This window comes from Variovorax sp. OV700 (assembly GCF_900099805.1).
Classification (GTDB): domain Bacteria; phylum Pseudomonadota; class Gammaproteobacteria; order Burkholderiales; family Burkholderiaceae_C; genus Variovorax.
Genome location: NZ_FNDR01000004.1, coordinates 534,153 through 590,263 on the forward strand (window position 1 = coordinate 534,153; position 56,111 = coordinate 590,263).

Genomic DNA, 56,111 nt, shown 5'->3' on the forward strand with positions numbered 1-56,111 from the left:
GGCCGGCTCAGCTGACGACGAGCAATAAGCTCAGGCGTCCAGCTCTGCATAGCGCCTGAAGATCCCGTCTTCGTTGAACGCGATGCGGCGCGGGCTTTTCAGGTAGTTGTGCACGCGCTCGCGGCGCCTGACGTTGTCGTGCAGTTTCTCGACCAAGGGCGTTTCGGCGAGCGCCCTGCCCGCGGCCTTGGGGAACGCGTAGCGCAAGCCTTCCACCAGCTGGAACAGCGACAGGTCGGCATAGGTGAGCACATCGCCCACGAGGTGCGACGAGCCCGCCGGATTGCGCTGCAGCACGCGCTCGAACCAGTTCAGGAATTTGGGAATCCGCTCGTCGCGGAAGGCCCGCGCGCGCTGCACGGCCGCGTCGCGCTGGTCTTCGTAGTAGGCGCCGGTCGAGATGGGGTGGTGCGTGTCGTGCGCCTCCGCCACCACGTCGGCAATGGTGAGCTGCAGCTGGTGCGTCCACAGGCCGTCGGATTCGCCCACGCCCGCAAGGCCGAGGCGAGGCCCGAGGTACAGTAGGATGGCCGCGGTCTGCCCGACGACGATGTCGCCATCGATCAGGAACGGCGGCGCGAAGGACGGCCGCACGATTTCGGGGTCGTCGAGCCGGTCGCCCAATGCGGACTCGCCGCCGCCCTTTGATTCGGGCAGCCGCGCCACGTCGACATAGTTTGCGCCGGCCGCCTCGAGCGCGAGCCGCACAAATTCCCCGCGGCCCTGGATCGTGGGCCAGTAGTGGAGTTGATAAGTGGTAGTGGTCATGCGGCCATGGTGTCAGGCTCCGCACGCCCTCGCAACCGCCCCCTTTTTGTCCCTCACAGCCCCTCGGCTAGCTCCACCGCGCGGCGTTTTGCATCAACCCGCGCGACAGTGTCGACCTCCGGCCCCATCAAGGTCTTTTCGACCACCACCGAGCGCACCTCGCGCACGCCGATGAACCGCAACCACGTCTCGATGTAGGGCAGCTGGAAGTCGAGCGCGTGCGCGGAGCCATCCTTTCCCAGCGGATAGTCCAACCCTCGCGCGCACACCACCGTCGCCATGCGGGTCTGGAGCATGCCCGACAGGCCCGAGGCGTCGAAGCGGAACAGCACGTCCTTGTGCGACACCACGTCGATCAGGTGCTTCAGCTTGTAGGGAATACCAAAGTTCCACAGCGGCATCGCCAGCACGATGTGGTCCGCCGCGTGGAAAGGCGCGGCGATGCGCCGGACCTCGTCCCACGCCGTTTGCTGGGCGTCGGTGAGCGGCACGCCGTTGATGCCGGCGTACTTGGCGTCGAGCATGTCCTGCGACAGCTCCGGAAGCGCCATCGTCCAGGGATTGAGCGTGGTGACACGGCACGCCGGGTGCACACGCCTCACCTCGTCGATGAAGGCGCCGGCCACATCGATGCTGGCGGAGCGCGTTTGCCTTGGCGATGTCTCGATGTACAGGAGTTCTTTCATGGCTTGCAGAGCGTGAGTGGTTCAGGTCAGCCGAGGCTAGGCATCAACCAGCACGCGCACAAGCAACATAATTTGCGGCAATTCAGAACAAACTGCACTGAACGAAACCATGCTCGACTCCCAGCAACTGCGCGCCTTTGTCTCCGTTGCCGACCACGGCAGCGTGACCCGCGCGGCCGAAGCCATGCACCTGACGCAATCGGCCGTCAGCGCACAGATCAAACGGCTCGAAGAACAGCTGGGCTGCCGCGTCTTCGAGCGCACCACCCGCTCGCTGCAGCTCACCGCCCAGGGCAGCGTGCTACTGAGCTATGCGAGGAGCATCCTCAACCTGCAGCAGCAGGCGGTCTCCCGGCTCGCGGCGCCCCGCCATGCGCCGACGACACTGCGCCTCGGATGCTCGGAGGGGTTTCCAAGCGAATGGCTCTTTGCTGCGCTCGCAGGCTTTCGCCAGCGCCGGCCCGACGTGCACGTGGAGATCACCGGCGGCATCAGCACCGTGCTGGCCAAACAGGTGCGGCAGCGCTCGCTCGACCTCATGGTCGGCACGGTCTGCGATGCCGGTGGCGACACCGAAACGCTCTGGATGGAACCGCTGGCATGGGCCTTTTCCGAGCGCGCGCTGCTCGACCCTGACGCGCCCGCGCCGCTGGCCTTTCTGTCGGAGCCCTGCCCGTTCCGCGAAGCCGCGCTCGCTTCACTGGCCGGCCATGGCGCGGCGAACTGGCAGGTCGTGCTGACCGCGCAGAGTTCTGGCGCATTGGTGTCGGCCGCCGCCGCCGGCCTGGCCATCACCGTGCTGACGCCTTCGGGAATGCCGCCCGGCCTGCGCTCCATTCCGCCGGGGAGTTTTTTGCCGGCACTGCCGCCGGCGCGGTTTGTGATTCAGCACGCCAAAAGCGGCACCGCTTCCGAAGCCCTGTCAGCGCTGGCCGACGAAGTTCGTGAGGCTTGCTTTCGGTGGCGCGGGGCGCATGCGGTCGAGCCGCGAGTGCGCACGGCGTGAGTGAGTCGAAGCAAATGCGGGACCGAAAATCCTTGGAGCTTTCTCCTGCGTTGGCTCTTCGCAAGCGGATGCACTCGTGGTCTGCTTGCGGTCGCGCTACCAATCACACAACGTGTAGCGCTTGAGGCGACAACGCGTCTTTCCGCAGTTCACACGGCCCCAGAACGGGGTGCAGCCCTCTTGGGCTTTCTCTCCACCGTTTTTACACCGCAATTCACGCGGGTCGGTTTCAGGTCATGCTCCGTGAATTAAGCGCGTTGCCACCACTAGTTTGTTGTTACGGCACCTTGCGAGGAGAGCTGCAGTGGCTTTGGCAGCGGCGCCTTGAACTCGGGACTGATTAGCACTAGTTGCTCCACGGACTCCGCGGAGCTGATTTCTTTGGCCCACCTGAGGGAAGTTAGCTGATGGTTTGTTGCCCGAGAAGCGTCCAGAGCCCGATCCTCCTGGTGCAGAAGCAAAACTAACGTTAACGGCTGATCGAAGCGTTCGTGCAGCCGGCAAAGCGTTTGGATCAGACGCGTGAAACACCGAAAAGTCGTCTGGTCCATTTCTTGAGCCGGGTCATCCAAAGCAATAAGAGAATGGCGAAACCTGCCTGAAGACATATACCGTGTAAAGAACCACGCCAATCCGAGAACATGGTTCTCTGCTTGATTGAAGATGTGCCTCGCCCCTATCTGTCGCTTGTCGGCTCCAACAACAATCCGGAGGCTTTCGTTTCCGCGTTTGTTTTCCGCCAAAAGCCTCGGCCTGTCGGATAAATTCCAGCGTGCCGGTGTCATGGTCATCGCGAGCTCGGTCCATACAGCCTGAAGTGTCTTGGGCAAATGCTGCTGAATGATGGCCAAACACTCTTTGTCAATGATATCTCTTATTCTTGCCCACTGCGCTGGAAGTTCCCATAACGCCGCACCTCTACCATTCTCGACCTCTATCGCATTCCAAACCCTTCGGGCCGCTACCGATGTATCTTCTATCACAGCTAAATCAGGAGGCGAGATTAGCAAATCCACTGAGCGAAGAATTGATTCCATGGCCACATTATCTGAAAGAATTTCTTCAAGCGCCTCATACCCTGCACCAGGCATTCCGAGCAAATGTGCAAGAAAAATTCTTCGCTCTTCACTCAACGGGCAATTTCCGACTTGCTCCGCCTCTTTTTGAACCTCTCGAAGCTGCGCCAAAATTTCCGCATACCTTTTTCGAGTAGCTACGATTTGCTCCTCAACAACAGTTGCAAGTCTTGCGGCCGTGGCCAATATCCCTCCTTCTGCCGCATGGTTGGAACCGCAAGTCGGGCAAACATCTGGATGGTCGCTGGCCCACGAAATCAAGAAGGTGCCTTGAACCTGCCTCAAATGCTGCTGATGCTCAGCCAACGAGAGGCCAAGGTTTTTGACTTCGAGCAATCTTTTGCTTAGTTCGGTCTGCTGCTCCACAAGCTTTGTGTTCGACACAATCGCATTAGGGGTGCGTCTCCCCTGTAGCCAAGCTCGCCATTTGAAAAGATCCTCTTCGAGTTCGGACCTCTGCTGGGCCATATCAGCACACGTGTGCGCAGTTTGCTTCCGCAATCGCAGCATCTGAGTTGACGCCCTGTTGCGACGCTCAAGCCAACCATAGACCGCACGTTCGCACTCAGCATCAGCACCAAGTTTTTCTAGCTGAATGATAATCTTGGCAAGTTCATCTCGCTTGATTTTGGAATCCGCCTCAGTCCAGTCAAATGCGATCGATCTTGCCTCAACAGAATGCTCTGGGATACGTTGAGCTAAAGCTTCAAGCCAAAAAATTATCTGCTGAGTACCGGGTGGATGATATCGGTTTATAAAATAATCAACCAATTTCGTCAGTCGACTTTCCTCCTTAGTAACCGAAGCTGCAATTCCGAACTCTCGAAGCCAAGTCTGCCTTTTGAGATTTGCTTCGTTGTATTCTCTCTCACAGAAACTTTGGAGATTTTGCGCGAGTGTAGAGTAGCCACTCAAAACGCGCGCACCTAATTGCCGACCCGTGGTCTCCACAAATGATCGTGCGTCCTCCTGCGCCAGCAAGGTCCCATCGGAATCGATTAATCTCTGTTCAGCTTGCCGTTCGTCGGATGGCAGATCGAGCAGCGCATCGATTCCATTAACTTCAATCTTTGGGGGCTGGACTCCCCTCAACGGCGTAAGCACCGCCTTGACATAAGCAGATGCCATCGGCCTAAAAATATCAGGATCGCGTAGATACTCCACCAATCGCCTGGAAGATCTTGCCACAGCAAAACTTAATCCCTCAAAGATACTCGACTTCCCGGTCCCATTAGGGCCATGAATGATGTGAGAAAAAACCCTTTTACCCGGACTCTCTAGGGCCAAAGAAAAATCAGAGATATTTCGCATTCCGTTGATTTTTATCTCGGGAAGCTGGAGCGGCTGCGCCGGGAATGGATTTGAAATTGAACTCGAAGTTTCCGCGATTACGCTCGCGGCCATAAGTGCGACCATTTTTCGCTCTTGTGCATTAGCAAAACGATCTGGCAAATGCTCGAGCAACCGTTTAACCGCTGTATCCGCCGATAGCCAACCTTCGATCTCTGACACGGGAAGTTGAAGCAGTCGTCGACTAGCGAACAAGAGCTGAGGCACTGCATTACCATTTGACAGCTCGGCTGCAAGGGTAGACAGATCGTCGAAATCAATTAGATCTATTGAAAATTCTTCCGTAAAACCGCTTTCCGCGCGCAGGTCTTGAACGGCACGCTCCCACTCCTGTCGACATAGGCGTTGGACGATAAAAACCAGGGCGATGGTCCACGTGCCTCGTTTATCCTGTGATTCGTTTGGAACGCCCGTCTTCCAGAGCAGTTGGGCGGCGTCGGATAGCGTTTTTTGCACGCACTCCTGCACCGCAGCTGCGACTTTGCTTGGATCAACGATTTCGACAAATTTAAACCATACGCCGAGATCAACGTCGAACAAATCTGCCTGTTCAGCCGCAAGCTCGGATATTTGCCAAACCGCCGTTGCATCTTCTGCAAATCGATCCGTCAAAGAGACATTCAGTTTGCTCATGTACTCTGATCGAATCCACGCCTCGATTGTGGCCAATGCACTCATAAATAATCCTTCCAACTATCTAGGTCGAGCCAGCCAATCCTTCCCAAGGTCGCCACTCCTGCGAAATGTATCAATCTGGATAATTCATACGTCCAATTCAGTTGAACGTCTTCGGAAACTGCCTTGGAAGCGAGGGGAGCAAGTCCGAGTATTGATATTTTTCGAATTTGCCCCTGATTCGCCCAATGCCGACTTTCGACCAAGGGCTTCAGCGCCGCGAGGCTCTGTGTCGCACCTTCCGCCCAAGCGGGGACCGGGACAATGAGATGACGCTCATCTCTATCCCACAGAGCGCCCGGGAAAAATCCATAATCAAAACGTGGGAGCACTGCTGAATTGGTCTCTAGCTCGTACAGCAAGTTGAGCGCCGCCGACAGATCATTGCGCGCTGTGTTCTGCTCATCCCAGGGTATATGCTCATCGCGGCGGTGCGTAGGAATGGCATCCGGTCGAATGGGTAAGCCTGTAAAGAATTTTTGATGGCCATTGTTGAAGCATAGTCTCAGCCACACTGCCAAAAAATTGTCAAACCAGCCAACCATGTGACCAAGCTGCGAATCGGGCGCTTGTGGGGTGGAAAATTGATCAAGCCAAGCTGATACGACAGCTCGTTGGGGTTCGATCGCTATCGCTTGTAGGCACCCCAGCCCATGTCGCGTTTGAATCCAAAGAAATACATCATCGGTGTTTGGGAATTCATCAGCTTCTGGCTTGCAAATGGCTTGCACTATCTCGCAATCATAGGCTTCCCGCAGCTTTGCGTGCCCTTTATCATTCGGGAATGGGTCTATAACCGTTAAAGAGGTTCCTGCGGACCTGAATGGCTTTAATTGGCTAAAAAACTCTTGGAGATAAGGCTCGCTCGCGCTCCATCCAGTGGCAATCAAAGAATGTTGCGTGAAGCACAGCTTCATGCTGTTCTCAACTAATGGAGGCTGCTCCGTTAGGCAGCGAGCCAGTTCTTCTTGCGTGAGCACAAAGGTGCCATCCCCATCCAATAATGAGTCGACGCAACCGTGCGGTTTATAGACGATTACCGTTTGTTGATCGGTAGTCTGAATTACTTTAGACGGAACCCACGACTCATACCAGCGGATCCACCCTTGCGGCAGGGTCGCGGAAGAATTTCGATTGTTTTTGTAGTGTTCGACTCCAACGCTTGCTAGTGCGCGTTCGAGCCATACGTCCCAATTCAGCGACCATATGGAGTGCCATCTTCTTTCTCGAGCTAATCGTGCAATTACTCGATGCCTGGCTGTGCTGCCTCGGAGGGGAATTCTTGTCTTTGCACTCCAGCAGGGGTCACTTGTTACGCGCAGAACTTCCGCTATCTTCCGCTTAGCTTCGAATTCCGTAAGGCCCAAAACCTTTAATGACTCGAATAATTCTCCAGACCAAACATAGAGCGAGAGCGGATCGGTCGTATCTATAGGGCCGCAAGGCTTGACCCCCAAATCTTTTTCAATCTGCTGCTGCCGAGGTTGAATCAGCCCCATTAATTGGCTGGGCAGCGGCACTAGCGAGAACGACATCCCAGCTCCGAGCAGCAACGTCGGTCGAATAGGCGGAGGCAGGGTTGGCCCTACTACAGCTTCGAACAGGTGTGGCGAACTGAAAGGCATCATTCAATGTCCGTTCGATGCCGTCGAGCAGGCAGTCTGTCGTGACGCAAAGCGCATATGCGACGGTTTGTAAGTTTGTTATCACTATACGTGCAGTCCCCTCTCAGGCGGCTTCGGGGTGTCCCGCAATGAGGTCTAGGTTGCGTCAGCGCGAATAACCCAGCCGAGCACCCGTAGAGGTGTCGCCCGCCGTTAGCAGTTGGGGCCTGTCGGCCATAGGCTTGGAGCACTGCGGCTTTCAATCCGTGCTGCTCTTCTTTCAAGAGAGCATCAGGCTTTGCTCGGGGAATGGCTTTCCTTGACCGTAAAAGCGCGTTGCTCCGCCGGATCGTTGCAACGAGAAAGAAGCCGAGTCCAGTTCCGCGCGGGGTTTCCTGCATACCAACTAGGCGCCTACATGGTGCTAGGAGCCAAGGGGATGCGCGAAGACAAAGAAAAACCCGCCACGCTAGCAAGCGTGCGGGTTTCTGAGGCTTGATGAGACACCAAGGTCTCGATATCTGGTCCCGCCGCCAGGAATCGAACCTGGATCTCAGCCTTCGGAGGGCCGAATTCTATCCGTTGAAATACAGCGAGGAATCTGGGTTCCGGCAGAACCGGAGCCACGCATTATCGCCCATCAGACGGCGACTTCTTCATCAGCTTCGTTCCCGATGCCGGCTTTCGAGTTCCGCACAAAGCCCAGGCCGGCCAGGTACACGCGGAAGGTGCGGCGGCCGGTGGGCACCAGGTCGAAGGCCTCCGGGTCGAGCAGCCAGTTCTGGATCAGCCCGCTGATCAGCGCGTGCAGGCCCTGCGCCGCCACGTGGCCGGGCACCGGCAGCTTGATGTGGTCGCGGCGCGCGGCCGTGCGCAGGGCTTTTTCGAAATCGGCGACGCAGGCGTTGCGCGCGTCCAGGTGGCGCTGCTGCACCGAGGCCATGTCGTGGGTGTATTCGACCTTGTGGGTGGCGACGTCGAACACGCGGCGCACCTGGGGGTCGGTGGCCATGAGGGTCAGGGCGTGCACCATGCCCTCTTCGATCTCGCCCAGCGGGTCGTCGTTGAGGCCGGCTGCCGCGGCGGCCCTGGGGCCGGCTTCCAGCGGCAGGATGACGCGCTCCATCATGGCGTTGAAGAGGTCGGCCTTGTCCTTGAAGTGCCAATAGATGGCGCCGCGCGTGGCCCCGGCCTGCTGCGCAATCTGCTGCAGCGAGGTCTGCGAGACGCCTTGCGCCTGAAACAGCAGCTCCGCGGCATCGAGCAAGCGATGCCGCGTGGCCAGTGCCTCTTCCTTCGTACGACGTGCCACCAAGTCTCCCGTTTTGTAAAGCCAAGCCCTTTCGGTATCGTGGGGCCATTGGGGTTGTCACTATACATCCATGAATGTATGTAAACTAGCGGGCTTCCCCGATGGCCCGGCTGCTTTTGCTGGTTTTCTGTTCGCTTCGCGAACACGCCGTCTCCCGTCTTTGCTTCAAAGGATTCGCATGCCTCTCCTGCATGTTTCGCGTCAATCGTCGTTTTCGCCGCGCCTCGCGATCGTGGCCGCTGTCGTGGTGTTGGCGCTCGCGGCCTGTTCCAAGGGCGATGCGCCCGCCGGACCGGGCGGCGCAGGCGGTGGTGGTGGCGGCGCCCGGCCCGCTCCTGAAGTGGGCGTGGTGGTTGCCACGCCAACCGACGTGGGCCTGGTGACCGAGCTGCCGGGCCGCCTCGAAGCCTCCCGCGTGGCCCAGGTTCGCGCCCGCGCCTCGGGCATCCTGCTGAAGCGCGAGTTCCGCGAAGGCAGCGACGTGAAGGCCGGCCAGCTGCTGTTCCGCATCGATCCGGCGCCGCTGGTGGCCGCTGCGCAAAACGCCCAGGCCACGCTGGCCCGTGCCGAAGCCAACGCCGTGCAGGCCAAGGCACTGGCCGACCGCTACAAGCCGCTGGTCGAGGCCAATGCCGTGAGCAAGCAGGAATACGCGACGGCCGTAGCCTCGCAAAAGACGGCCGAGGCCGACGTGGCCGCGGGCCGCGCCGCGGTGCAGACCGCCAAGATCAACCTCGGCTACGCCAACGTAACCTCGCCCATCTCGGGCCGCATCGGCCGCGCGCTGGTGACCGAAGGCGCGCTGGTGGGCCAGGGCGACGCGACCGAGCTGGCCGTGGTGCAGCAGATCAGCCCGATGTACGTGAACTTCACGCAGTCGGCGTCCGACGTGCTGAAGCTGCGCCGTGCGCTGGCCGCGGGCCAGTACAAGCGGGCCAACGGCGAAGAAGCCGCCAGCGTCACAGTGGTGCTGGAAGACGGCACCGAATACGCGCTGCCCGGCAAGCTGCTGTTCTCCGACCTGACGGTGGATTCGACCACCGGCCAGGTCACGCTGCGCGCCGAAGTGCCCAACCCCAAGGGCGAGCTGCTGCCCGGCCTGTATGTGCGGGTGAGGCTGGAGCAGGCGCAGGCCAGCAACGCGATCACCGTTCCCCAGCAGGCCGTGACGCGCACCCAGCAGGGCGACACGGTGTCGGTGGTGGGTGCCGACGGCAAGATCAGCCAGCGAAACGTAAAGATCAGCGCCGCCAAGGACAACCAGTGGGTGGTGCTCGACGGCCTGAAGGCGGGCGAGCAGGTGATGGTCGACGGCTTCCAGAAGCTGCAGATGATGCCGCCCGGCACGCCCGTGAAGGCGGTGCCGTGGAAGAAGCCGACGCCGAATGGCGCGGCGCAACCAGCCGGACAAGCGGCAGCACAACCAGCAGCGCAGGCGGCCTCCGCCCCGGCGGCGGCAGCCAGCGGTCCGGCGTCTGCCGCGGCCGAGAAGAAGTAATCAGGAGCGCGCCCGCATGGCCAAATTCTTTATCGACCGACCGATCTTCGCCTGGGTGATCGCGCTGTTCATCCTGGTGATGGGCGGCGTCGCCATTACCCAGCTGCCGATCTCGCAGTACCCGCCGGTGGCACCGCCGGCCATCGTCATCAACGTCGCCTACCCCGGCGCCTCGGCCCAGACGCTGGAGGACAGCGTGCTGTCCGTCGTCGAGCGCGAGATGAACGGTTCGCCGGGCCTGATCTACATGGAGTCGGTGGCCCAGGCCGACGGCACGGGCACCATCACCATCAGCTTCCAGGCCGGCACCAACCCCGACCTGGCGCAGGTGGACGTGCAGAACCGGCTCTCCCGCGCCACGCCGCGCCTGCCGGCCGCCGTGACGCAGCAGGGCGTGCGCGTGGACAAGGCGCGCAACAACTTCCTGCTGTTCGCGATGCTGTCCTCGGACAACCCGGACTTCACCCCGGTGGCGCTCGGCGACTATGCCGCGCGCAACATCGTGCCCGAGCTGCAGCGCGTGGTGGGCGTGGGCCAGGCCCAGCTGTTCGGCACCGAGAACGCGATGCGCATCTGGGTCGATCCGGCCAAGCTGCAGGGCTTCAATCTGTCGGCCACCGACGTGAACAACGCCATCCGCGCGCAGAACGCCCAGGTGTCCTCTGGCTCCATCGGCGACTTGCCCAACATCCCCGGCCAGGCCATTGCGGCCACGGTGGTGGTGAACGGCCAGCTCGCCAATGTGGAGCAGTTCAAGAACATCATTCTGCGTGCCAACACCGACGGCTCGGCCGTGCGGCTGAAAGACGTGGCGCGGGTTGAGCTTGGCGGGCAGTCGTATGCCACCTCGGCGCGCCTGAACGGCGTGCCCGCGGTCGGTATCGGCGTGCAGCCCACGCCCAACGGCAACGCGCTTCAATCGGCCAAGGCAATCCGCGCCAAGATGACCGAGCTCGAGCGCTTCTTCCCGCCGGGCGTGAAGTGGACCATTCCGTACGACAGCTCGCGCTTCGTGCAGATCTCCATCACCGAAGTGGTCAAGACGCTGCTCGAAGCGGTGGCGCTGGTGTTCGTGGTGATGTTCCTGTTCTTGCAGAACTGGCGCTACACGATCATTCCAACCATCGTGGTGCCCATTGCACTGCTGGGCACCTTCGCCTCGCTGCTTGCGCTGGGCTTCTCGATCAACGTGCTGACCATGTTCGGCATGGTGCTGGTGATCGGTATCGTGGTGGACGACGCCATCGTGGTGGTCGAGAACGTCGAGCGCATCATGAGCGAAGAGGGGCTCTCGCCTCTGGAAGCCACGCGCAAGGCCATGAAGCAGATCTCGGGCGCCATCATCGGCGTGACCGTGGTGCTGATTTCGGTGTTTGTGCCGCTGGCGTTCTTTGCGGGCTCGACCGGCAACATCTACCGCCAGTTCTCGGCGGTGATGGTGACCTCGATCGCCTTCTCGGCCTTCATGGCGCTGTCGCTCACGCCTGCCCTGTGCGCCACGCTGCTCAAACCGGTGGAAGCCGGCCACCACCACGAGAAGACCGGCTTCTTCGGCTGGTTCAACCGGGGTTTCACGCGCACGGCCAAGGGCTATGAAAGCCTGGTTGCACGCATCCTGCGCCGCGCCGCGCGCTACCTGATCATCTACGTGGCGATCATCGGCGCGGTGGTGTTCACCTACATGCGGCTGCCAAGCTCGTTCCTGCCGGCAGAAGACCAGGGCAACATCATCGTGAACGTGCAGCTGCCCCCGGGCGCCACGCAAGAGCGCTCGCTGGCGGTCATGCAGCAGGTTGAAAACTTCATCCTGAAGCAGCCCGAAGTGCAGAGCATGGTGGGCGTGATGGGCTTCAGCTTCTCGGGCCAGGGCCAGAACGCGGGCCTCGCCTTCGTGACGCTGAAGGACTGGGAAGAACGGAAGGACCCGGCCCACTCGGCCCAGGCGCTGGCGGGTCGCGCCTTCGGTGCGCTCTCGGGCATCCGAGACGCCTTCATCTACCCGCTGAGCCCGCCGCCCATTCCTGAACTTGGCAATGCCAGCGGCTTCAGCTTCCGTCTGCAGGACCGCTCGGGCGCGGGCCACGAGGCGCTCATCAATGCGCGCAACCAGCTGCTGGGCATGGCGGGGCAGAGCAAGATCCTGTCGCAGGTGCGCCCCGACGGCCTGGAAGACGCGCCGCAGCTGCAGATCGACATCGACCGCGACAAGGCGAACGCGCTGGGCGTGACCTTCGACGCGATCAACGCAACACTGTCGACCGGCCTGGGTTCGAGCTACATCAACGACTTTCCGAACCGCGGCCGCCTGCAGCGCGTGGTGGTGCAGGCCGATGCGCCGGCCCGCATGCAGCCCGACGACTTGCTGCGCCTGAACGCCAGCAACACGCAGGGCCAGCCGGTGCCACTGTCGGCCTTTGCCACCACCAAGTGGGTGAAGGGCGCCACGCAGACCGTGCGCTACAACGGCTATCCGGCCATCCGCATCAGCGGCGACGCCGCGGCGGGCTTCAGCACGGGCGCCGCCATGGCCGAGATGGAAAAGCTCGCCGCTCAGCTGCCGCAAGGCTTCGGCTTTGAATGGACGGGCCAGTCGCGCGAAGAAAAGCTCGCGGGTTCGCAGGCCATCGTGCTGTACGGCTTCGCGATCCTGGCGGTGTTCCTGTGCCTGGCCGCGCTGTATGAAAGCTGGTCGATCCCGCTGTCGGTGATTCTGGTGGTGCCGCTGGGCGTGCTGGGCGTGCTGCTGGCGACGATGCTGCGCGCCTACTCCAACGACGTGTACTTTCAGGTGGGGCTGATCACCATCATCGGCCTCTCGGCGAAAAACGCGATCCTGATCATCGAGTTTGCGAAGGACCTGCAGGCGCAGGGCAAGGGCATCATCGAATCGGCCCTGGCCGCGGCCCACCTGCGGTTCCGGCCAATCGTCATGACCTCGCTGGCCTTCGGCCTGGGCGTGGTGCCGCTGGTGCTCGCCTCGGGCGCCGGCTCGGCCAGCCAGCGCGCCATCGGCACGGGTGTGCTGGGCGGCATGGTCACGGGCACGGCGCTGGCGGTGATCTTCGTGCCGGTGTTCTTCGTGGTGGTGCGCAGCCTGTTCAAGGGCAGCGCGCGCCAGCATGAAGCCGACAAGCGGCATGCAGAGGCAGCCGGCATCACGGAGGAAAAAGCACATGACTAAGAAACTGATTCCCACAGCCCTGGCAGCGGCCATGCTGCTGGCCGGCTGCTCGCTGATTCCGACCTACGAGCGCCCCGCGGCGCCGGTGCCGACCACCTTTCCGGGCGACCCGGCGCAGCCGGCCGGCCCGGCCGCGGCGGCCGTGCCGTGGGAAGACTTCTTTACCGACGCGCGTCTGAACGGGCTGATCCGCACCGCGCTGGAGAACAACCGCGACCTGCGGGTCTCGGTGCTCAACATCGAGCAGGCGCGTGCGCAGTTCCAGGTCCAGCGTTCGTCGCTGTTCCCGGCGGTCGGCCTCACGGGCAGCGGATCGCGCTCGAGCCCCAATCCCTATCAGGCCTTCGACAGCAGCGTGGGCAGCGTGTCGTCGCAGTACAGCGTCAACCTGGGCATCACGGCTTGGGAGATCGACTTCTTCGGCCGCGTCCGCGCGCTGAAGGACCAGGCGCTGGGGCAATACCTGGCCACCGAGGAATCGCGCAAGGCCGCCCAGGTGAGCCTGATTGCGGCCGTTGCCACCGGCTGGCTCACGCTGATTGCCGACGACGAACTGCTCGAGCTCACGCGCCAGACGCTGGGCACGCGCGAAGAATCGGTGCGCCTGACCAAGATGCGCTTCGACAACGGCGTTTCGTCCGAGCTCGACTTCCAGGCCGCCAATTCGCTCGCCGAAACCGCGCGCGCCTCTTATGCGCAGCAGCAGCGCACGCGCATGCAGGACGAGAACGCGCTCGCCCTGCTGCTGGGCGCGCCGGTTCCGGCCAGCGCCACGGCGGGCGGGGTCAAGGGCCTGGACAGCGTGCAGCCGATGCCCGACGTGCCGGCCGGCCTGCCCTCCGACCTGCTGGCCGAGCGGCCCGACATCCGCGCGGCCGAGCAGCAGCTGATTGCGGCCAACGCCAACATCGGCGCGGCGCGCGCCAACTTCTTCCCGCGCGTCTCGCTGACCACGACGCTGGGCACCGCGAGCAGCGAGTTCTCGGGCTTGTTTGACAGCGGCTCCAAGGCCTGGTCGTTCGCGCCTTCGGTCACGCTGCCGATCTTCGACGCGGGCCGCAACCGGGCGACGCTCGACTCGGCCAAGGCCGGGCGCGAGATTGCCGTGGCGCAGTACGAGAAGTCGATCCAGACCGCATTCCGCGAAGTGGCCGATGCCCTGGCCGGCCGCGCCACGCTGGGCGAGCAGGTGCGTGCGCAGCGCGCGCAGGCCGACGCCGAGTCGGTGCGCTTCCGGCTCTCCGACATGCGCTACCGCAACGGCATCGCGAGCGCGCTCGACCTGCTCGATGCGCAGCGCTCGCTCTACACGGCCCAGCAATCGGCCGTCACCACGCGGCTCTTGCAGCTGCAAAACCAGGTCACGCTCTACAAGACGCTGGGCGGCGGCTGGGCCACCAAAGACGGCAAGGGCTGAGGCTTTCGCGCGACGGCTCCGGGTAGGCCTTCCGTCCTTTGGGCGGGGGGCCTCTCTATAATCGCCGGTTGATTCGAAAAAGCCCCCCGACGAGCCCCCGTTATTGAGGACGCCAATGAGCGCAGACCCGCATTACCAGGCCAAAGAAGAAGCCCACTCCGGCCCGATCAAGAACCCGAGGCAACTGCTGCTCGCGGTATTTTTCTCCTTCGTTGTACCCATCCTGATCATCGTGGGCCTCGTGGCCTATGTGGTTTCGGACACCAAGCCCGCGGGCACCGCCGAGGGCGACAACATGGCGCTCTACGGCGTCTCCAAGGATGCGCGCGACCGCGAAGTGGCCGAGCGGCTCAAGAAAGTCGGCGCCATCGAGATCCGCGATGCCAACCGTCCGCTCGCAGCCGGTGAGGCCGTTTTCAAGGCGCAATGCGTGGCCTGCCACGGCGCGCCCGGCATTCCCGGCGCGCCCCACCTGAACGACGCCGCGGCCTGGGGCCCGCGCATCGGCCAGGGCTACGAGACGCTGCTCGACCATGCGCTGCATGGCAAGGGCGCCATGCCGGCCCAGGGCGGCGGCGACTTCGAAGACCTCGAAATCGGCCGTGCCGTGGTCTACATGGCCAACGCCGGCGGCGCCAAGTTCCCGATTCCCGATCGTCCCGCAGCAGCGGGGGCAGCGGCAGCCCCGGCTGAAGGCGCCGCCTCGGCAGCCGCACCGGCTGCCAGCGCAAGCAAGTAAGCACTTCGCTACCAAAGAGAAAGCCGGCTTCGAGCCGGCTTTTTCATGGGCGCCGCAAAGCGCGGCTGCTACTTTGCCAGCGCGGCGAGCCGGCGCGCCGCCGGGCTCAGCACATGGCCGAAACGCTGCGGTAAGTCGCCCGCGAGCACTGCCTCGGGAGTCCACAGGCCCTGCTCCACGGCTTCGGCCGCAAGGCCCACGTCCTGCGTATGGACCAGCCCGAACCCAAGCGGCGTGGCAAGGTAGAGGCGGCCCTGCTCGTCGAGCAGGCAGGCCGTGATGCTGTCGGCCGGCTGCCCCGTATGGGCCGTGACGGCAAAGCCCTTGTCGTCGGCAATGCGCCAGACGAAAGGCGCGGCCGCGAGCTCGACGTAGACGCGCTGCGGCCCGTTCTGGAAGAACCATTGGCCCTCCCCGTCATGGTCGTAGTTGCGCTGGATGAAGTCGATCAGCTTCTCGTGCCGCAGCATCGAGCCCTTCTCTGTCGGGAATGGACCCAGGGCCTGCGTGCGGTCGTCGCGCATGTACCAGTTGCCGCGCGCGTCCAGGCCTAGCCAGCCGTAGCAGTGCGGCACGTTGGGCCACTTGGCAAGCGCCTGTTTAACGATGTCGTCCATGAAAGCTATTGTGCTCGCCCGCGCCCGGAATGGGGGCTGCAAACTGGCTGAGCCAGCCGCCCACTCGCTCCGGCATGCCGCGCACGTGCCCTGGCGGCACCCCGAGTGGAAAACCCACGTGGCCGCCGTGCGCGGGTTGCCACAGCGTGACGTACGGGCCGACCTCGCCGGGGCCGGGCAGGCTGCTGGCCGGAATGAACGGATCGTTGAGCGCATTCACCACCAGCGTGGGCACGCGGATCGCGCCCAGGTGCGGCTTGGATGAACCCCGCGCCCAGTAGTCGTCGGTGTTGAGAAAGCCGTGCAGCGGCGCGGTGAACACGTCGTCGAAGGCATAGAGATCCCGTGCCGCGAGCAGCCGCTCGCGGTCGAACAGCCCGGGAAACTGCGCCAGCTTGGCCAGCGCCTTGGGTTTCATGGTCGAGAGGAACATGCGCGTGTAGACCAGCCGGTTGAAGCCGCGGCCGATGGCCTGGCCGCCGGCAGTCAGATCGACCGGCGCAGACACCGAAGCCACTGCATCGACCGAGGCACGGGCCGTCTCGCCGGCCTCGCAGGCCCAGCGCAGCAGCGCGTTGCCGCCGAGCGAGACGCCGGCCGCCAGCACCGGGCCGCCGCCGCGCAGCGCATGCTGGCCGTGCATGCGTCGCAGGATCCAGCCGATCTCTTCGTAGTCGCCCGAGTGATAGGCGCGCGGCGCCAGGTTCATCTCGCCGCTGCAGCCCCTGAAATGCGGCACCGCAAAGGCCATTCCGCGCGCGGCCGCAAAGGCCGCGAACGCCTCCGCGTAGTGGCTGCGGGAAGAGCCCTCCAGCCCGTGGAAGAGCACCAGCAGCGGCCGCGGGCCGGGCAAGGCCGCATCCACGAAATCGACGTCGATGAAGTCGCCGTCCGGGGCGGTCCAGCGCTCGCGGCGGTACAGCGGCGGCGGCCCGTCGAAGCGGCGGGCATACAGCGCCGGCCAGATGGTCTGCAGGTTGCCGCCCGGCAGCCAGCGCGGCGCCATGTAGCCCATGGACGAATTCATGGAGGGTGAAGGGGGCGGGTCGTCGGAAGGCATCGATCAGTGCAGGGTCTGGGGTGGATCGTTCGAGTCGGTGGGCTCTCGCGCGCTGCCGGGGCTCGCATGGTGGGCCACCAGGCGCCAGCCTTCCACAGTCTTGTGATAGACGTTGGTGGCCAGCACGAAGGCGTGCTTGGGGCCTTCGGCGGTGAGCACCTCGATGCGTTCGAGCACGTTGTGCACGGCGCTCGCGAGCGATTCGATCTTGCGCACGCGCGCCGGTGTCGCATGGATGGCGCCGTTGCCGAACATCTGCTCGAAAGCCGCGCGGATGGCCGTGGCTCCCACCAGCCGCGGCCCGCCCGGATGGACGCAGAACACCTCGTCCTCGTCGGCCCAGCAGGCCATCAATGCGTCGATGTCGCCGCGCTGCAGCGCTTCATAGAAGGCGGCTTCGATGTCGTCGGCAGTGCCGCCGATGGCCGCGGCGGCGCGGAGTGGGGTCTTGGGCATGGCGTGATTTTGCCGCGCGATCCGTGACTGCGAGCCCGCACCGCTTTGGCCCGGTGCGCACCGCGCGGCGGCAACCACGGCGGTTCATTTGCTCCGTTTTGGACCAAATGGTCAAACAAAAACATCTGCAAACAGTCAAGTTGTTGATTTCAAACAACTTTCTTCTTTGGCACGGGCTATGCATAGGGTTCCAGCACCTCGATACAGGAGCTTTTGCATGAATGTCGGCATCTTCATTCCCATCGGCAACAACGGCTGGCTGCTCTCCGAAAACGCACCGCAGTACAAGCCGAGTTTCGAACTCAACAAGGAGATCACGCTGACGGCCGAGCGCTACGGCGTGGACTTCGTGCTCTCGATGATCAAGCTGCGCGGCTTTGGCGGCAAGACGGAGTTCTGGGACCACAACCTCGAGTCGTTCACGCTCATGGCGGGGCTCGCGGCCGTGACCAGCAAGATCAAGCTCTTTGCCACCGCCGCCTCGCTGGTGATGCCGCCGGCCATCGTCGCGCGCATGGCGTCGACCATCGATTCGATTTCCAACGGCCGCTTCGGCCTGAACCTCGTCACCGGCTGGCAGCGGCCCGAGTATTCGCAGATGGGCATGTGGCCCGGCGACCAGTTCTTCGGCACGCGCTACCAATACCTCTCCGAATACATCCAGGTGCTGCGCGACCTGTGGGGTACCGGCCAGTCGGACTTCAAGGGCGCGCACTTCCAGATGGACGACTGCCGCCTGAGCCCGCAACCGAAGGCCGACATGAAGGTGATCTGCGCGGGCCAGAGCGATGCGGGCATGGACTTCTCGGCAAAGTACGCCGACTACAACTTCTGCTTCGGCAAAGGCGTGAACACGCCAAAGGCCTTTGCGCCCGCGGCCGAGAAGCTGATCGAAGCCACGCGCAAGACCGGCCGCCACGTCACCACCTATGTGCTGGTGATGGTGATTGCCGACGAAACCGACGATGCCGCGCGCGCCAAGTGGGAGCACTACAAGGCCGGCGCCGACCACGAGGCCATTGCGTGGCTGGGCCAGCAGGGCGCGGCCGACACGAAGTCGGGCGCCGACACCAACGTGCGCCAGATGACCGACCCGACCTCGGCCGTCAACATCAACATGGGCACGCTGGTCGGCTCCTATGCCACCGTGGCGGGCCTGCTCGACGAGATGGCCGAGGTGCCGGGCACCGAAGGCGTGCTGCTCACTTTCGACGACTTTGTGCAGGGCGTGCAAGCCTTTGGCGAGCGCATCCAGCCGCTGATGAAGAGCCGCGCGCACGTGCAGAGCCCCGTGGCTTCGCAGGTCGAATCCGAGCGCCTCGCGGCCTGAAGGGAACGAAGCGCATGGCTACGCCCGCACGCAACACCACGCTCACCTCGACCACGCCCGTCGGTGCCCCGCGCCTGCCCGGCGCACCCGCGCCGATGGTGCTGCCCGCCCGGCCGGAACCGCTGGCGCTGCATGCCACCGACTCGGCCCTGATCGTGGTCGACATGCAGAACGCCTATGCGTCGATCGGCGGCTACGTCGACTCGGCGGGCTTCGACATTTCAGGCGCGCAAGGCACCATCGCCAACATCGCGCGCACCATCGCGGCAGCGCGCGCGGCCGGCATGCTGGTCGTGTTTCTGCAGAACGGATGGGATGCGGCCTACGTCGAAGCCGGCGGCCCGGGTTCGCCCAACTGGCACAAGTCGAACGCGCTCAAGACCATGCGCGCCAAGCCCGAACTCGAGGGCAAATTTCTCGCCAAGGGCGGCTGGGACTACGAACTCATTGACCAGGTGAAGCCGCAACCCGGCGACATCGTGGTGCCCAAGACACGCTACAGCGGCTTCTTCAACAGCACGCTCGACAGCACCCTGCGTTCGCGAGGCATCCGCCACCTGGTGTTCACCGGCATTGCGACCAACGTGTGCGTCGAGTCGACGCTGCGCGATGCGTTCCACCTCGAATACTTCGCCGTGATGCTCGAAGACGCGACGCACGAGCTTGGCGGTGCGGCCATACAGAAGGCGTCGGTCTACAACGTCGAGACCTTCTTCGGTTGGGTCTCCACGGTGGACCAGTTCTGCGGCACCTTCGCGCCGGCCGCCGTTGCTCAACCTGCCCCGGCCGAAGTGGCCATTGCCTGATTTTTTCAAAGGAGCCCATCCCATGCCCAAGCAAGCCATCATCCCGGCCGGAACCACCACGCCGATCGCTCCGTTCGTGCCCGGCACCATGGCCGACGGCATCGTCTACGTGTCGGGCACGCTGCCCTTCGACAAGGACAACAACGTGGTCCACGTGGGCGACGCCTCCGCGCAGACGCGCCACGTGCTCGAGACGATCCAGAACGTGATCAGGACGGCCGGCGGCACCATGGACGACGTGACCTTCAACATGATCATGATCAAGGACTGGGCCGACTACGCGAAGATCAACACGGTGTATGCCGAGTTCTTTCCGGGCACCAAGCCCGCGCGCTATTGCATCCAGTGCGGCCTGGTCAAACCCGATGCGCTGGTCGAGATTGCCTCGATCGCCCACGTCGGCAACAAGGCCTGAACATGCCGCTGCACTACGAAGTGCACGGGCCGACCGATGGCGAGGCGGTGCTGCTGTCGTCGGGGCTCGGCGGTTCGTCCGCCTTCTGGCAACCGCAGATTGGCGCGCTGGTGGAAGCGGGCCATCGCGTGATTGCGTACGACCAGCGCGGAACGGGCCGCAGCCCCGCCGCGCTGGACGCGGGCTACGCCATTGCCGACATGGCGCGCGACGTGGTGCGGATCCTCGACGCCACGTCGACGCCGCGCTGCCACCTGGTGGGCCATGCGCTGGGCGGGCTCGTCGGCCTGCAGCTTGCACTCGACGAATCCTCGCGCGTGGCCAGCCTGGTGCTGGTCAATGCGTGGTCCAAGCCCAATCCGCATTCGGCGCGATGCTTCGATGCGCGGCTTGCGCTGCTCGATGCCTGCGGCCCGCGTGCCTACGTCGAAGCGCAGCCGATCTTCTTGTACCCCGCGGCCTGGTGCGCTGAACACGCGCAGCGCGTGGCAGATGAGGTCGACCATGCCTTTGCGCATTTCCCGGGCGAAGCCAACATGCGCGCGCGCATTGCCGCATTGCGCGCCTTCGACATCGATGCGCGCCTTGGCGACATCACCGCGCCCACGCTGGTGGCCGCCGCCATGGACGACGCGCTGGTGCCGTGGACCTGCTCCCAGCACCTGGCCGATGGCCTGCACGACGTGACGCTCCACTTCATGCCGCACGGCGGTCATGCGCACAGCGTGACCGAGGCCGACGCCTTCAACCGCAGCCTGCTCGACTTTCTTTCCCGGGTCAGCGCACCCGGCGTACTCGCATGACCAACGCAACCGCTCTCGACGACGCCGCACTGGCGCTTCTTTTTACCGAAGCGCGCAGCCACAACGGCTGGACCGCCGAACCCGTCACCGACGCGCAGATCCGGCAGATCTACGCGCTCGCATGCATGGGCCCGACATCGGCCAACTGCTCGCCCGCGCGCTTCGTGTTCGTTCGCACGCCCGAAGGCAAGCAGCTTCTCGCGCCTGCGCTTTCCAAGGGCAACCTCGACAAGACGATGACGGCGCCCGTCACCGTGATTGCCGCGTGGGACCGCAAGTTCTACGACAAGCTTCCCACGCTGTTTCCGCATGCCGATGCCCGCAGCTGGTTCACCGGCAGCCCCGAGGCCGCGCACGAAACCGCCTTTCGCAATGCCAGCTTGCAGGCAGGCTACCTGCTGCTCGCCGCGCGCGCCGTGGGGCTCGATGCGGGGCCGATGTCAGGCTTCGACAAGTCCAAGGTCGATGCCGCATTCTTCGAGGGGACCGACTGGACCACCAACTTCCTGATCAACCTCGGGCACGGCGATGCGGCCAAGGTGTTCGGCCGCCTGCCGCGGCTGGCCTTCGACGAAGCCTGCCTGCTCGCCTGACGCCCACGGGAGTTTCTACTAATGCTGCTGAATGCAATGGCTTCCAACACCGTCGCGCCGGCCGGCGCGCCGCACGCGCTGCCCAAGGCCGATTACCGCAATGCGATGGCGCGGCTGGGTGCCGCCGTCAACATCATCACCACCGACGGTCCGGCCGGCCGCGCCGGCTTCACTGCTTCGGCAGTGTGCAGCGTGACCGACGAACCGCCGATGCTGCTGGTGTGCCTGAACCGTTCGGCCTCGGTGTACCCCGCGTTCACGGCCAACGGCGTGCTCTGCGTGAACGTGCTGGCTGCGGGGCACCAGGCGCTCTCTGGCCTGTTCGGCGGCAAGACGCCGATGGACGAGCGCTTTGCAGCCGCACGGTGGAGTCGCAAGGCCACCGGCTCGCCGGTGCTAGACGACGCCGCAGCCTCGTTCGACTGCCGCGTGGTGCACGCCACCAGCGCGGGCACGCACGACGTGCTGTTCTGCGAAGCGCTGGCGATTGCCATCGGCGGGGCGGCGCAGAGCCTCATCTACTTCGATCGCCGCTATCACGAGATCGCAGCGCCGCCGCACTGAGCGGTCTTGTCTACCCTCTCCTTCGTCTTCTCCCCTCTCCCTCTGGGAGAGGGTTAGGGTGAGGGCAGCGGCCCTCGCAATCGCACCGCATCTTCCAACGCCGTCGGCCCTCACCCCCGCCCTCTCCCGGAGGGAGAGGGAGTAATTCCTAACGCGGCGCAATCCCTTGCAGCACGATCCGCTGCACGTTCTCCACCGTCTGCTCGAAGAACGCCGCATCTTCCAGCGTGTGCCCCGTCAGCGCCTGCACCTGCACGCCGAAATCCGCATAGTGCTGCGTGATGGCCCACAGCGCGAAGATCAGGTGATGCGGATCGACCGGCGCGAGCTTGCCGGCCTCGATCCATGAGCGAATGACCTCCGACTTGCGCTCCACCAGCGTGCGCAGTTCGCGGTCGAGCTCGTCGCGCAGGAGCGGCGCGCCCTGGATCATTTCCAGGCAGAACAATCGCGATGCATCCGGCCGGTCGCGCGAGATCACGAGCTTGCGGCGGATGTAGCCGCCAATGGCTTCGCCAGGGTCTTGCTCGGCACTGAATCCGCGCAGCGGCTCGAGCCACAGTTCGAGCAAGTCGCGCAGCACGCTGACGTACAGCTCCTCCTTGTTCGCGAAGTAGTAGAGCAGGTTGCTCTTGGACACGTCGGCGCGCGCCGCCACCTGGTCGATCGACGTTCCGTGCAGTCCGAAGCGCGAGAACAAGCCCAGCGCCGCGCCGAGGATGGCGCTGCGCTTGTCCTCGATCTGGCGCAGCCTGCGGCTCACCGCCGATGCGCTGCGCACCGCCGGTTTCGCGCGCTTGCGCGCCGGGCTTTTTGTGCTGCTGGCTGCGGCCAGCGCCTTGGTCTTCGGCATCTTCCCTCGCTTCTCGATTACGGACTCTTCTTTCAACGCGCACCACTGTAAGGCCGCGGTGCATCGCGTTGCGCCAAGCCGGCCTTTGAAGCTCTGCGCGCGCACCATGCTGACGCGGCAAATGCGTTTTGTCCATTTGGTCCAACTGGCACAGACGTTGCATGGCGAAAGGCATGCCAAGCACGAGGACGACCGACACATGACGCTCCTGTCCGTACCCATCATCGATCTCGCGCCCTACTTCGGCGGCACGGCCGAAGGCAAGGCCGAGATCGCAAAGCAGGTCGACGAGGCTTGCCGCAGCATCGGCTTTCTCGTCATCACGAACCACGGCATTCCGGCCGAACTCATCGCGCGCGTGTCGCAGCTCTCGCGCCAGTTCTTCGACATGCCGCTGGCCGAGAAACGCAAGGTCGATCGTCCACGCCAGGATGCCGTGCGCGGCTACAGCGCGGTCGGCGAAGAAGGCCTTTCCTACAGCCTGGAAGAGGCCGCGCCAGGCGACTTGAAGGAATCGTTCTCGATCGGCCCTTCGAACGTGCCCAACGACGACTACCACCGCGGCCCCGCCGCCGGCCCCCACTTCGAGCCCAACAGCTGGCCGCCCATCGACGGATTCCGCGAAGCGTACGAGAGCTACTTCGAAGCCATGAGCGATCTCTCGCGCTCGCTGATGCGCATCTTCGCGCTCGGCCTTTCGCTCGACGAGCCGTTCTTCGACAACAAGATCGACAAGCACATCAGCATGTTCCGCGTGCTGAGCTATCCGCCGCAGCGCGAAGCGCCGCTGCCGGGCCAACTGCGCGCCGGCGCGCACAGCGACTATGGCAGCCTCACCATCGTGCTGCCCGACGACAAGGGCCTGCAGGTGTTCAACAAGGCGGGACAGTGGGTCGACGTGCCGCAGGTGGAAGGCGGCCTGGTCGTCAACATTGCCGACCTGATGATGCAGTGGACCAACGACCAGTGGGTGTCCACGCTTCACCGCGTGGTCAACCCGCCGTTCGAGGTGGCGAGCACCAACCGCCGCCAGTCGCTGGTGTTCTTTCACCAGCCCAACTACGACGCGATGGTCGAGTGCCTGCCGAGCTGCCTTGCGCCGGGCGAGCAGCCGAAGTACGCACCCATTTCGTCGGGCGACCATCTCACGTCGAAGTTCGTGAAACAGACCACCTTCGGCGGCACCAAGGCCGTGGCCTGAGCATGGCGCATCTGTCTTACGTCAACGTCTTTGCGAAAGACGTGGTTGCGCTCAGCGGCTTCTATCAGCGCGTGTTCGGCTTTCCGGAAATCGAGGCGATCCGATCGCCGATCTTCCGCGGTCTGGACACCGGCAAGTCGAGCCTGGGCTTCAATGCGCTCGATGCCTACGAGCTGCTGCACCTGGCCGAATTTTCTGACACGCGCGGCGTGAAGTTTTTGCTGAACATCGATGTCGACAGCAAGGACGACGTGGACCGCATGGTGCCGGTCGCGCTCGAGGCCGGCGCCACGCTGGTGAAGCCGCCCTACGTCACCTACTACAACTGGTACCAGTCGGTGCTGCTCGATCCCGAGGGCAACGTGTTCCGCATCAACTTCATGATGTGACGGCACCCGGCACGCCCTCGATCCCTTCTCGCTCTTTTCCTTGACTTGATCTCCACGAAAGGTCGCTCCATGCTGCGCATTCCCCCCCACGGCTTCACCTCCGGCCTTGCACTGTCGCTCGCAGCTGGCGGCGCGACGTTCGCGCTGCCCGCAACGGCGGCCGACGGCTTCACTCTGAAGGACAAGCCGAAGATCGCGATGCTCTATTTCGGCCCGAAGAACGACGGCGGCTGGACGCAGGCCTTCGACGAGGCACGGGCAAAGGTCGAGAAGGAAATCGGCCAGAAGATCCAGTTTGTCGAGAACGTGCCCGAAGACGCCTCGGCCATCAAGCCCGCAGCCGAGAAGTTCATCCAGCGCGGCGCCAACATCGTGATCGGCACAGCCTTCGGCTACTCCGACAGCTTCAAGGACCTGGCCGCCAAGTACCCCGGCGTGGCTTTTCTCAACGGCTCGGGCACCACCAACGGCAGCAACCTCGAATCGTTCTACGGCCGCACCTACGAGAGCCAGTATCTCTGCGGCATGGCCGCGGGCGCGGCCTCCAAGACCGGCAAGCTCGGATTCGTCGCGGCCAACCCCTTCGGCGTCGTGAACTGGACCATCAACGCCTTTGCGTTGGGCGCGCAGAAGATGAACCCCAACGCCACGGTCAACGTGATCTACACCGGCGCATGGAATGACCCGGTGAAGGAACGCGCCGCCGCCGCCGCGCTGATCGACCAGGGCGCCGACGTGATCGGCCAGCACGTCGACTCGCCCACGCCGCAGATCGTGGCGCAGGAGCGCGGCGTGTACGGCACCGGCCACCACCGCGACCTGCGCCAGTTTGCGCCCAAGGCCACGCTGTGCTCGTCGGTGTGGGTGTGGGACCGTTTCCTGACACCCGAGCTCAAGAAGATCATGGCCGGCAACTGGAAGCCCGCGCCCTACGGCGCCTTCATCGAGATGAAGGACGGCGGCACCGACATCGCGGGCTTCGGCCCCGCGGTGCCCAAGGACAAGGCCGCGCAGATCACCGCCGAGCGCGACGCCATCATGAAGGGCAAGCAGGTCTACGCCGGCCCGCTCGCCGACCGCGACGGCAATGAGCGCGTGGCCAAGGGCGCGGTGCTGTCGGATGCCGATCTCTGGAAGATGGACTGGTTCATCAAGGGCGTGGTCACGCAGAAGTAAGAAGGCGACGCCAATGCCCAACGCGCTCGAGCTCACCGGCATCCGCAAGTCCTTCGACGGCTTTGCGGCGCTGACCGACGCGCACTTCGAGGCGCGCTGGGGCGAAGTGCATGCGCTGCTGGGCGAGAACGGCGCGGGCAAGTCCTCGCTCATGAACATCGCGGCCGGGCTCTATGCGCCGGAAGCCGGCCAGCTGCTGGTCGACGACAACGTGGTGCGCTTTGCCGGACCGGCCGATGCGGCCAGGCACCGCATCGGCATGGTCCACCAGCATTTCAAGCTGGTGCGGCCTTTCACGGTGGCAGAGAACATCTTGCTCACCGCGCCGGCGCCTGCGGAGTTTCAAAGCCACGGGGAACGCTTGCGCGAGATCTCGCGCGACATCCGCAACAAGGCCTCGGAGCTGGGCTTCGAGATCGATCCCGCCAGGCGCATCGACGCGCTCTCCATCGCCGAACAGCAGCGCGTCGAGATTCTCAAGGTGCTGCTTGCGGGTGCGCGCATCCTGATCCTCGACGAGCCCACCGCGGTGCTCACCGACCAGGAAGCCGCACGCCTCTTGCAGACGGTGCAGGGCCTCGCGCGCAGCGGCTCCGCCGTGGTGCTGGTCACGCACAAGATGGCCGATGTGAAGACCTATGCCGATCGGGTGACGGTGATGCGCGGCGGCCGCACGGTGGCGACGCTGGAGCCGGGCGCCACGCCGGTGGCCGACCTCGTGAGGCTGACTGTCGGTGAATCGATTGCCACGCAAGACTTCCAGCCGGCGAAGTCGCCGCGCGGCCCGGTGCGGCTCACGGTGCGCGGCCTGCGCTCGGCCGCGTCGGCGCAGGGCCGCCGCGTGCTCGACGGTGTCGACCTCCAGCTGCATGCGGGCGAAATCTACGGGCTGGCCGGTGTCGGCGGCAACGGCCAGGGCGAACTGGCCGGCGCCATCATGGGCCTGCCCGATGCCGGCGGCGCGCTCGAAGGCGAGATCCATCTCGAAGGCCATGGCGATCTCAAGGCCATGGGCGCACCGGAGCGCCGCAACGTGGGCATTGCCGCGATTCCGGCCGACCGCTACGGGCTGGCGCTCGCGGGCAGTCTTTCCGTGGCCGAGAACTACGCCATCGGCCGCGTGCACACGGGACGCTACGGTCCCGCCTGGCATCTGCGAAAAGGCCGCATTCAGGAAGACACGCAGGAAGCGGTGCGCGCCTTCGATGTGCTGGGGGTGCGCTCGGTGGCGCAGAAGGCCGCGCTGCTCTCCGGCGGCAATGCGCAAAAGCTGGTGCTCGCGCGCGAGTTCGGCAAGTCGCCCTCGCTGGTGCTGGCGCACAGCCCGAGCCGCGGGCTCGACGTGCGCGCGAGCGCCGAGGTGCATGCGCGCCTGCGCGCTGCGCGCGACGGCGGTGCCGCAGTGCTGCTGATCAGCGAAGACCTCGACGAGGTGCTGCAACTCGCCGACCGCGTGGGCGTGATGACGCGCGGCCGCATTGCCGGCGAATTTGCGCAGCCCGCGGACCGGCAGGCCATCGGACAGGCGATGGTGGACCATGGCTGACGCATCGCTCGCGGCCATTGCGCAGCCAGCGCAAACCGATTCGGACGCGGCGCAGCGCGCGCGGCAGCGCCAGCCGCTGGCGCGCCGGCGCTATGCGCTCGAGATTCGCCAGCACATGGGCTGGCAGCGGCAAGCGCTGATCCTTGCCATCGCGATCCTTGTCGGGCTGGCGATTTCCGCCGCCATCCTCGTGGCCGCCGGCGTTCCCGCGGACGAGCTCGCCAACGAGTTCGTCACGCAGACTTTCTTCGACGGCCAGAACTTTCGCGCCGTGCTGTTCCAGGCCGCGCCCATGATCCTCGTGGGCCTTGCGGGCTCGCTGGCGTTTCGCGCGCGCTTCTGGAACCTGGGGCTCGAAGGGCAGATGGTCTGGGGCGCCATCGGCGCCACGGCCATTTCGATGTGGCAGGTCGGGCCCGAGCCGCTCCGCCTGCCGCTGATGTTCGCGGCCGCCATCGGCTGCGGGCTGCTCTGGGTGCTGGGGCCGGCGTGGCTGAAGATCAGGCTCGGCGTGAACGAGATCATCTCCACGCTGATGCTCAACTACATGGCGGCCAACTTTTTGCTGCACCTGGTCTATGGCGGCTGGAAGGACCCGAAGGACAACTTCCCCTATTCGCCGCAGTTCCGCGCCTTCGAACGGCTGCCCGAACTGGGCGCCGGCGTGAGCAGCGCGATCTTGCTGGCGGCCGTGGTGGCACTCGTCGCATGGTGGCTGGTGAGCGTGAGCCGGGCCGGGCTGTACCTGCGCTTCGTCGATGCCAATCCGCGCGTCGCGCATGCCAACGGCGTGCCGGTGCGCCGCACCATCTATGGCGCCGTGCTGCTGTCGGGCGCGATGGCCGGGCTCGCGGGCTTCGCGGTGGCCTCGGGCCAGGAAGGGCGGCTCACGCAGGCCTTCTACCAGGGCTATGGCTTCTCGGGCATCCTGATTGCCTTTCTCGCGCGCAACAACCCGCTCGCGGCCACCGTGGTGGCGCTGCTGGTGGCGGCCTTGTTTGTCACCGGCCGCAGCCTGCAGGTGTTCTACCAGGTGCCGTTCTCGATGGTGCAGCTGATCCAGGCCATCATCGTGGTGTGCGTGGCATCGAGCGATTTCTTCATTCGCCATCGGCTGCGCCGCGTGGGCGAGGAGGCTGCTCAGTGAGCGGAAGCATCGTTGTCAACTGGCTCGCAAGCACGCCGGACTTTGCGGTGCCCTATGCGCTTGCGGCGCTGGGGCTCATCATCAGCGAGCGCGCGGGCGTGCTCTCGCTCGGCGCCGAAGGGCTGATGCTGGTCGGCGCGCTGGCTGGCATCGGCGCACAGCTGGCGCTCGGGCAGCCGGCCGTGTCGCTGGTACTTGCGATGCTCACGGCCAGCGCGGTCTCCCTGCTGTTCGCGGTGATGGTGATCTGGCTGCGCGTGAACCAGGTGATCGCGGGGCTGGCGCTGGTGTTCTTTTGCCAAGGCCTCACGGCGCTCGTCGGCTCGCTGGCCGAATGGACCAACCACGCGACCGAAGGCATCGGCGGCATGGCGCTGTGGCCGCTGTCGCTGCTACCCGGCGTGGGCCGGCTGTTCGAGCAGAACGCCATGGTGTGGCTCACGCTGCCGATCTTCATTGCGGTGGCCTGGTTCTTCTCGCGCACCTCGGCGGGGCTGCGGCTGCGCGCGGTGGGCGAGAACCCGCAAGCTGCCGATGCGGCCGGCCTCCGCGTCGCCATGTGGCGGCTTGCGGCGGTGCTCGCGGGCTCGGCGCTGGTGGGCTTGGCGGGCGCGTACATCTCGGTGGTCAGCACCAAGCTCTGGATCGCGGGCATGACCGGCGGGCGCGGCTGGATCGCCGTGGGGTTGGTGATCTTCGCGCGCTGGTCGCCGTGGAAGGCGCTGGTGGGGGCGCTGCTGTTCGGCTGCATCGAGGCGCTGATTCCGCAGCTTGCGGCGGCCGGCGTGCAGCTGCCGCAGTACTTCGTGATGATGACGCCGTATGCCGTGACGCTGGGCGTGATGGTCTGGGTGGCACTGGCCCGGCGCGGTGGCGACGACGAACCCGGCGCACTCGGCCAGCCCTATGTGCGGGAGGAACGGCGATGAAGGCCTGGGTCTACAACGAAGAGCGCGAACTCGACCCCGCGCAGTTCGCCGACTACCTGAACCCGGCCACCACCGCGGTCGTTTCCATCGACATGCACCGCGGCCATCTGGACGACAGCCCTGACTGCCCGTGCCCCGCGCCGCGGGCGCGCGACGTGGTGGCGCCCATCGACAGTTTTCATGATTCGGCGCGCGCACTGGGCGTTCGCATCGTGCACGTCAAGTCGGTGCTGCGGCCTGGCGGCGTCGACGACGTCCAAGGCATTCCGTCGGCCTGGCGCCGCACCTTTCCACTGCACGTGGGCGCGATTCCGAACGCCGATGCGCATGCCATCGAAGGCTCGCGCTGGACCGAGTGGGTGACGCGCGTCGAGCCCGGCGACATGCGCGTGGAGAGCAAGCGGCGCCTTTCGGCCTTCTACCCGACCGACCTCGACTTTCTGCTGCGCAACCAGCGCATCGAGACGGTGGTGCTCAATGGCGGTTTTACCGACTGCTGCGTGCTCAACACGGCCTTCGACGCCAACAACCACAACTACCGCGTGATCGTGTTGCGCGACCTGGTGCGCGGCACCGATGCGCATCTGGAGAGCGCGGCGCTCGCGATGGTGTCGCTGCACCTCGGGCTGGTGCTCGATTCGGCTGAAATGCTGCACCAGTGGCACCGCTGAAAAGCTAGCGCAGCCAGCGCTCGGCCACCGCCTGCATCTGGCATTGCGCGGCCTCCCACACCATCTCGGGCGCGGCCACATGCACGCCCGGCGGCGCGATACGCAGCGCCACATCAACCAGCTCGGCCACCTTGGAGGCGCGCACTGGCTGCTCGCTGCTCGGCACCATGAAGCGCACGATCGACAGCATCCAGGCCGCGAGCCGTTCGGCGGGGTTGGCGAACTTCGCGTTCAAGGGCTTGCGCGCCGAACGCACGAGGATCACGCGGTCGAAGCCGTTGGCGACCACGGCCTGCTCGTCGAGGCTCGCAAGGCCGCGCTTGAGCGCCTCGGGCAGCTTGCCCTGGTCGTGCGGCTGCACGATGGCCAGCGTCTGCACGCCGCACTTGCGCAGCCAGCGCGAGAGCTCAGGCAGGTCCGAAGGCTGCGGCACCCACAGCGCACGCTCGCGGTCGTGGTACATCCGCGGCGGGTCGAAGGCGATCACCGCCGTGTCGGCCGAGGTGAGCGGCCATTGGGCGATCGGCAGGCCGGGGCTCAGGCAGCTTTCGACGCCGCGCATTCCGTCGCGAATGGGTTCGCGCGACAGCACGCGCGCATGGGCGAAACGGTGGCTGCCCACGAGCCGGTGCAACAGCTCCTGCCCCAATGCACCGGTCGCGCCGGCAATCAGCAGCGTGCCGGCGGTGGCAACGGCCACGGGCACGCCGGGGCGATTGGCAGCCTGCAGGGCTTGAAGTGGATCGATGGCCATGGAGCCATCTATGCTACCTTCCGGCAATTCTGCGGAGGTAATGCAAATGTCGATCGTGAAACGCTGGTTCCTGATTCTTGCTGCGGCCCTGTCCCTGAGCGGATGCGGCTACAACGATTTCCAGTCGCTCGACGAGGCCAGCAAGTCGGCCTGGAGCGAGGTGCTCAACCAGTACCAGCGGCGCGCCGACCTGGTGCCGAACATCGTGGCCACCGTGAAGGGCGAAGCCAGCTTCGAGCAGGACACGCTCACCAAGGTGATCGAGGCGCGCGCCAAGGCCACCTCGATCCAGGTGACGCCCGAGACACTCAACAACCCGGAAGCCTTCAACAAGTTCCAGCAGGCGCAGGGCGAGCTGTCATCGGCGCTGTCGCGGCTCATGGTGGTGGCGGAACGCTATCCGGAGCTGAAGGCCAACCAGGCTTTCCGCGATCTGCGCGTGACGCTCGAGGGGACCGAGAACCGCATCACCGTAGCGCGCAACCGCTACATCGAGACCGTGCAGAAGTACAACGTGCTGGCGCGCAGCTTCCCGACCAACATCACCGCCAAGATCTTCAGCTACGAACCCAAGCCCAACTTCTCGGTGCAGAACGAAGCGCAGATCTCGACGCCTCCCACGGTCGATTTCAGTACACCCAAGAAGTAAGACCCCCGCTCGATGGCACTTGCCCTGATCCGCCGTGCGCTGGCCGCCGTGCTGCTGGCGGCGATGGCGTGGGCGGGCCTTGCGACAACCGTCTGGGCGCAGGACCTGCTGCCGGTGCCCACGCTCACGTCGCGGGTGATCGACCAGACCCAGACGTTGGCCGAATCGGAGCGCGCCGACCTCGAGGCCAAGCTGGCCGCTTTCGAGCAGCGCAAGGGTTCGCAGATCGTGGTGCTGATGGTGGCCACCACGCAGCCCGAAGACATTGCGAGCTATGCCAACCGGGTGGGCAACGCCTGGAAGATCGGGCGCAAGGAAGTCGGCGACGGCATCCTGGTGATCGTGGCCAAGAACGACCGCAAGATGCGTATCGAGGTGGCCAAGACGCTCGAAGGCGCGGTGCCCGACCTCGCGGCCATCCGCATCATCGACGAGGAGATGAAGCCGCGCTTTCGCAATAACGACTTTGCGGGCGGGCTCAATGCAGCGGTGGCCCGGCTTATCGGGCTGGTCGATGGCGAGGCGCTGCCGGCGCCTTCCGGCGGCAGCAACGAAGGTTCCAGTGACGGCATCGACTGGGAGAACCTTGCGATCTTCCTGTTCGTTGGCGTCTTCATCGCGGCGCCCATCGTGCGCTCGATCGTCGGCAAGAAGCTGGGATCGGTGGTCATGGGCGGCGGCATCGGCGCGGTGGCCTTCTTTCTCACGACCAGCGTGGTCATCGCGGTGCTGGCGGGCTTTGTCGCCCTCATGGTGTCGCTGTTCTCGGCCGCGGCCACGGCCGGCACGGGGCGCCGCGGCGGCGGTGGTGGCGGCTTCGGAGGCTGGGGTGGTGGCGGTGGCGGCTGGAGCAGCGGCGACAGCAGCAGCAGCGGAGGCGGTGGCTTCAGCTCCGGCGGCGGCGGCGATTTCGGGGGCGGCGGCGCCTCGGGGGATTGGTAGGCATGGCATCGCTCTTCTCGAAGCTCGGCCGCATCTGGCGCCACCAGTGGATGGACGAGGCCGATGTGCGGCGCGTGCTGCCCGATGCCGCCATGGAACGCCTGGCGGCGCGCGTCGGCGCGAGCGAGCGGCGCCATAGCGGCGAGATCCGCATCTGCGTGGAGGCGGGCCTGCCCTTGTCCTACCTGCGGCGGAACGCCTCGGCGCGCGAGCGTGCCGTGACGCTCTTCGGCAAGCTGCGCGTGTGGGACACCCAGCACAACAACGGCGTGCTCATCTACCTGCTGCTGGCCGAGCATGCGATCGAAATCGTGGCTGACCGCGGGATCGACGCGCACGTGGACGACGCCGAATGGGCCGCGATGACGCAGCGCATGGGGGTGTCATTCCGTGAAGGCCGCTTCGAGGATGGGCTCACGCAGGCGCTGGAAGAAATGTCGGCCTTGCTGGTGACGCACTTTCCGCTGGCGGAGAACCAGCCCGACACCAACGAGCTGCCCGACGCGCCTGTCGTTCTTTGACTTTGTCTTTCTCCCTCCCCCTCTGGGGGAGGGCCGGGGTGGGGGCAAGCGGCGTTGCCACTAGGCACGCCCTGCCTGCCCCCATCCCACCCTTCCCCCAGAGGGGGAAGGAGCAAATCCCTCAGGCCGATGACGGCATTCTTTTCTCCCTGCCCTTCCGGGGGAGGGTTGGGGTGGGGGCAAGCGGCGTTGCCACTAGGCACGCTCTGCCCGCCCCCATCCCAGCCTTCCCCCAGAGGGGGAAGGAGCGAATCCCTCAGTCCGATGCGGGCAGCGCCCACACTGTCTGGCCGCCCACCGCATAGAAGCGCGTCCCCGGCGCCCGCTCCATCAGCCATCCTCCCGTGAACTCACCGAAGGCCGGCAGCACGGCCTGCAGCGCATCGCTCACGAAACACGGCAGCCGCACGCTGTCGCGCCCCGGCCCGTGCAGCCGGCACACCGGATGCAGGTGCCCGGCCAGAACGAAATGTGTGGCATGCGTTTGCGGGTGGTGGCAGCAGGCAAATGGGCCGAGCAGATACGGCTCGTCGACCACCTCGATGCCGAGCGCGGCGGGCGGATCGCCTGCGCGGCTGTCGTGGTTGCCGCGCACCAGCGTCATGTCCGTGGCCACATGCGTCGCGCGCCAGGCGGCCAGCGCCGCAAGCACCTGGGGCGTGCGGGCCTGCGCCGCATGCAGGAAGTCGCCGAGAAAAACGATGCGCTCCGGCACGTGCTCCTCGATCAGCGCATCGAGCCGGGCCAGGTTCTGCTGCGTGGTACCGCCCGGCACCGGCTGGCCCAGCGCTCGGTAGGTCGCGGCCTTGCCGATGTGCAGGTCGGCAATGAAGAGCGCGCGTCCGGCGGGCCACCAGATGGCGCGATCCGGCAGCAGATGCAGCAGCTCGCCGGCCCACTGGACCTGGAGCGCCGACGCGGAAGGACGAAGGTCAGAGGCGGTCACGGGCAACGAGTGTCGCAAAAGACGGAAGAAACGGCGGCCGACTTGCAATTCACCCCGCAAGCCCCAGTTTTTCGGTATGACCGAAACGCCTCCGCTGCACATCGTCTGCCCGCACTGCCACACCACCAACCGCGTGCGTGCGGCGCAGCTGGGCAGCACGCCCGACTGCGGCAGCTGCCATCGCCCTCTGTTCACCGGCCATTCGACCGCGCTGCCGGACGAAAAGACCTTCGACCGCCACATCGCGCGCAACGAGATCCCGGTGCTGGTCGACTTCTGGGCACCCTGGTGCGGCCCGTGCCGCCAGATGGCGCCGGCCTACGAACAGGCCGCGGCTCAGCTCGAACCCCACGTGCGGCTGGCCAAGGTCGACACCGAGGCCGTGCCTAACCTGGGCGCCCGCTTCAACATCCGCAGCATTCCGACGCTGGCGCTGTTTCGCGGCGGCCGCGAAGTGGCGCGGCAGGCCGGTGCCATGGGCGCGGCGGACATCGTGCGCTGGGTCAAGTCGCACGGTGCGGGCTGAGCTGAGCGCTTCACAGCGGCGGCAGCGGCCGTGACCGGCGCGATGGCGGCCTGCGTTCGCGTCGCGGCGCGGCCGGCGGCTTGCCCGGCCCTTCCTGGCCGAACGCGAGCGTGCTCTTCACGCGCTCCACGCCCCCGGCGGTGACCACGCCGCCTGCGGCTTTTTCGAGCTGCTCGACCATGCGCGCAATGCGGTCGGCCACGTTCTCGTTCGACAGCTTTTCGCGGAACAGCTCGACCATGAGCGGAAACGAAAACGGCGTGGGCCGCTCGAGCGTCTTCAACACCAACTGCTGAGTGGCCATGCGCTCAAGGCTGGCGCGCAGGCGGCCAATTTCGAGCTCTTGCGCGAGCAGCTCCTGCTCGGCCTGCAGCAGCAGCTTGTTCGATGGGTCGTACTTGCGGAACACCTCCCAGAACAGCGACGACGAGGCTTGCAGCTGCCTGCTGCTGCGCTTCTCGCCGGGGTAGCCCTGGAAGATCAGGCCCGAGACGCGCGCAATCTCGCGAAAGCGGCGCTGCGCGAGTTCGCCGGCGTTGAGTGAGGCTAGCACCTCGTGCAGCAACTGCGCGTGCGCATCCTCACCTTCAGGCAGGCGCAGCACTTGCGGCAGCAGCAACGACCAGTCGACCGACGTGGCACTCAGCAGTTCGAAGCCGTAGTCGTTCACCGCGATGGAGAAGGTGCGCGCATCGTGTTGCGCCACGCGCCAGGCCAAGAGGCTCGCGAGCCCCATGTGCACGTGGCGCCCCGCAAAGGGATAAAGAAATAAGTGCGAGCCTTCGCGCGTGACGAGTGTTTCGGCCAGCAGGGTTTGCGGCGTGGGCAAGGCCGACCATTGCTGCTGGATTTCGAGCAAGGGCCGCACGCACTGCAGCTCGGGCGATTCGTAGCGCCCTTCGCCGGCGAGGGCGAGCTGCTGCACCACCGCGTCGGCCAGCGTGGTCGACAGCGGCATGCGCCCGCCATTCCAGCGCGGCACCGCGGCGCGCTTGCCGGTGGCGCGCCGCACCCAGGCCGTCATGTCGTGGATGCGCACGAGTTCGAGCAACCTGCCACCAAACAGAAAGCAGTCGCCGGGCTTCATGCGCGCCACAAAACCTTCTTCGACGCTGCCGATCTTTGCGCCGCCCATGTACTGCACCGCCATGCTGGCGTCACTCACGATGGTGCCGATGTTCATGCGGTGGCGCCGCGCGAGCCGCGCGTCCGGCACGCGCCAGACGCCCTGTGCATCGGGCACTGCGCGGCGGTAGTCCGGGTAGGCGGCCAGCGAAGGCCCGCCCTGCGACACGAAGGACAGGCACCACTCCCAGCTCTCCCGTGACAGTTCTGCATACGCAGCGGTGCCGCGCACTTCCGCATACAGATCGTCGGGCACGAAGCCGCCACCCAGCGCCACCGTCACCAGATGCTGCACCAGCACGTCGAGCGGCTGCGCCGGGGTGTGGCGCGCCTCGATGTGGCCGGCCGAGATGGCCGCACGCGCCGCGGCGCCTTCGACCATCTCGATGCTGTGCGTAGGCACCAGCGTGACGCGCGACGGCCGTCCCGGCGCATGGCCCGAGCGCCCCGCGCGCTGCAGCAGCCGCGCCACGCCCTTGGGCGAGCCGATCTGCAGCACGCGTTCGACCGGCAGGAAGTCCACGCCCAGATCCAGGCTCGACGTGCAGACCACCGCCTTGAGCTCGCCGTTCTTGAGGCCGAGCTCGACCCACTCGCGCACGGCGCGGTCCAGCGAGCCGTGGTGCAGCGCAATGATTCCGGCCCATTCGGGCCGCGCTTCGAGCATCGCCTGATACCAGATCTCCGACTGCGAGCGCGTGTTGGTGAACACCAGCGTGGTGCTGCTGGCGGCAACCTCGTCGAGCACCTGCGGCAGCATCGTGAGGCCCAGGTGGCCGCCCCACGGAAAGCGCTCGGCGCGGCCGGGGAGCAGCGAATCGACGACCAATTTCTTGGGCACCAGGCCCTGCACGAGCACGCCCTCTTCGTCGTCGAGCAATGCGTGCATGGCCTCGTGCAGGTTGCCGAGCGTGGCCGACATGCCCCAGACCGCAAGCCCTGGGTTCCAGCGCCGCAGCCGCGCGAGCGCCAGCTGCACCTGCACGCCGCGCTTGTTGCCGAGCAGCTCGTGCCACTCGTCGACCACCACCATCTTCACGTGCCCCAGCACCTGGCTCGCATCGGCGCGCGCGAGCAGCAGCGAAAGACTCTCGGGCGTGGTGACGAGCACGGTCGGCAGGCGCTCGTTCTGCGCGGCGCGCTCGGCCGACGAGGTGTCGCCGCTGCGCGCGCCGGCGCTCCAGGGGTGCAGCTCGTCTCCCAGAGCTTCGAGTGGCTGTCTGAGCGCGCGCAGCGTGTCGGCCGCGAGCGCGCGCATGGGGGTGAGCCACAGCACGGTGAGGGGTGGGGCGGCGGGCCGCGCGGTTTCCTTCCGGGCTTGCGAGAAAACCTGCAGCGCGCCCAGCCACACCGCATAGGTCTTGCCCGCTCCGGTGGTGGCGTGCAGCATGCCGGACTTGCCTTCTGCGATGGCCTTCCACACTTCGCGCTGGAACTTGAAGGGCTTCCAGCCGCGCGCCGCGAACCAAGCGTCGAGCGCCGCCTTGACGGTGGTCTTGCTCCTTCGTCTTCCGGGGGAAGGCTGGGATGGGGGCACACGGCTTTCGACAAGCGGCTGACCGTTGATGCGCCGCTTGCCCCCACCCCTGCCCTCCCCCAGAGGGGGAGGGAGAAATTCAAGGCCCGACGGCTCCGTTGGGTTGCCTTCTGTCTTGCTCCTTCCCCTTCCGGGGGAAGGCTGGGATGGGGGCGCGCGGCCTTCGACAAGCGGCTGATCGTTGATGCGCCGCTTGCCCCCACCCCTGCCCTCCCCCAGAGGGGGAGGGAGAAATTCAAGGCCCGACGGCTCCGTTGGGTCGCCTTCTGTCTTGCTCCTTCCCCTCCCGGGGGAAGGCTGGGATGGGGGCACGCGGCCGTCGAGGGGCGGCTGATCGTTGATACGCCGCCTGCCCCCACCCCTGCCCTCCCCCGGAAGGGGAGGGAGAAATTCGGGGTCCGGCGTGGTGGTCATGCTGGAAGCAGCGCGGCGAGCGTCTGCAAAGTATCAGCCTCCGCCACCGGCTTGTCCTCTCGCCAGCGCAGCATGCGCGGAAAGCGCACCGCGATGCCGCTCTTGTGCCGCGCGCTGCGCGCAATGCCCTCGAAGCCGAGCTCGAACACCAGCGTGGGCTCCACGCTGCGCACCGGGCCGAAGCTCTCGACCGTGGTCTTGCGGATGATGGCGTCCACGCGCGCCATTTCGGCATCGGTCAGGCCCGAATAGGCCTTGGCAAAGGGCACGAGCTTGCGGTCGTCCTGCTCGGGCGGGCCGTCCCACACGGCAAAGGTGTAGTCGCTGTAAAGGCTCGCGCGACGGCCGTGGCCGCGCTGCGCATAGATCAGCACCGCGTCGATGCTGAGCGGATCGATCTTCCACTTCCACCACACGCCCACGTCCTTGGTGCGGCCCACGCCATATTGCGCGTCGCGGCGCTTGAGCATCATGCCTTCCACGCCCATGCTGCGGGCCGCTTCCCGCTGGCGCGCAAGATCGCTCCACTCGATGCCCGTGAGCATCGGGCTGGGCAGCAGCGACGGATGCTGCACGCGCGTGACGAGTTCGTCGAGCAGCAGCCGGCGCTCCGACTGCGGCAGCGCGCGCAGGTCGCGCCCTTCCCATTCGAGAATGTCGTACGCCAGCAGCACCACCGGGATCTCGCGCAGCAGCTTCGCGCCCAGCGTCTTGCGCCCGATGCGCTTCTGCAGCTCCGCAAAGGGCTGCACGCGGTCGTCGCGCCAGACCGCGATCTCGCCGTCGAGCACCGTGCCGTCGGGCAGCGCCTCGCCCAGCACGGCAAGCTCCGGAAAGCGCTCGGTCACCAACTCTTCGCCGCGCGACCACAGCCACACTGCGCCGGCACGCTTTACTAGTTGCGCGCGGATGCCGTCCCACTTCCATTCGACGATCCAGTCGGACGGCGGACCGAGCACGGCATCGAACTGCTCGGCCGGCAGGTTGAACGCGTGCGCGAGGAAGAACGGGTACGGCTGCCCGCTGGTCTTCTGCACCTGCTCCGCACCCGACTCCGGCGCGATCAGCGCGCAATAGTCTTCCGAGCGCGGTCGGCCGCCGATGTGGGTGTAGCCCATGAGCCGCTGCGCCACGCGCTTGGGATCGATGCCGCCGACCGCCGCGAGCGCCTGCGTGACCTGCAGCTTCGACACGCCCACGCGGAAGGCGCCGGTGATGAGCTTGAAGTACACCAGCCGCTCTTCGGGCGCGAGTTGGCGCCACTGCGCTCGCAGCCGCGCGGGCAGTTCGGCCGGCGCTGCCTTGCCCGCGTCCCGCAGCGGCAGCAGGTGCTCGTCGACCCAGCGCGCCAGCGCGAGCTCGTGCGCCTCGGTGGGCGGTGGCAAGAGCAGCGCGATGGTTTCCGCCAGATCGCCGACCGCCTCGTAGCTCTCGTCGAAGAGCCACTCGGGAAGGCCCGCCGCTTCCTGCGCGAGCACGCGCAGCAGTTTGTTAGGCACGAGCTGGCGCGGCTTGCCGCCGGCCAGGAAGTACACGGCCCATGCCGAGTCGGCGGGGTCGGCTTCGCGCAGGTAGCGCTGCAGCGCGGCCTGCTTGGCAAGGCTCGAAGTGCTGGCATCGAGCTCGCGATAGAGCGCGGCGAAATCTTTCATGCCTTTGCTCCTTCCCCCTCTGGGGGAAGGCTGGGATGGGGGCCGCCAGCGTCCCCATCGAGCGCCGCTTGCCCCTTCTCCAACCCTCCCCCGGGAGGGGAAGGAGCTTCCTGGTCATCTTCGTCGCCGTACTCGGTCTTGAAGCCCTGCGCTTCCAATCCGTTCTCGGTGAGCCAGCGCACCATCACCGCCACGCTGCCGTGGGTCACGAACACCCGGCTGGCGCCCGTGCCGGCGATGGCCTGCTGCAGGCCAGGCCAGTCGGCGTGGTCGGACATCACGAAGCCGCGGTCCACGCCGCGCCGCCGACGGGTGCCGCGCAGCTGCATCCACCCGCTTGCGAAAGCGTCGGCGTAGTTGCCGAAGCGGCGCATCCACGGCGTTCCCTGGGCCGAGGGCGGCGCCAGCACCAGCGCGCGCTTCAGCAGCGCGGCATCCACACCCGGGTCGGTCACGCGCAATGTCTCGGGCAAGGCCACGCCCGCGGCGCGGTACACCGCGTTGAGCGGCTCCACGGCACCATGCACCACGATTGGCCCGATGGAGGCGTCCACGCCATGCAGGATGCGCTGCGCCTTGCCGAAGGCATAGCAGAACAGCACCGATGCGCGGCCGGCCTCCGCGTTGCCGCGCCACCAGGCGTCGATCTCGGCGAACAGCGCGGCCTGCGTGGGCCAGCGGTAGATCGGCAGGCCGAAGGTCGATTCAGTGATGAAGGTGTCGCAAGGCACGGGCTCGAAGGGCGCGCAGGTGCCGTCGGGCTCTGTCTTGTAGTCGCCCGAGGCGACCCACACGCGCCCGCCGTGTTCGAGCCGGACCTGCGCCGAACCCAGCACGTGGCCGGCCGGATGCAGCGAGACGCGCACGCCGTGGTGCTCGATGGCTTCGCCATAGCCGAGCGTCTGCAATGCGATGTCGCTGCCCAGGCGGGTTCGCAGCGTGCCCGCGCTGTCGGTGTGCGCCAGGTAATGGGCATGGCCGATGCGCGCGTGGTCCGAGTGCGCGTGCGTGATGACGGCGCGCGCCACCGGGCGCCAGGGGTCGATGTAGAAATCGCCCGGCGGGCAATACAGGCCTTCGGGGCGGGCGATGACCAGGTCGTCGGGCATGGCGCACATCGTAGGCCGGCGCCCCGCTCTTCGCGCAGACGGGCCGACGCGAAGCTTTGTCGGCGCGAGCCTACTTCTTCCTTGCGCCGCCCGTCATCTCCAGCACGTTCATCTTCATGCCGTTCGACATCATCATGTCGCCCGGCTTCTGGCCGGCCTTGCAGGGCCCGACCCACTTGGCCTCGACGATGGCCGTGCCTTCCTTGCGGCCCATCATCGGCGGGTTGTAGCTGGAGCGGCTTTCCATGCGGTAGCCGGTGCCGAAGTCGCCCGTGATCACCGAATGCGTGGTGGCGGTGGTGTTGCCGATTTTGCACACCGAGTCGACCACGATCCTGCCGCCCTCGGTGCGCATGTCCTGCTTCGAGCAGGCCTGCTGGCCGGTGCTGCCGCCCATCTCGCGCATGGCCTTGTCGGTGGCGCCATCGATGCACTGCTGGGTCTGCATGGCGGGGGTCTTGGACGCGCCGTCCTCCGACTGGATCGACAGCTCCCAGAGCCCCGGCTTGCGCGGCGGATAGTCGAGCGCGCGCGCCGCACCGGCAACGAACAGGAGGCAGGTCGCAGCGGCGATCCCGAAGCGGATGTGCGTCTTCATCGTGTACTCCAGCAGAGACGAATCGGAAATGAAGGCCAGCCGCTTTCTAACCCACAAGCCGGATCGACGGAATATGACGATCGGCCAGCAGACCCCCTGCCCGCCCTGCGCTCAGCGTTCCGGCACGCGCTTCAGGTCCTCGAGCCAGACCTCCGCTTCCGAGTCGCTCGGCGCGCGCCAGTCGCCGCGCGGAGACAGCGAACCGCCCGAGCCGACCTTGGGCGCGTTCGGCACGCAGGAGCGCTTGAACTGGCTGATCTTGAAGAAGCGGTAGAGGAAGGTGCCCAGATGGCGCTTGATGTCGGCCAGCGCGTACTCGTTGCGCGCCGGTTGCAGGTCGTTCTCGGGCCAGCGTCCGCGCGTGCGATCGCCCCAGGCCGCGTGGGCGAGGAAGGCGACCTTGGTCGGCCTGAAGCCGTAGCGCAGGATGTAGTAGAGATGGAAGTCCTGCAGCTCGTAGGGGCCGATCACGTCCTCGGTCCGCTGGCCGGGCTGCTTCGAGGACCCGTCGGCGGCGTCCTTCGATGCCTCGTCGGGAATCAGCTCGGGGCTGACCTCGGTCTGGAGGATGTCGCGCAGCACCGCGCTGCCGTCGGCGCCCAGCACCCCGGTTGCCGCGACCCAATGCACCAGGTGCTTGATCAGCGTCTTGGGCACGCTCGCGTTCACGTTGTAGTGCGACATGTGGTCGCCGACGCCATAGGTGCACCACCCCAGCGCCAGTTCGCTCAGGTCGCCGGTGCCGACCACGATGCCGTTGTGATGATTGGCGAGCCGGAACAGGTGGCTGGTGCGCTCGCCGGCCTGCACGTTCTCGAAGGTGATGTCGTACTGCGGCACGCCCTGGCCAAACGGATGGCCGAGGTCTTCCAGCATCTGGCGGCAGCTCGGCCGGATGTCGATCTCGCGCGCCGTGCAGCCGATGCTGGTCATGAGGCGGTGCGCCTGCGCCAGGGTGCGGCCGCTGGTGGCGAAGCCCGGCATGGTGAAGCCGAGGATGTTGGCGCGCGGCAGGCCGAGCCGGTCCATGGCCTGCGCGCAGACCAAGAGCGCGTGCGTCGAATCGAGCCCGCCCGAAACGCCGATCACCAGCTTGTCGATGTGGCTGGCTTCGAGCCGCTGCACCAGCGACTGCACCTGGATGTTGAACACCTCGCCGCAGCGCTCGTCGCGCCGCGCCGGGTCCGAGGGCACGTAGGGAAAGCGCTCTACCGTGCGCAGCAGGCCGCGCGGCAGCTGGCGCGGCGGCGCCAGATCGAACTCGACGGTGCGCCAGCCCGCCAATGCGCTCTTGTGCTTCTGGACCGAGGTGCCGAAGCTGTTCTGCCGCATGCGTTCGCGCGACAGGCGCTCCAGGTCGACGTCGGCCGCGATGACGTGCGAGCGGTTGCTGAAGCGTTCGCTCTCGGCCAGCATGTCGCCGCCCTCGCAGATCAGCGCCTGCCCGTCCCAGGCCAGGTCGGTGGTCGATTCGCCGATGCCGGCCGACGAATAGAGATAGGCCGCGAGGCAGCGCGCCGACTGCAGGCTGACCAGCCGATGCCGGTAGTCCGCCTTGCCGATCGTGATGTTGGAGGCCGAGAGATTGACCAGCACCGTTGCGCCGGCCAGCGCGGCGTAGCTCGAGGGCGGAATCGGCACCCACACGTCTTCGCAGATCTCCACGTGCAGCTTGAAGAGGGGCATCTGCCGCGACTGGAACAGGAGCTCGGCGCCGAAGGGCACGCGCTCGCCGCCGAGTTCGACTTCGGTCGAGAGCGCGGTGTCGGCGCCATTGAACTGCCGGCCTTCATAGAACTCGCCGTAGTTGGGCAGGTAGGTCTTGGGCAGCACGCCCAGCACGCGGCCGCCCGCCACCACCGCGGCGCAGTTGAAGAGGCGATGGTCCACCCGCAGCGGCAGGCCCACGACGGCCACGGCGCCGGTGTCTCGCGAGGCCGCGGCGACTTCCAGCAGCGCGCGCTCGCAGGCATCGAGCAGCGCCGCCTGATGGAACAGGTCGTCGCAGGTATAGGCCGAGAGCCCCAGCTCGGGGAAGGCGACCAACACCGCGCCGTCGGCCGCCGCCTCGCGGTACATGCGGATGGTTTCCGCCACGTTGAATACCGGATCGGCCACGCGGTTGCGCGGCACCGCCACGGCGAGGCGCGCGAAGCCGTGGGTGTAGGGATTGAGAAACTCGTGCTCGGTCATGAACCTGATTGTGGAGCAGCCGGCGCAAGCGGTCACGATGCTGCGCCGATGCAGCGGTCAGGGCACGGCAGCGGCCGCGCCCTGACGGGCTCCTTTGCGCATCCCGACTACAGCGACAGCAGGCGCTGGAAGAAGGAACGATAGCGCCTCAAGGCCAGGCGCAGGTTCTCCGTCGAGGCCTGACTGGCTGTGTCCGCTGCGCTATCGAGCGCACTGCGCTCGTTCGAAAAGCTTCGCGACAGATCCTCCAGGACCTGGCGCACCAGATCGTCGGCCTGGCGCACCGCCTGCCTCGGATCGTCGACGAAGCCGATCTGGACGGCATCCCAGCTGGCGCGAAAGTCCCGCGCCGCGTCGGGAGAGAAAAGCGGCTCCAGGGAGTCGTCTTCATTCCTGGCGGGCGCCTTCATCTCGGGCATAGGTACTGGCGCGGGCGCGGGACGTTCCATATCGTCCGGCGCGACGGCGCGGTCTGCCTGCGTCGATTCGCGATTCATGATCTGACCTCCACCGGCCTTGCCGGCATCCTCCCCCGCTCGACCTCTCTCACCTCGAGCAGGTCATCGAACAGGGCCCGGTAGTGCACCACGGCCTTGCGCAACTCCTCCGTGTCGGCTTCGCCGCGCAGGTTTCGCGCCCGGATGTCCTGCGCCGCGCGGTAGTTGCTCACGACGGCGGGATGGTCGACGGAAATGTCGGCCGCGCGACGCTCGAAGTCACCCATCGGATAGCCGCGCTTCAGCATCAGCTCGCGCACCAGTTCATCCGCCTGGGCCACCGCCCCCTGGGGGTTGTCGACGAACTCGGCCTGCAGGCTGTTCCAGGCCTTGCCGAACCTGGCGGCTTCGCCCGGCGCCAGCGGAACGATGCGCAACCCCTCGACACGCTGCTGGCGCCTCTTGAGCTCGGCCTCTGCCTTCGAGCGGTTGCCAAGCTCCGTGACGACGCGGCCGTATTCCGACCCGAAGTGCTCCTCGAGCTGCCGGGATTGTCGTTTTCGTTGATAGAGGTACACGGCCAGCGCGACCACTGCAAGGATCACGATGACCGCCAGGACCAACCATGTCTGCGTGTTGACGGCATCCATACGCGTCTCCCTTCGATCGAACGCACCCGTGGTCCGCCGCGATCGGCGGGGCATCGCGAGTGGGTGTAGGGGGATGCTCTTCCGGCTGCCGCGCCAAGCCAGCAGTCCAGGGCAGATTCAACTGTGGGAGGCCACCTACAGCAAGCTTGATGCGCGTGCGTGCCCGGCGCGCAGGCTCACCAGGCCGTCCACTTGGCCTCGCTGGCGGACGAGGCCACCGTGCGCTCGATGAACCGGACGCCCCGCGCGCCGTCTTCCACGCGCGGGTAGTCGGCCGCGAGCGGATCGGCTGCAATGCCCGCGAGCCGCGCGCGGATGTCGGCCACGACGCCGCCGTAGATGTTGGCAAAGGCCTCGATGAAGCCTTCGGGGTGGCCCGCGGGCAGCCGGCTCGCGCGCTGCGCCGATTCGCAAAGCCATGGCGAACCGCGCGTGAGGATGCGCTTGGGTCCGTCGTGCGGCAGGTGCAGCAGTTCGCTCGGCCGCTCCTGGCGCCATTCGAGCGTGCCCAGTGCGCCGGAGACGCGCAGGCGCAGATCGTTCTCCAGGCCGGTGTTGATCTGCGAGGCGATCAGCACGCCGCGCGCGCCGCCATTGAAGCGCAAGAGCAAGCTTCCGTCGTCGTCGAGCATGCGGCCCGGCACCAGCGCGCTCAGGTCGGCGCAGAGGCTTTCGATCTCAAGGCCGGTGACGCTGGCGACGAGGTTCTCGGCATGCGAGCCGATGTCGCCGATGGCGCCGGCCGCGCCGCTGCGCGCGGGGTCGGTGCGCCAGTCGGCCTGCTTGTTGCTGCCGCTGCCTTCGACGTGGCTGGCGAGCCAGCCCTGGTTGTATTCGACGACCACCTTGCGCAGCTCGCCGAGCTGGCCCGAGCGGACCATCTCTCGCGCCTGCCGCACCATGGGGTAGCCGGTGTAGTTGTAGGTGACACCGAAGACCGTGCCCTGCCTTTTCACGGTGGCCACCAGCGCTTCGGCCTGTGCGCGCGTGTGCACCAGCGGCTTGTCGCACACCACGTGAAAGCCCGCTTCTGCAAAGGCCTCCGCCACAGGAAAGTGCACGTGGTTGGGCGTGACGATCGAGACGAAGTCGATGCGCTCTTCCGGCGGGCGCTTCAGCTCGTCGGCGAGCATTGATTGCCAGTCGCGGTGGTTGCGCTCGTCCGCCAGTCCGAGGTCGCGGCCCGAAGCGCGGGCCTTCTCGGGGCTCGACGACAGCGCGCCGGCCACGAGCTCGATCTGCCCGTCGAGCGCCATGGCCTTGCGGTGCACGGCGCCGATGAAGGCGTCGCGGCCGCCGCCGACCATGGCGCAGCGGAGCTTGCGAAGAGGTGTATCGGTCATCAATCTTCTCGAGATTCCTGGGTAACTGTCCCCTCTCCCTCTGGGAGAGGGAGGAAAGCAGCTCAGAACGGCGAGTTCGGGTGGTAGAAATCTTTTGCGTTTTCCTTGGTGATCAGCACCGAAGGAATGATCGTTGTCGCGGGCAGCTTCTCGCCCTTCAGCCGCGCTTCGGCCGTGAGCTTGATCGCGTCGTAGATGAACTTGGGCGAGTAGCTCACGTCGGCGCCAATGCGCTTGTCCTTGCCGTCCATGATGGTCTTGACCATGCCCTTGGCGCCCGCGCCGCCGAAGACGATCTTGATGTCGTCGCGCTTGGCCTGCTCGATGGCCTTGAGCACGCCCACGGCCATGTCGTCGTCGGCCGCCCAGATGGCGTCGATGTTCTTGAAGCGCGTGAGGTAGTCCTGCGTGACCTTGAAGGCGTCGTCGCGATTCCAGTTGGCGTATTTGGCGTCGAGCAGCTTGATGTCCGGATGGTTCTTGAGCACCGCGTTGAAGGCGTCCATGCGCTCGTTGTCCAGCGTGGTGGCAATGCCGCGCAGCGCAACCACGTTGCCCTTGCCGCCGAGCTGCTTTGCGATGTACTCGGCCGGGATGCGGCCGAAGGCGGTGTTGTCGCCGGCCACGTAGGCGTCTTGCGCGCTGGTGTCGGTCAGGCCCCGGTCGACCACGGTCACGTAGGCACCCTTGGCCTTGACCTGCGCCACCGGCTTGGTCAGCGCGGCCGATTCGAACGGGAACACCACGAGCGCATTGATCTTGGTGACGGTCGAAAGGTCTTGCAGCTGGTTCGCCTGCTCGGGCGCGTTGGCCGCGGTCTTGATCGTGATCTTCAGGTCCTTGTGTTCCTTCTCCAGATCCTTCTTCGCCTGGTTGGCCCAGTAGTTGATGCCGCCCATGAAGCTGTGCGTGGCCGCGGGAATCGAAACGCCGAGGTTCACTTTCTCGGCCGCGAATGCCGGCAGGCTCGCGAGCGCCGCGGCCGCCACGGCCGTGAGTGCGATGCGACGTGTGAAGCTTGTCATGCTGGATGTCTCCTTGTGGTTGATGGATTGGAACGGGAACAAACTAGCGGCGCCCTCTTTGGAGGAACGCGACGATGATGATCACGAAGCCCTGCACCGCGGCGTTGAGGTACACGCTGATGATGCTGGTGAGGTTCAGGATGTTGCTGATGACCGAGAGCAGGATGGCCCCCACCACGGTGCCCGTGATGCTGCCCGCGCCGCCCTTGAGCGCGGTGCCGCCGACGATCACCGCGGCAATCGCTTCGAGCTCCCACAAGAGGCCGGTGGTCGGCGAGGCCGAGCCCAGCCGAGGCACGTAAAGAAGCGTGGCAATGCCCACGCATACGCCGAGCAGCACATAGGTCAGGATCTTCACGCGGTCGACGTCCACCGCCGCGTAGCGCGCGACCTGCTCGTTGGAGCCGATGGCCTGCACGTAGCGCCCGTAGGCCGTGCGGTTCAAGATCACGCCGCCAATGATGGCGACGACCACGAACACCCACACCGGCACGGGAATGCCCGCCAGGCTCGCGTAGTACACCGGCGCATAGAGGTCCGACAGGTCGTTGTCGAGCGTGAGCGCGCCACCGTCGGCAAAGTAGGTAAGGTAGGCGCGAAAGATGCCGAGCGTGCCCAGCGTCACGATGAAGGGCTCGATGCGTCCCTTGGTGATCAGGAGCCCGTGCGCAAGGCCGAACAGCGCGCCCAGCACCACCGCGAGCACCGCGCCCATCACCACCGCCATGAGCGGCGAGCCCGAGGCCGGCCCGGCCCAGTTGATGAACATGATCACGCTGCCCGCGATGAGCGCCGCCATCGAGCCCACCGACAGGTCGATGCCGCCCGAGATGATCACGAAGCACATGCCGACGGCGATGATGCCGATGAAGGCGGTGCGCGTGAGCACATTCATGGCGTTGTCGAGCGTGGCGAAGTCGCTGTTCAGCAGCGTGCCGCCAATGCACAGCAGCACGAGGCCGATGACCGGGCCGAGGCCGTGCAGGCGCTCGGTCCAGCGCGGCTTGCTTTCGCCGCGGTGTTGCGCGGCTTCAGGCCGCGGCGTGGATGTCTGCTGTTCCGGTGGCATGAGCGATGAGCTCCTCTTCAGTCAAATGGTCGGCGTTGAGCGTGGCGACGAGGCGGCCCGCGCGCATCACCGCCACGCGGTGGCACAGGCCGATGAGTTCCATCAGCTCCGACGAAACGACGATCACTGCGAGCCCTTCGCGGGCGAGTCGCTGGATCAGGAAATAGATGTCGCGCTTGGCGCCGATGTCGACACCGCGCGTGGGCTCGTCGAGCACCACCACCTTGGGCCTGGGCTGCAGCACTTTGGCGAGCGCGAGCTTCTGCTGGTTGCCGCCCGAGAGCGAAGATGCCTTGACGTCGAGCGAACCAGTGCGGATGCCGTAGTCCTTCACGGCCTCGGCCAGCGCGCCGCGTTCGGCCTCGGGCTGGAGCCAGGGCTGGGCATAGCGCTCGAGCGCCATCAGCGTGAGGTTCTGGCGCAGGCCGAAGTTCACGTGCAGGCCCTTGCCCTTGCGGTCTTCGCTCAGGTAGGTGAGGCCGTGCCGCGCCGCGTCGCGCGGATTGCGCCAGCCCGTCCGGTGCGGCACTGGCTTGCCGAGCATTTCGACATCGCCGCTGGCAGGCCGAAGGCCCAGCAGGCCTTCGAACAGCTCGGTGCGGCCCGCGCCGACAAGGCCCGCAAAGCCGAGGATCTCGCCGGGGCGCACCTCGAAGCCGACGTCGTGCGCCCAGCCGGGCACGCTGAAGTTGCGCACGCGCATGGCGGGCGCATCAGCCGCCACCACCACGTCGCGCGGCGGGTACAGGTCGGCGAGTTCGCGGCCCACCATGAGGTTGGCCATCTGGTGGCGCGTCACCTCGGGTGTGGGTGCGCGCGCCACGAAACGGCCGTCGCGCATCACGATCACTTCGTCGGTCACCTGCTCCACTTCGTCGAGCTTGTGCGAGATGTAGACGATGGTCACGCCGTCGGCGCGCAGCTGCGCAATAAGCTTGAAGAGGCGCTCGGTCTCGCCGGGCGTGAGCGTGGCGGTGGGCTCGTCCATGATCAGGAGGCGCGCGCGTCGTGCGATGGCTTTGGCAATTTCGACCAACTGCTTCTCAGCCACGATGAGCCGCCGCACCTTGGTACGCGGATCGACTTGCAGGCCGACGGCGGCGAGCGCTGCCGCAGCGTCGCGTTCCATCGATGCATCGTCGAGCAGCCAGCCTTTCTTCTTCTCGTGGCCGAGAAAGATGTTCTGCGCCACGCTCAGGTCTTCGGCGAGATTGAACTCCTGGTGGATCAGCACGATGCCCAGCGCCTCGGCATCGCGTGAGCTCGTGAAGTGCCGGGGCTCGCCGTTGATGCGCAGCGCGCCGCCGGTGAGCGACTCGTAGCCCGCAAGAATCTTCATCAGCGTCGACTTGCCGGCACCGTTCTCGCCGAGCAATCCGTAGACGCGTCCGGGAGCGAGCGAAAAACTCACGCCGTGCAGCACCTGCACCGGGCCGAAGGCCTTCACCACGCCGTCGAATTCGACCGCGACGCTTCCCTTGATTGCTGCATGTGCCGTCATGGCGCGACCCCGCGAACTTTGAGTGTTTCGTGCATCGCGAGCACGCCGGCGCCGATCAGCCCGCCCTGCACGCCCAGTGGCGTGTACTGGATTTCCAGGTGCCGCGTGGAGAGCGCGAGCGAGCGCTGGTAGACGCTCTGCCGCACGGCCGCGAGAAACAATGGGCCGATGCGCGTGATGCCGCCGCCGATGAACACATGCGACGGATTGAAGAAGTTCACCACCGACGCCAGCATCTGGCCGATGAGGTTGCCCGCGCGCTGGATGATGCCGTTGGCGGCCGTATCGCCGGCGCGGCTCGCCTGGCCCACATCGACGGCCTCGATGCGCCCGTGCATGCGCAGGCACTCGGCGAGCATGGCGCTTTCGCCGGCTTCGGCCGCCTGCACGGCCATGCGCGTGATGGCCGGCCCCGCGGCCATGGCCTCGACGCAGCCGACATTGCCGCAATGGCAGCGCGGGCCCTCCTGGTCGACGCAGATGTGGCCCACGTCGCCGGCCGAGCCGGCCGCGCCGCGATAGACCTCGCCGTGGCAGACGATGCCGCAGCCGATGCCGGTGCCGATCTTGATCACGAGAAAGTTGTTGAGCGAGCGCTTCAGTCGCCAGAGCTCGCCGAGCGCCATCAGGTTCACGTCGTTGTCGACGAAGACCGGCGCGGCGTAATCCTCGCGCAGGTAGTCGCGAATCGAGAAGCTGTCCCAGGCCGGCATCAGCGGTGGGTTCACGAGTTGGCCGATCTCGAAATTGACGGGGCCCGGCACGCCGATGCCGATGCCGAGCACCTCCTTGGCGCCGCTGTTGCAGCGCGCGAGCAGTTCGCGCATAAGCACGCGCACCCGCGCCAGCACCACCGCCGGGCCTTCGCGCACGTCGGCGGGTTCGTCGTGCTGCGCCAGCACGGTGAGGTCGGGGCGCAGCACCGCGACGTCGAGGCTGGTGGCGCCGATGTCGATGCCCACGAGCACGCCCAGGCCGGTGTGAAGCTGGAGGTTTTCGGCGCGCCGTCCGCCCGACGAACGCTGCAGGCCGGCTTCGGCCAGCAGGCCCTGGTCGACGAGGCCCGCGATCAACGCATTGGCCTTGCTCTTGGAGAAGCCGAGCTGCTCGGCCATGGCATGGCGCGATCCGCCGGCCGACCAGAAGGTGGTCTCCAGCAATCGCATTTCGTCCGCAGTGATGCCACTCCAGGGTGCCACGCGCTGTGTCTCCAATATTCTTTTGACCCTCCGCCCTCAGGGGTGCAATCGGGCGGAATGCGAATACTAGGCGCGCAGCTTTAGCCGGACAAGGCCGAACTTCGACCAAATTCAGATCGAAGCCGCCCTTCTTGCGCAAAGCGCAGACGAAAAAAAGCCGCCCGGGAGGCGGCTTCTTCGGAGCGAGAGCGTTTGGCTCCTGCTCGCTTGATTACTTCTTCTGGCGGTACTTGCGCAGGGCCGCGATCTGGGCGGCCATGACGGCCAGCTCGGATTGCGCCATGGCGATGTCGATGTCGCTCCTGGCGTTCTTGAGCGCTTCCTCGGCAGCCGCCTTGGCCTTGTTGGCCTTCTCGTCGTCGAGGTCCTTGCCGCGGATGGCGGTATCGGACAGCACGGTGACGGCGTTCGGCTGCACTTCGAGAATGCCGCCGGCCACGAAGACGAACTCTTCGCCGCCGTCGGCCGTTTCGATGCGCACCGCACCCGGACGGATGCGCGTGATCAGCGGGGTGTGGCGCGGATAGATGCCGAGCTCACCGGCTTCACCGGGCAGCGCGACGAACTTGGCTTCGCCCGAGAAGATCGACTCTTCCGCGCTGACCACGTCGACGTGAATGGTGTTTGCCATCTGAGTTCCTATCTAGGCCGCCTCAAGCGACCTTCTTGGCTTTTTCGAACGCTTCGTCGATGCCGCCGACCATGTAGAACGCTTGTTCCGGCAGGTGGTCGGCTTCGCCGTTCACGATCATCTTGAAGCCGCGGATGGTTTCAGCCAGCGGCACGTACTTGCCGGGCGAGCCGGTGAACACTTCGGCCACGTGGAACGGCTGCGACAGGAAACGCTGGATCTTGCGGGCGCGGGCCACGGCGAGCTTGTCGTCGGGAGCCAGTTCGTCCATGCCCAGAATCGCGATGATGTCGCGCAGTTCCTTGTAGCGCTGCAGCGTGCCTTGCACGGCGCGGGCCACGTTGTAATGCTCTTCGCCGACCACGTTCGGGTCGAGCTGGCGCGAGGTCGAGTCCAGCGGGTCCACGGCGGGGTAGATGCCGAGCGAAGCGATGTCGCGCGACAGCACCACGGTCGAGTCCAAGTGGGCGAAGGTGGTGGCGGGCGACGGGTCGGTCAAGTCGTCGGCCGGCACGTACACGGCCTGGATCGAGGTGATCGAGCCGACCTTGGTCGAGGTGATCCGCTCTTGCAGGCGGCCCATTTCTTCGGCCAGCGTCGGCTGGTAGCCCACGGCGGAAGGCATGCGGCCCAAGAGGGCCGACACTTCGGTACCGGCCAGCGTGTAGCGGTAGATGTTGTCCACGAAGAACAGCACGTCACGGCCTTCGTCGCGGAACGACTCGGCAATGGTCAGGCCGGTCAGCGCCACGCGCAGACGGTTGCCCGGGGGTTCGTTCATCTGACCGTAGACCATGGCCACTTTCGAGTCCTCGAGCTTCTCGAGGTTCACGACGCCGGAGTCGGCCATCTCGTGATAGAAGTCGTTGCCTTCGCGGGTACGTTCACCCACACCGGCGAACACCGACAGACCCGAGTGGGCCTTGGCGATGTTGTTGATGAGTTCCATCATGTTCACGGTCTTGCCCACGCCGGCGCCGCCGAACAGGCCCACCTTGCCGCCCTTGGCAAACGGGCACACGAGGTCGATCACCTTGATGCCGGTTTCCAGCAGGTCTTGCGAAGGCGACAGTTCGTCGTACGCGGGAGCCTTGCGGTGGATCGAAGCGGTGAGGTCCTGGCTCACTTCGCCGCGCTCGTCGATCGGACGGCCGAGCACGTCCATGATGCGGCCCAGCGTGGCCTTGCCGACGGGCACCGTGATGGGCGCGCCAGTGTTGGTCACGATCAGGCCGCGGCGCAGGCCGTCGGACGAGCCGAGCGCAATGGTGCGCACCACGCCGTCGCCGAGCTGCTGCTGGACTTCGAGGGTCAGCCCGCCGCCTTCGAATTTCAAGGCGTCATACACCTTGGGCATCTGGTCACGCGGGAACTCCACGTCGACCACGGCGCCGATACATTGGACAATTTTTCCTTCAGCCATGGCGTTTCCTTCTGGATCTCAATAATGTTGCGACAGGTTCTTGCAGAAGCGTCCTTGTGCCATCGCGGGCCGCTTTTGCAAGAATGCCGGACGGGCCGGCACCCTTGATTTCAGATACTTCTTCCGATCAGCACTTCATTGCCGCCGCCTGTGCGGCGAAAGCATCGCTGGCAGCCTTGCAGGCCTGGCCCAGTGCGGCCTTGTCGGTGCCCAACGAAGCCCAGGCAGCCTTGGTCTGCTCCACGCTCGCCTTCATCGCATCGGCGGCTGCGCCGCTTTGTGCGGACGCGCAGGCCTGTGCCTTGGCGAGGTAGTCGTTGCACTCTTGCGGCAGGTCCGCAGCCGATGCCGTCGGCGCGGTTGCGGCCGGCGGTGCAGCTGGCGCAGGCGCCGCCGGAGCGGGAGCCGGAGCTGGCGTGGCGGCGGGTGCCGGCGGTGCCGCGGGCGCCTCTTCCTTCTTGGAGCAGGCGGTCAGCGCGGCGGCCATGGCCACCAGAACGAGAAGTTTTTTCATTATGCAGAGTCCCCTAAAAAAGGCCTTCGGTTATCGGGCCCGCAGAACGGGCCTCGAATGGCAATGTGGCCCGGTACATTGCCTCATCAAACACCGGCGGCCGCAGCGGCGCCGGACACGATTTCCGAAAGTTCCTTGGTGATGCCAGCCTGGCGGGTCTTGTTGTAGACCAGCTTGAGCTCGCTGATCACGTTGCCCGCGTTGTCCGTTGCCGCCTTCATGGCCACCATGCGGGCGGAGTGCTCGGACGCCATGTTCTCGGCCACGGCCTGGTAGACCAGCGACTCCACATAGCGCACCAGCAGCTCGTCGATCACGCTCTGCGCATCGGGCTCGTAGATGTAGTCCCACGAATGCTGACCCGCCTCGACTTGCAGCGAGTCTGCGGCCAGCGGCAGCAGCTGCTCCACGAGCGGCTCCTGCTTGATCGTGTTGATGAACTTGGTGTAGCACAGGTACACGGCCGACAGCTTGCCTTCGGCATAGGCGTCGAGCAGCGTCTTGACCGGACCGATGAGCTTGTCCAGGTGAGGCGTGTCGCCCAGGTGGGTGACATGGGCCACCACGCGCGCACCGATGCGGTTCAGGAAGCCCAGGCCCTTGCTGCCGATGGCCACCGAGTCGATGGCGATGCCCGCGCTCTGTGCTTCCCGCAGCTTGGCCGTGACGGCGCGCAGCAGGTTGGTGTTCAAGCCACCGCACAGGCCCTTGTCGCTCGTGACGATGATGAAGCCGATGGCCTTGGCATCGTTCTTCTTCATGAACGCGTGGGTGTACTCGGGATTCGCCTTGCCCAGGTTGGCCGCAATGTTGCGAATTTTCTCGCTGTAGGGGCGGGCGGCACGCATGCGCTCTTGCGCCTTGCGCATCTTGGAAACCGAGACCATTTCCATGGCCTTGGTGATCTTCTTGGTGTTTTCCACCGATTTGATCTTGCCGCGGATTTCCTTACCAGCTGCCATGAGTGCTCCTTGTCCGGCCGATCAGGCGAACGACTTCTTGAACGACGTGATGGCGGCGGTCAGCTCAGCTTCGGCGTCCTTGTCGAGCGCCTTGGCCTTTTCGATCTTGTCGAGCAGCGCAGCATGGCTGGACTTCAGGAACTGGTGCAGGCCGTGTTCGAACGGAAGCACCTTCTTGATGTCGAGGTCGTCCATGAAACCCTTGTTCACCGCGAACAGCGTGGCGCCCATCAGCGAGATGGGCAGCGGGCTGTACTGGGCCTGCTTCAGCAGTTCGGTCACGCGGGCACCGCGGTCCAGCTGCTTGCGGGTGGCTTCGTCCAGGTCGGAAGCGAACTGCGCGAACGCAGCCAGTTCACGGTACTGGGCGAGGTCGGTACGGATACCGCCCGACAGACCCTTGATGACCTTGGTCTGCGCCGACGAACCCACGCGCGACACCGAGATACCGGCGTTGATGGCGGGGCGGATGCCGGCGTTGAACAGGTTGGTTTCCAGGAAGATCTGGCCGTCGGTGATCGAGATCACGTTGGTCGGAACGAAGGCGGACACGTCGCCAGCTTGCGTTTCGATGATTGGCAGCGCCGTGAGCGAACCGGTCTTGCCCTTGACGGCACCCTTGGTGAAGGCTTCGACGTAGTCGGCGTTCACGCGGGCTGCGCGTTCGAGCAGGCGGCTGTGGAGATAGAACACGTCGCCGGGGTAGGCTTCGCGGCCTGGCGGGCGACGCAGCAGCAGCGAGACCTGGCGATAAGCCACGGCTTGCTTGGAAAGATCGTCATAGACGATGAGCGCGTCTTCGCCGCGGTCGCGGAAGTATTCGCCCATGGTGCAGCCCGAGTAGGCCGACACGTACTGCATGGCTGCCGATTCGGAAGCCGATGCGGCCACCACGATGGTGTAGTCCATCGCGCCAGCTTGTTCCAGTGCACGCACCACGTTCTTGATCGACGAAGCCTTCTGGCCGATCGCGACGTAGACGCAGGTCATGTTCTGACCCTTCTGATTGATGATCGCGTCGATCGCCACGGCCGTCTTGCCGGTCTGGCGATCACCGATGATCAGCTCGCGCTGGCCACGGCCGATCGGCACCATCGAGTCGATGGACTTGAGGCCGGTCTGCATCGGCTGGTCGACGGACTTCCGTGCGATCACGCCGGGAGCAACCTTTTCGATCACGTCGGTCATCTTGGCGTTGATCGGACCCTTGCCGTCGATCGGCTGGCCCAGGGCGTTCACCACGCGGCCGATGAGCTCGGGGCCGACGGGCACTTCCAGGATGCGGCCCGTGCACTTGACGGTGTCGCCTTCGGAGATGTGCTCGTACTCGCCCAGAATCACGGCGCCGACCGAGTCGCGCTCGAGGTTCAGCGCCAGGCCGAACGACGGCGTGCCGTCTGCCGTGGGCGGGAACTCGAGCATTTCGCCCTGCATTGCATCGGACAGGCCGTGCACGCGCACGATGCCGTCGGTCACCGAAACAACGGTGCCCTCGTTGCGGATGTTGGCGCTGACCCCAAGGCCCTCGATGCGGCTCTTGATCAGTTCGGAAATTTCTGCGGGATTGAGTTGCATGACTCTTTCCTTCTTTCTTTGAGGCTACAAGTAGAGGGCTGAAGACCGTCAGGCCGCCAGCGCAACTTTCATTTGTTCAAGGCGCGCTTTGACGGAGGTGTCGAGCACCTCGTCGCCGACCACCACACGAATGCCGCCGATCAGTTCCGGCTCCTGCTGGACCGTGACCTGCAGCTTGCGGCCGAAACGCTTTTCGAGCGCGACGGCCACATTGGCCAGAACCGCGGCGTCGATGGGAAAGGCGCTGTAGACCACGGCGTCGGACGAGCCGCTCTTCGCGTTGGCCAGTGCCCGGAACTGCTTCGCAATTTCCGGCAGCACCGAGAAACGGCCGTTGTCCAGGAGCGCGTCCAGAAAGTTCTGGGCGTGGGCGGTCAGCGGTGCACCGAAGGCGCCGGCGACCACACCGAGAACCTGCTCGGCCGTGGCCTTGGGGTTGTCGGCGAACTGCTGTAGCTCCGGGCTGGCCGCGATGGCGGCCACCTTGTCGAGCCATGCGCTGGTTCCGGCGACGTCGGACGACGACGCCTTGAAAAGCGCCTCGGCGTAGGGACGTGCGATGGTGGCGAGTTCTGCCATGGCTTCTATCAGAGTTCGGTCTGCAGACGGGCGAGCAAATCGGCGTGGACGCCCGCATTCACTTCCTTGCGCAGAATCTGCTCTGCGCCCTTGACGGCCAGTGCGGCAACCTGCTCGCGCAGTGCTTCGCGCGCCTTCAGTGCCTGCTGGTCGGCTTCGACGCGTGCAGCAGCAACGATCTTGTTGCCTTCTTCGGTCGCGCGAGCCTTGGCCTCTTCAACGATGGCCTGGGCGCGACGTTCGGCGTCGGCAAGACGTTGCGCGGACTCATTGCGTGCCTGGCCCAGTTCGGCTTCCACGCGCTTGTTGGCGGCGGACAACTCGGACTTGGCCATGTCGGCTGCAGCGAGGCCTTCGGCGATCTTCGCA

53 protein-coding genes and 1 tRNA gene (2 of these 54 cut by a window edge) are annotated in these 56,111 nt (G+C 65.7%); 23 read left to right on the top strand and 31 right to left on the bottom strand.

The features are described 5' to 3' along the window. A protein-coding gene (gene rsmI, locus BLR24_RS12360; protein WP_093017154.1) for a 16S rRNA (cytidine(1402)-2'-O)-methyltransferase crosses the window boundary here: on the top strand, positions 1–28 show its end. It extends 935 nt beyond the left edge of the window; the window shows 28 of its 963 coding nt (coding positions 936–963); its start codon lies beyond the left edge, outside the window; it ends in the stop codon at positions 26–28. A gap of 2 nt (positions 29–30) precedes the next feature. On the opposite strand, the gene BLR24_RS12365 is transcribed toward rsmI, so the two are convergent. Beyond that, positions 31–768 (bottom strand): glutathione S-transferase, encoded by a 738-nt coding sequence (locus tag BLR24_RS12365; RefSeq protein ID WP_093017157.1) that lies wholly within the window; start codon positions 766–768, stop codon positions 31–33. A 53-nt stretch (positions 769–821) separates the two neighbouring features. Continuing rightward, a complete protein-coding gene (locus BLR24_RS12370; protein WP_093017159.1) occupies positions 822–1,454 on the bottom strand; it encodes an FMN-dependent NADH-azoreductase in 633 nt (210 codons plus the stop codon). Positions 1,455–1,563: 109 nt separating this feature from the next. Between BLR24_RS12370 and BLR24_RS12375 the strand changes: the two genes are divergently transcribed. Next, positions 1,564–2,460, top strand: a complete 897-nt coding sequence (locus BLR24_RS12375) for a LysR family transcriptional regulator (protein WP_093017161.1) — start codon at positions 1,564–1,566, stop codon at positions 2,458–2,460. Positions 2,461–2,726: 266 nt separating this feature from the next. Here BLR24_RS12375 and BLR24_RS30395 read toward each other — a convergent pair whose 3' ends face one another. The 4 genes from BLR24_RS30395 to BLR24_RS12395 all read right to left on the bottom strand — a co-directional run bounded on the left by BLR24_RS30395 (position 2,727) and on the right by BLR24_RS12395 (position 8,480). Next, entirely contained in the window at positions 2,727–5,519 is a 2,793-nt protein-coding gene (locus BLR24_RS30395; protein ID WP_139188755.1) for an ATP-binding protein, read from the bottom strand. A 41-nt stretch (positions 5,520–5,560) separates the two neighbouring features. After that, a complete protein-coding gene (locus BLR24_RS12385) occupies positions 5,561–7,189 on the bottom strand; it encodes an SIR2 family protein (protein WP_093017165.1) in 1,629 nt (542 codons plus the stop codon). A 498-nt stretch (positions 7,190–7,687) separates the two neighbouring features. Beyond that, positions 7,688–7,762, bottom strand: a tRNA-Arg gene (locus BLR24_RS12390). A gap of 43 nt (positions 7,763–7,805) precedes the next feature. Continuing rightward, positions 7,806–8,480 carry a TetR family transcriptional regulator gene (locus BLR24_RS12395; protein ID WP_093017167.1) on the bottom strand — a complete coding sequence of 225 codons (675 nt, stop codon included), beginning with the start codon at positions 8,478–8,480 and terminating at the stop codon, positions 7,806–7,808. Between the two features lie 175 nt (positions 8,481–8,655). On the opposite strand from BLR24_RS12395, the gene BLR24_RS12400 reads away from it, so the two are divergent. From BLR24_RS12400 to BLR24_RS12415, 4 genes are all read left to right on the top strand, one after another. Continuing rightward, the gene (locus BLR24_RS12400; protein WP_093017169.1) at positions 8,656–9,975 is read left to right on the top strand and encodes an efflux RND transporter periplasmic adaptor subunit; all 1,320 of its coding nucleotides are present in this window, start codon (positions 8,656–8,658) and stop codon (positions 9,973–9,975) included. A gap of 16 nt (positions 9,976–9,991) precedes the next feature. Further along, entirely contained in the window at positions 9,992–13,156 is a 3,165-nt protein-coding gene (locus tag BLR24_RS12405) for an efflux RND transporter permease subunit (protein ID WP_093017171.1), read from the top strand. Further along, positions 13,149–14,573, top strand: coding sequence for an efflux transporter outer membrane subunit (locus tag BLR24_RS12410; protein ID WP_093017173.1), 1,425 nt, complete (start codon positions 13,149–13,151; stop codon positions 14,571–14,573). The genes BLR24_RS12405 and BLR24_RS12410 overlap by 8 nt, the downstream gene beginning before the upstream one ends. A 115-nt stretch (positions 14,574–14,688) precedes the next feature. Continuing rightward, a complete protein-coding gene (locus BLR24_RS12415; RefSeq protein ID WP_093017175.1) occupies positions 14,689–15,312 on the top strand; it encodes a c-type cytochrome in 624 nt (207 codons plus the stop codon). A gap of 68 nt (positions 15,313–15,380) precedes the next feature. Here BLR24_RS12415 and BLR24_RS12420 read toward each other — a convergent pair whose 3' ends face one another. From BLR24_RS12420 to BLR24_RS12430, 3 genes are read right to left on the bottom strand one after another with little or no spacing between them, the layout of a single operon-like run. Then, positions 15,381–15,929, bottom strand: coding sequence for a DUF2946 family protein (locus tag BLR24_RS12420; protein WP_093017177.1), 549 nt, complete (start codon positions 15,927–15,929; stop codon positions 15,381–15,383). Then, positions 15,913–16,944, bottom strand: coding sequence for a YheT family hydrolase (locus tag BLR24_RS12425; RefSeq protein WP_093017392.1), 1,032 nt, complete (start codon positions 16,942–16,944; stop codon positions 15,913–15,915). The genes BLR24_RS12420 and BLR24_RS12425 overlap by 17 nt, the downstream gene beginning before the upstream one ends. Positions 16,945–16,992: 48 nt before the next feature. Then, entirely contained in the window at positions 16,993–17,445 is a 453-nt protein-coding gene (locus tag BLR24_RS12430) for a YybH family protein (RefSeq protein ID WP_093017179.1), read from the bottom strand. Positions 17,446–17,662: 217 nt separating this feature from the next. On the opposite strand from BLR24_RS12430, the gene rutA reads away from it, so the two are divergent. The 6 genes from rutA to rutF are packed head-to-tail and all read left to right on the top strand — an operon-like array spanning position 17,663 to position 21,956. Beyond that, on the top strand, positions 17,663–18,775 hold the full coding sequence (gene rutA / locus BLR24_RS12435; RefSeq protein ID WP_093017181.1) for a pyrimidine utilization protein A: 1,113 nt from the start codon (positions 17,663–17,665) through the stop codon (positions 18,773–18,775). Between the two features lie 14 nt (positions 18,776–18,789). Next, complete coding sequence (rutB, locus tag BLR24_RS12440) at positions 18,790–19,581, top strand: pyrimidine utilization protein B (protein WP_093017183.1); 792 nt, start codon at positions 18,790–18,792, stop codon at positions 19,579–19,581. A 22-nt stretch (positions 19,582–19,603) separates the two neighbouring features. Then, on the top strand, positions 19,604–19,996 hold the full coding sequence (rutC, locus tag BLR24_RS12445; protein ID WP_055808050.1) for a pyrimidine utilization protein C: 393 nt from the start codon (positions 19,604–19,606) through the stop codon (positions 19,994–19,996). A gap of 2 nt (positions 19,997–19,998) precedes the next feature. Beyond that, positions 19,999–20,799, top strand: a complete 801-nt coding sequence (gene rutD / locus BLR24_RS12450; protein ID WP_093017185.1) for a pyrimidine utilization protein D — start codon at positions 19,999–20,001, stop codon at positions 20,797–20,799. Beyond that, entirely contained in the window at positions 20,796–21,392 is a 597-nt protein-coding gene (locus BLR24_RS12455) for a malonic semialdehyde reductase (protein ID WP_093017187.1), read from the top strand. Before rutD ends, BLR24_RS12455 begins: the two co-directional genes overlap by 4 nt. Positions 21,393–21,428: 36 nt before the next feature. Next, positions 21,429–21,956, top strand: coding sequence for an NADH-dependent FMN reductase RutF (gene rutF / locus BLR24_RS12460; RefSeq protein ID WP_368086193.1), 528 nt, complete (start codon positions 21,429–21,431; stop codon positions 21,954–21,956). Positions 21,957–22,104: 148 nt separating this feature from the next. Here the strand turns inward: rutF and rutR are convergent, their stop codons facing one another. Beyond that, a complete protein-coding gene (gene rutR, locus BLR24_RS12465; protein WP_093017191.1) occupies positions 22,105–22,809 on the bottom strand; it encodes an HTH-type transcriptional regulator RutR in 705 nt (234 codons plus the stop codon). A gap of 199 nt (positions 22,810–23,008) precedes the next feature. Here rutR and BLR24_RS12470 point away from each other — a divergent pair, with 199 nt between their 5' ends. The 7 genes from BLR24_RS12470 (at position 23,009) to BLR24_RS12500 (ending at position 29,868) form a co-directional block, all read left to right on the top strand. Next, complete coding sequence (locus BLR24_RS12470; RefSeq protein ID WP_093017394.1) at positions 23,009–24,010, top strand: isopenicillin N synthase family dioxygenase; 1,002 nt, start codon at positions 23,009–23,011, stop codon at positions 24,008–24,010. A 2-nt stretch (positions 24,011–24,012) separates the two neighbouring features. Then, positions 24,013–24,399 carry a VOC family protein gene (locus BLR24_RS12475; RefSeq protein ID WP_093017193.1) on the top strand — a complete coding sequence of 129 codons (387 nt, stop codon included), beginning with the start codon at positions 24,013–24,015 and terminating at the stop codon, positions 24,397–24,399. Positions 24,400–24,468: 69 nt separating this feature from the next. After that, positions 24,469–25,575, top strand: a complete 1,107-nt coding sequence (locus BLR24_RS12480) for a BMP family ABC transporter substrate-binding protein (protein ID WP_093017195.1) — start codon at positions 24,469–24,471, stop codon at positions 25,573–25,575. A 13-nt stretch (positions 25,576–25,588) separates the two neighbouring features. Then, positions 25,589–27,121 carry an ABC transporter ATP-binding protein gene (locus tag BLR24_RS12485; protein WP_093017197.1) on the top strand — a complete coding sequence of 511 codons (1,533 nt, stop codon included), beginning with the start codon at positions 25,589–25,591 and terminating at the stop codon, positions 27,119–27,121. After that, positions 27,114–28,268, top strand: coding sequence for an ABC transporter permease (locus BLR24_RS12490; RefSeq protein ID WP_175543257.1), 1,155 nt, complete (start codon positions 27,114–27,116; stop codon positions 28,266–28,268). The genes BLR24_RS12485 and BLR24_RS12490 overlap by 8 nt, the downstream gene beginning before the upstream one ends. Next, positions 28,265–29,197, top strand: a complete 933-nt coding sequence (locus BLR24_RS12495) for an ABC transporter permease (protein WP_093017199.1) — start codon at positions 28,265–28,267, stop codon at positions 29,195–29,197. Before BLR24_RS12490 ends, BLR24_RS12495 begins: the two co-directional genes overlap by 4 nt. Continuing rightward, entirely contained in the window at positions 29,194–29,868 is a 675-nt protein-coding gene (locus BLR24_RS12500) for a cysteine hydrolase family protein (protein ID WP_093017201.1), read from the top strand. Before BLR24_RS12495 ends, BLR24_RS12500 begins: the two co-directional genes overlap by 4 nt. A 4-nt stretch (positions 29,869–29,872) precedes the next feature. Here the strand turns inward: BLR24_RS12500 and BLR24_RS12505 are convergent, their stop codons facing one another. Next, positions 29,873–30,622, bottom strand: coding sequence for a hypothetical protein (locus tag BLR24_RS12505; protein WP_093017203.1), 750 nt, complete (start codon positions 30,620–30,622; stop codon positions 29,873–29,875). A gap of 46 nt (positions 30,623–30,668) precedes the next feature. Between BLR24_RS12505 and BLR24_RS12510 the strand changes: the two genes are divergently transcribed. The 3 genes from BLR24_RS12510 to BLR24_RS12520 are packed head-to-tail and all read left to right on the top strand — an operon-like array spanning position 30,669 to position 32,734. Further along, positions 30,669–31,271, top strand: coding sequence for a LemA family protein (locus tag BLR24_RS12510; RefSeq protein ID WP_093017398.1), 603 nt, complete (start codon positions 30,669–30,671; stop codon positions 31,269–31,271). A gap of 12 nt (positions 31,272–31,283) precedes the next feature. Further along, positions 31,284–32,213 (top strand): TPM domain-containing protein, encoded by a 930-nt coding sequence (locus tag BLR24_RS12515; protein WP_093017205.1) that lies wholly within the window; start codon positions 31,284–31,286, stop codon positions 32,211–32,213. 2 nt (positions 32,214–32,215) lie between these two features. Continuing rightward, positions 32,216–32,734: a TPM domain-containing protein gene (locus BLR24_RS12520; RefSeq protein WP_093017207.1), complete on the top strand. Its 519-nt coding sequence runs from the start codon at positions 32,216–32,218 to the stop codon at positions 32,732–32,734. Between the two features lie 256 nt (positions 32,735–32,990). On the opposite strand, the gene pdeM is transcribed toward BLR24_RS12520, so the two are convergent. Further along, positions 32,991–33,680 (bottom strand): ligase-associated DNA damage response endonuclease PdeM, encoded by a 690-nt coding sequence (pdeM, locus tag BLR24_RS12525; RefSeq protein WP_093017400.1) that lies wholly within the window; start codon positions 33,678–33,680, stop codon positions 32,991–32,993. 76 nt (positions 33,681–33,756) lie between these two features. On the opposite strand from pdeM, the gene trxC reads away from it, so the two are divergent. Next, positions 33,757–34,206, top strand: a complete 450-nt coding sequence (gene trxC, locus BLR24_RS12530) for a thioredoxin TrxC (protein ID WP_093017209.1) — start codon at positions 33,757–33,759, stop codon at positions 34,204–34,206. Between the two features lie 10 nt (positions 34,207–34,216). Here trxC and BLR24_RS12535 read toward each other — a convergent pair whose 3' ends face one another. The 19 genes from BLR24_RS12535 to BLR24_RS12625 form a co-directional block, all read right to left on the bottom strand. Further along, positions 34,217–36,868: a ligase-associated DNA damage response DEXH box helicase gene (locus BLR24_RS12535; protein ID WP_093017211.1), complete on the bottom strand. Its 2,652-nt coding sequence runs from the start codon at positions 36,866–36,868 to the stop codon at positions 34,217–34,219. A 410-nt stretch (positions 36,869–37,278) separates the two neighbouring features. Then, entirely contained in the window at positions 37,279–38,934 is a 1,656-nt protein-coding gene (locus BLR24_RS12540; RefSeq protein ID WP_093017213.1) for an ATP-dependent DNA ligase, read from the bottom strand. Continuing rightward, positions 38,931–40,043: a ligase-associated DNA damage response exonuclease gene (locus BLR24_RS12545; protein WP_093017402.1), complete on the bottom strand. Its 1,113-nt coding sequence runs from the start codon at positions 40,041–40,043 to the stop codon at positions 38,931–38,933. The genes BLR24_RS12540 and BLR24_RS12545 overlap by 4 nt, the downstream gene beginning before the upstream one ends. A 70-nt stretch (positions 40,044–40,113) precedes the next feature. Continuing rightward, positions 40,114–40,641, bottom strand: coding sequence for a DUF3617 domain-containing protein (locus BLR24_RS12550; protein ID WP_093017215.1), 528 nt, complete (start codon positions 40,639–40,641; stop codon positions 40,114–40,116). 111 nt (positions 40,642–40,752) lie between these two features. Next, positions 40,753–42,834 (bottom strand): NAD(+) synthase, encoded by a 2,082-nt coding sequence (locus BLR24_RS12555; RefSeq protein WP_093017217.1) that lies wholly within the window; start codon positions 42,832–42,834, stop codon positions 40,753–40,755. 107 nt (positions 42,835–42,941) lie between these two features. Continuing rightward, the gene (locus BLR24_RS12560) at positions 42,942–43,331 is read right to left on the bottom strand and encodes a hypothetical protein (RefSeq protein WP_139188756.1); all 390 of its coding nucleotides are present in this window, start codon (positions 43,329–43,331) and stop codon (positions 42,942–42,944) included. Further along, the gene (locus BLR24_RS12565) at positions 43,328–43,921 is read right to left on the bottom strand and encodes a hypothetical protein (RefSeq protein ID WP_093017221.1); all 594 of its coding nucleotides are present in this window, start codon (positions 43,919–43,921) and stop codon (positions 43,328–43,330) included. The genes BLR24_RS12560 and BLR24_RS12565 overlap by 4 nt, the downstream gene beginning before the upstream one ends. Before the next feature lie 176 nt (positions 43,922–44,097). Then, a complete protein-coding gene (locus tag BLR24_RS12570; RefSeq protein WP_093017223.1) occupies positions 44,098–45,264 on the bottom strand; it encodes a Gfo/Idh/MocA family protein in 1,167 nt (388 codons plus the stop codon). Between the two features lie 62 nt (positions 45,265–45,326). Further along, the gene (locus tag BLR24_RS12575; RefSeq protein ID WP_055808012.1) at positions 45,327–46,289 is read right to left on the bottom strand and encodes a substrate-binding domain-containing protein; all 963 of its coding nucleotides are present in this window, start codon (positions 46,287–46,289) and stop codon (positions 45,327–45,329) included. Positions 46,290–46,332: 43 nt separating this feature from the next. Further along, a complete protein-coding gene (locus BLR24_RS12580) occupies positions 46,333–47,358 on the bottom strand; it encodes an ABC transporter permease (protein ID WP_093017225.1) in 1,026 nt (341 codons plus the stop codon). Then, on the bottom strand, positions 47,321–48,859 hold the full coding sequence (locus tag BLR24_RS12585; protein ID WP_093017227.1) for a sugar ABC transporter ATP-binding protein: 1,539 nt from the start codon (positions 48,857–48,859) through the stop codon (positions 47,321–47,323). The genes BLR24_RS12580 and BLR24_RS12585 overlap by 38 nt, the downstream gene beginning before the upstream one ends. Next, the gene (locus BLR24_RS12590; RefSeq protein ID WP_093017229.1) at positions 48,856–50,025 is read right to left on the bottom strand and encodes an ROK family protein; all 1,170 of its coding nucleotides are present in this window, start codon (positions 50,023–50,025) and stop codon (positions 48,856–48,858) included. The genes BLR24_RS12585 and BLR24_RS12590 overlap by 4 nt, the downstream gene beginning before the upstream one ends. A 244-nt stretch (positions 50,026–50,269) precedes the next feature. Continuing rightward, on the bottom strand, positions 50,270–50,689 hold the full coding sequence (locus tag BLR24_RS12595) for a F0F1 ATP synthase subunit epsilon (protein WP_093017231.1): 420 nt from the start codon (positions 50,687–50,689) through the stop codon (positions 50,270–50,272). A gap of 22 nt (positions 50,690–50,711) precedes the next feature. Then, the gene (atpD, locus tag BLR24_RS12600) at positions 50,712–52,112 is read right to left on the bottom strand and encodes a F0F1 ATP synthase subunit beta (RefSeq protein WP_055808003.1); all 1,401 of its coding nucleotides are present in this window, start codon (positions 52,110–52,112) and stop codon (positions 50,712–50,714) included. A 127-nt stretch (positions 52,113–52,239) separates the two neighbouring features. After that, on the bottom strand, positions 52,240–52,626 hold the full coding sequence (locus BLR24_RS12605; RefSeq protein WP_093017233.1) for a hypothetical protein: 387 nt from the start codon (positions 52,624–52,626) through the stop codon (positions 52,240–52,242). A gap of 86 nt (positions 52,627–52,712) precedes the next feature. After that, positions 52,713–53,588, bottom strand: coding sequence for a F0F1 ATP synthase subunit gamma (gene atpG, locus BLR24_RS12610; protein ID WP_093017235.1), 876 nt, complete (start codon positions 53,586–53,588; stop codon positions 52,713–52,715). Positions 53,589–53,609: 21 nt separating this feature from the next. Then, positions 53,610–55,163: a F0F1 ATP synthase subunit alpha gene (atpA, locus tag BLR24_RS12615; protein WP_055807998.1), complete on the bottom strand. Its 1,554-nt coding sequence runs from the start codon at positions 55,161–55,163 to the stop codon at positions 53,610–53,612. Between the two features lie 48 nt (positions 55,164–55,211). After that, on the bottom strand, positions 55,212–55,742 hold the full coding sequence (locus BLR24_RS12620) for a F0F1 ATP synthase subunit delta (RefSeq protein WP_093017237.1): 531 nt from the start codon (positions 55,740–55,742) through the stop codon (positions 55,212–55,214). A gap of 8 nt (positions 55,743–55,750) precedes the next feature. Further along, a protein-coding gene (locus tag BLR24_RS12625; RefSeq protein WP_055807994.1) for a F0F1 ATP synthase subunit B crosses the window boundary here: on the bottom strand, positions 55,751–56,111 show its 3' portion. 110 nt of this gene lie beyond the right edge of the window; the window shows 361 of its 471 coding nt (coding positions 111–471); the start codon falls outside the window, past its right edge; it ends in the stop codon at positions 55,751–55,753.

Coding starts and splice junctions, on each gene's coding strand:
- BLR24_RS12365 (WP_093017157.1), bottom strand. CDS start 768: ATGACCACTACCACTTATCAACTCCACTACTGGCCCACGATCCAGGGC.
- BLR24_RS12370 (WP_093017159.1), bottom strand. CDS start 1,454: ATGAAAGAACTCCTGTACATCGAGACATCGCCAAGGCAAACGCGCTCC.
- BLR24_RS12375 (WP_093017161.1), top strand. CDS start 1,564: ATGCTCGACTCCCAGCAACTGCGCGCCTTTGTCTCCGTTGCCGACCAC.
- BLR24_RS30395 (WP_139188755.1), bottom strand. CDS start 5,519: ATGAGCAAACTGAATGTCTCTTTGACGGATCGATTTGCAGAAGATGCA.
- BLR24_RS12385 (WP_093017165.1), bottom strand. CDS start 7,189: ATGATGCCTTTCAGTTCGCCACACCTGTTCGAAGCTGTAGTAGGGCCA.
- BLR24_RS12400 (WP_093017169.1), top strand. CDS start 8,656: ATGCCTCTCCTGCATGTTTCGCGTCAATCGTCGTTTTCGCCGCGCCTC.
- BLR24_RS12405 (WP_093017171.1), top strand. CDS start 9,992: ATGGCCAAATTCTTTATCGACCGACCGATCTTCGCCTGGGTGATCGCG.
- BLR24_RS12410 (WP_093017173.1), top strand. CDS start 13,149: ATGACTAAGAAACTGATTCCCACAGCCCTGGCAGCGGCCATGCTGCTG.
- BLR24_RS12415 (WP_093017175.1), top strand. CDS start 14,689: ATGAGCGCAGACCCGCATTACCAGGCCAAAGAAGAAGCCCACTCCGGC.
- BLR24_RS12420 (WP_093017177.1), bottom strand. CDS start 15,929: ATGGACGACATCGTTAAACAGGCGCTTGCCAAGTGGCCCAACGTGCCG.
- BLR24_RS12425 (WP_093017392.1), bottom strand. CDS start 16,944: ATGGGCTACATGGCGCCGCGCTGGCTGCCGGGCGGCAACCTGCAGACC.
- BLR24_RS12430 (WP_093017179.1), bottom strand. CDS start 17,445: ATGCCCAAGACCCCACTCCGCGCCGCCGCGGCCATCGGCGGCACTGCC.
- rutA (WP_093017181.1), top strand. CDS start 17,663: ATGAATGTCGGCATCTTCATTCCCATCGGCAACAACGGCTGGCTGCTC.
- rutB (WP_093017183.1), top strand. CDS start 18,790: ATGGCTACGCCCGCACGCAACACCACGCTCACCTCGACCACGCCCGTC.
- rutC (WP_055808050.1), top strand. CDS start 19,604: ATGCCCAAGCAAGCCATCATCCCGGCCGGAACCACCACGCCGATCGCT.
- rutD (WP_093017185.1), top strand. CDS start 19,999: ATGCCGCTGCACTACGAAGTGCACGGGCCGACCGATGGCGAGGCGGTG.
- BLR24_RS12455 (WP_093017187.1), top strand. CDS start 20,796: ATGACCAACGCAACCGCTCTCGACGACGCCGCACTGGCGCTTCTTTTT.
- rutF (WP_368086193.1), top strand. CDS start 21,429: ATGGCTTCCAACACCGTCGCGCCGGCCGGCGCGCCGCACGCGCTGCCC.
- rutR (WP_093017191.1), bottom strand. CDS start 22,809: ATGCCGAAGACCAAGGCGCTGGCCGCAGCCAGCAGCACAAAAAGCCCG.
- BLR24_RS12470 (WP_093017394.1), top strand. CDS start 23,009: ATGACGCTCCTGTCCGTACCCATCATCGATCTCGCGCCCTACTTCGGC.
- BLR24_RS12475 (WP_093017193.1), top strand. CDS start 24,013: ATGGCGCATCTGTCTTACGTCAACGTCTTTGCGAAAGACGTGGTTGCG.
- BLR24_RS12480 (WP_093017195.1), top strand. CDS start 24,469: ATGCTGCGCATTCCCCCCCACGGCTTCACCTCCGGCCTTGCACTGTCG.
- BLR24_RS12485 (WP_093017197.1), top strand. CDS start 25,589: ATGCCCAACGCGCTCGAGCTCACCGGCATCCGCAAGTCCTTCGACGGC.
- BLR24_RS12490 (WP_175543257.1), top strand. CDS start 27,114: ATGGCTGACGCATCGCTCGCGGCCATTGCGCAGCCAGCGCAAACCGAT.
- BLR24_RS12500 (WP_093017201.1), top strand. CDS start 29,194: ATGAAGGCCTGGGTCTACAACGAAGAGCGCGAACTCGACCCCGCGCAG.
- BLR24_RS12505 (WP_093017203.1), bottom strand. CDS start 30,622: ATGGCCATCGATCCACTTCAAGCCCTGCAGGCTGCCAATCGCCCCGGC.
- BLR24_RS12510 (WP_093017398.1), top strand. CDS start 30,669: ATGTCGATCGTGAAACGCTGGTTCCTGATTCTTGCTGCGGCCCTGTCC.
- BLR24_RS12515 (WP_093017205.1), top strand. CDS start 31,284: ATGGCACTTGCCCTGATCCGCCGTGCGCTGGCCGCCGTGCTGCTGGCG.
- BLR24_RS12520 (WP_093017207.1), top strand. CDS start 32,216: ATGGCATCGCTCTTCTCGAAGCTCGGCCGCATCTGGCGCCACCAGTGG.
- trxC (WP_093017209.1), top strand. CDS start 33,757: ATGACCGAAACGCCTCCGCTGCACATCGTCTGCCCGCACTGCCACACC.
- BLR24_RS12540 (WP_093017213.1), bottom strand. CDS start 38,934: ATGAAAGATTTCGCCGCGCTCTATCGCGAGCTCGATGCCAGCACTTCG.
- BLR24_RS12545 (WP_093017402.1), bottom strand. CDS start 40,043: ATGCCCGACGACCTGGTCATCGCCCGCCCCGAAGGCCTGTATTGCCCG.
- BLR24_RS12550 (WP_093017215.1), bottom strand. CDS start 40,641: ATGAAGACGCACATCCGCTTCGGGATCGCCGCTGCGACCTGCCTCCTG.
- BLR24_RS12555 (WP_093017217.1), bottom strand. CDS start 42,834: ATGACCGAGCACGAGTTTCTCAATCCCTACACCCACGGCTTCGCGCGC.
- BLR24_RS12560 (WP_139188756.1), bottom strand. CDS start 43,331: ATGAATCGCGAATCGACGCAGGCAGACCGCGCCGTCGCGCCGGACGAT.
- BLR24_RS12565 (WP_093017221.1), bottom strand. CDS start 43,921: ATGGATGCCGTCAACACGCAGACATGGTTGGTCCTGGCGGTCATCGTG.
- BLR24_RS12570 (WP_093017223.1), bottom strand. CDS start 45,264: ATGACCGATACACCTCTTCGCAAGCTCCGCTGCGCCATGGTCGGCGGC.
- BLR24_RS12575 (WP_055808012.1), bottom strand. CDS start 46,289: ATGACAAGCTTCACACGTCGCATCGCACTCACGGCCGTGGCGGCCGCG.
- BLR24_RS12580 (WP_093017225.1), bottom strand. CDS start 47,358: ATGCCACCGGAACAGCAGACATCCACGCCGCGGCCTGAAGCCGCGCAA.
- BLR24_RS12585 (WP_093017227.1), bottom strand. CDS start 48,859: ATGACGGCACATGCAGCAATCAAGGGAAGCGTCGCGGTCGAATTCGAC.
- BLR24_RS12590 (WP_093017229.1), bottom strand. CDS start 50,025: ATGCGATTGCTGGAGACCACCTTCTGGTCGGCCGGCGGATCGCGCCAT.
- BLR24_RS12595 (WP_093017231.1), bottom strand. CDS start 50,689: ATGGCAAACACCATTCACGTCGACGTGGTCAGCGCGGAAGAGTCGATC.
- atpD (WP_055808003.1), bottom strand. CDS start 52,112: ATGGCTGAAGGAAAAATTGTCCAATGTATCGGCGCCGTGGTCGACGTG.
- BLR24_RS12605 (WP_093017233.1), bottom strand. CDS start 52,626: ATGAAAAAACTTCTCGTTCTGGTGGCCATGGCCGCCGCGCTGACCGCC.
- atpG (WP_093017235.1), bottom strand. CDS start 53,588: ATGGCAGCTGGTAAGGAAATCCGCGGCAAGATCAAATCGGTGGAAAAC.
- atpA (WP_055807998.1), bottom strand. CDS start 55,163: ATGCAACTCAATCCCGCAGAAATTTCCGAACTGATCAAGAGCCGCATC.
- BLR24_RS12620 (WP_093017237.1), bottom strand. CDS start 55,742: ATGGCAGAACTCGCCACCATCGCACGTCCCTACGCCGAGGCGCTTTTC.